Here is a 57,671-nt window from a genome sequence, read left to right on the forward strand (position 1 = left end):
TATCCCAAGCTCGCTTGAAGAACGCCATAAGACTTTCTTTCCTGTTGAATATTATATCAGAAAGGCAAAAAATTTACAATTCTTTTTCTTACTTTCTAAAAATCCATCTCATCCACACGTGGTGCACCAGAAGTCACCGAGATAGTCTTTAAGATTTCTCGCTCTTCTGTGCTGAGTTCAATCCCAAAACAGTCAAGATTGCTCTGGATGCGAGAGGCTGTCACGGACTTAGGTAGAGGTAAGAAACCTTCTACCAAACTCCAAGCCAAGGCGATTTGAGCCACTGATTTCCCATGCTTTACAGCAATTTCTTGGACTTCTTTCTGTTCAAACAACTCACCTTGACCAAAAGGTCCCCAGGCCTCTAAGAGAATTCCTTTTTCTCGACAGTAGTCAACCACTTCCTCTTGATAAACTCCTGGTGCCAAGCGCACCTGATTGATCGCTGGAATGATTCTTGCTGTTTCAAGCAAGGAATCCAAATGCTTGGGGAGGAAATTACTAACTCCGATAGCACGGATTTTACCTTCTTGGTAAAGGTCCTCCATCGCTCTCCAGACTTCAGCATTGCGGGTTTTCCATGCATCATTTTCTCTTAGTGGTTTTGGATTTGGCCAATGGATAAGGTACAAATCTAGATAGTCCAATCCCAATTTTTCCATTGATTGCTCAAAAGCTTGATGAGCTTCTTCATAGCTGTGATTGGTGTTCCAGAGTTTGGTCGTTACAAAGATTTCTTGGCGTGGAATACCGCTATCTCGAATAGCGCGACCAACACTCTCCTCATTTTTGTAGATAGCTGCAGTATCGATATGACGGTAACCAGCCTTTAAGGCTTCTAAAACGGCTTGGTAGGCCACTTCTCCATTTTCAGCTTTCCACGTCCCAAATCCTAAAACTGGGATTGAAACGCCGTTATTAAGGATATAAGATTTCATCGTTTTTCCTTTCTATGTGAAGAAAATCTAAAGAAACAAAGCCGGATTAACAGAGGCATGTCTCTTTAGATTTTGTCGATTATTGATCACGGTCATAATACATTTCGTGAGCTTTCAATCGAGAATTAAGCAATTCTGGAATAGTCACAAATGTATAACCTTGCTCTTTCAGATATTCTATAATCTTTGGAAGAGCATTAACTGTAGCGCCATGAATATCATGCATAAGAACAATCGATCCATTACGAACCTGATGCTGAATCTCTGTCAAAATGGCTGTCTCATTCTTACTCTTCCAGTCCAAACTATCCACATTCCACATGATAAAGCTCAAGTCCAGACTGTTACGGATATCATCAGTAATGGCACCATAAGGCGGACGCATGAGTTTAGAACTCGATCCTAAAACCTTGGTCAAGGCATCTTCTGTATCCGTGATTTGCTTTTTAGCATCTTCGAGAGATAATTTAGAAAGGACAGGATGATCCCAGCTATGATTTCCCACAACATGCCCTTCTGATTTCATTCGTTTCAGAAGATCTTCATTGCCAGCAATGTTTTTACCAAGTACAAAGAAGGTTGCCTTTACATTGTACTTAGCCAATGTATCCAAAGCTTGTGTAGTTGTAGATGGATTTGGACCATCATCAAAAGTCAAGGCTACAACTTTTTTATTTTTTTGTACAAAGTAAGCTTGGTAGAGCTCAGCATCCTTTTCTAATAGATAAGAGGACTCCAATACATCAAAGAAACTGGATATTGGTAGAGCAATTTCCTCCAGAGTATCCCCTGGATTCGCAGGATAAAGGATGATTTGGCTATCTTTATAATCAAAGCTCCATGATGCCAGATCTTGGTCTGTAAAGTATTTTAGGACCTGATCAATTTTTGTCTGGTCAAGTTTCTTATCTTCTAGAGTTGATTTGATTTGACTCAGCAGGAGTTCCTTAGCCTTGCTATCATCTTTGAAAAGTTGACTAAGTGTAAAAAGTTTACCATCTTCTGTCAAGTGAACTTTCCCTAAAGACGTCTTTTCTTTTTCTTCAACCTTTGCTGCAGACAAATCGTAGACTTGCTTACTAATATTACGAGCAACAACTCCCTTTAAAACAGGATCTAATTGCTCGGTATAATAAAAGACCAAATCTTCTTTATCTTCCAGCTTTTCTTTAATATTCTGGTTGATTTTTTCCCTAACAGGCGCAATGACTTCCTCCCCTTGAAGAGGATAATAGACAATCACTTCAGCTTGACCTTTTCGGAAATGGTCTTTCTGACTGCCTGCGTTGAATTGTTGGTCTTTTTCATTTTTTAAGGTTTCAATTTTTTGTTCATAGGATTGTTTCTGCAAAATCTTGTGACCAATCACGCCACCTAGGCAGATCATAGCAAGACTTAAAATACCTACTAAAACAAGTAATACATTTCTCTTTTTATCGTGGGAAACACGCTTCTCTCTATTTTTCTTCATACCTCCATCATATCAAATCAGAACTATAATTTCAATGATAAATCGATATTCTTCTATTTTTGAAAGAAATAATAAAAAGCCTAGATGATCTAAGCTTTTCAAGTATTAGAAGCGAATCGCTTCACGTGTTTTTTCATAAGAAGAAACAAAGCGATTTGTGACTCCTGGTTCTGCAACTTCCAAGGCCTGAGAAATCTTCTCAAATGATGCCTTGTAGTCAAATTCTTTTTCAAAAATTTCAAGCGCTTCATTGAAAGCTTGCTGTATACGCTCATCAAATGAACGGTAACGGTTTGAATACTGCAAGAGTTGCTCCGTCAAGGTCGCATATTGAACAATATTGTAGGTTTCTGTTTCAAGAGCCTCCATGTCATGGGTCGCAATTTCAAGAATTCGTTTAACGGATTCAATATTCACTTGTGGTTGCTCTAACTCTGCCATCAGATCTTCTGTGTTATGGCTTGCAGTGAAGAAAAGTTTCAAGAAACTTTGAGGAATACCCGGCAAGTTTCTCTTTTCCATATACCGTTTAATGGTATGCAAACGATTCACATAAACATTGGCTTTCTGACGAGCATTGATGTCGTCTTTTTCGATTTGAGATAGGCGTTCACTAACAGAAACTTGCTCGTCTTCAATGTCTTTTAGATTACTTTGAAGTGAATTAAACTGCTCCTCTAAAACAGAGTAAGCCTGAGTAGGTTCTGTCTGATCTTCAGTTGCCTCTGTGATTGCGGTATCAAGACCTGACAATTCAGCTTGAAGACGGCGGACATGGTTCCCATCACTTTCTGGGAGAAGATAGGTTTTATTTAAGCGTTCAAGATCCTGAACCAAAACCTGATTATTTTCTTTCAAGTGATTGAGATAGGTTGGAAGCGTTGAAAGGAGACTTTCAACAACTTTTTGAGCAGCAATTTCACGCGTGAAAATATCATAGAGCGCATTAATCTCTTCTTGGATTTGTGTATTTTCATACTCCGCATTGTCCAATTCCAACTGGCGGATGTTTTCTTGATTATTTTTCAAGGATTCATGTAAAAGTTGGAAGCGTGACTCGATATCCGTTTCAGTGAAGTGATAATTAGCATCTAAGAGTTTACGGTAGCCTTCCTCCAAATCTTCCAATTGTTCTGGCAGTTCCTTTGTCAAGGTTTCAACAAGAGCTGGAACTCGATCAACGATATGTGTCAAAGCGAGAATATGATTTTCAGTTGAATCAAGAATTGCTGCAGCCTCAACTGGGTCACCTGAAGAGTTCAAGGTTACAAATTGAGAAAACTCTGACTGGATATTTTCCAATTGTTTCTCAATTTCAGGAAGGGCTTTACCATACTGTTCCGAATTTTCTGCTACAGTATGTTGCAGACTTTCAAATAAGTCCAAAGCATGCAGAACACGTCCGCTATTCTTAGACTCTTGTTTTTCAAGTTCTGAAAGCGCATTGCGAATCGCCGCAATGTCTTCTTCAATTAAATCAATTTGACTTTCGATTTGATCGATTTGATGAGCCGCTTTGAAAAAGCGAAAAGAATTATTATAGCCTTCAGCCTCAAAGAGGTTATTTTCTATATCAGCAAATGAGTTAAGGGATAAATCAACCCATTTTTGATTCCATTCACGGAAGGTTACCTGACTTTGACCAATCAAATGCATGTTTTTAACCGCTTCAACCTCATCATTTACAGGAAGGTTGTAGAGTTCTTCTTTTCTTTCCTCGAGGGCCGTCAATCTACTTACATTACGCTTACGTAGGAAGATTGCCGCTACATAAGCTAGAATCAAAATGACTGCAATCGCAACCATTAGATAAATTAATTGTCCATTAGACATATCAAACTCCTTTTATACTAGAAACAATCGTATTGATTATATCATATTTTTTAGGTCATGGGAACTATTTCCCACATTTTTTAGACGTCAAGGGTACTGTAAACGGCATTTTCTTCGATAAATTCACGGCGAGGTTCAACTCGGTCCCCCATCAACATATCAAAGATTCTATCTGCTTCAGCAGCATCATCTACCGAAACACGCGCCATCAAGCGATGTTCTGGATCCATGGTGGTTTCCCACAATTGGTGGTCATCCATTTCTCCCAGACCTTTATAACGTTGGATGGTTGGTTTTGAACGCCCTTCACTGTGACGTGCTAAGGCTTCTTGGAGTTTAATTTCTTGATCTGCACCAGGCTGGATGTATTCTTTGATCTCACTTCCAACTTTTACTCCGTAGATTGGCGGTTGGGCAATGTAGACATAGCCAGCTTCTAGAATTGGTTTCATATAGCGGTAAATCAGGGTCAAAAGGAGGGTTCGAATATGAGCACCATCAACATCGGCATCGGTCATCAAAACAAGTTTTTGGTAACGAGCCTTAGTGACATCAAATTCTGCACCGAATCCTGTTCCCATAGCCGTGAAAAGGCTCCGAATTTCTTCGTTGGCAAGAATTTTATCCATGCTAGCTTTTTCAACGTTCAAGATTTTACCACGAATTGGTAAAATAGCTTGGAACTCACGGTTACGACCTGATTTAGCTGATCCACCAGCCGAATCTCCTTCGACGATGAAGAGTTCTGTTTCCGCAGGGTTATTTGAAGAACAATCCGCTAGTTTTCCTGGCAGATTGGAAATTTCCAAGCCAGATTTCTTACGAGTGACTTCACGCGCACGCTTGGCAGCCACACGAGCCTTGGCAGCCAAAATCCCTTTTTCCACGATGCGCTTGGCAATCTGCGGATTCTCCATGAGGAAATCAGAAAAGGCATCGCTAAAGAGACGATTGGTAATCTTAACTACTTCGCTATTTCCCAATTTAGTCTTGGTTTGTCCTTCAAACTGTGGATTTGGATGTTTCACAGAGATAACGGCGGTCAAGCCTTCACGAACATCTTCCCCTGTCAGGTTGTCTTCATTGTCTTTTAGCAATTTATTTTTGCGGGCATAATCGTTGATAACACGCGTCAGAGCAGTACGGAAACCTTGCTCATGTGTTCCACCTTCATGGGTATGAATATTATTGGCGAAACTCATGACGTTTTCGTGGTAACCAGTTGTGTACTGCATGGCTACTTCAACTGTGATATCATCCATCTCACCGTCTGTGTAGATTGGCGTATCAAAGATAACATCCTTGTTCTCATTGATATATTCAACGTAGCTAGCAATCCCACCTTCATAGTGATAATGTTTGGTTTGTTCGAGACCTTCACGCTTATCTGTGATTGAAATTCGAAGTCCTCGGTTCAAAAAGGCTAATTCTTGAATACGTTTGTTTAATTTGTCAAAATCAAAGGTCGTTGTTTCTGTAAAAATCTCTGGGTCTGGTGTGAAGTGAACTGTTGTTCCCGTTTTATCTGTATCTCCAACAACCTCAAGATCAGCAACAACATGACCACGACGGTATTCTTGGTAGTGAATTTTGCCATTTTTGTGAACATGAACGTCTAGTTGCGTTGAGAGGGCATTTACTACTGATGAACCCACACCGTGAAGACCACCTGATACCTTATATCCACCACCGCCGAATTTTCCTCCAGCGTGAAGAACCGTAAAGACTGTCTCAACAGCGGGACGTCCTGTCTTTTCCTGAATGTCAACAGGAATTCCACGGCCGTCATCCACAACGGTAATGGAATCATCTGGCTCTATAAAAACTTGGATATGACTTGCAAATCCAGCTAGTGCCTCGTCAATTGAGTTATCAACAATTTCCCAAACTAGATGGTGAAGACCTTCTTTTGAAGTCGACCCAATATACATACCTGGACGCATACGAACGGCTTCCAGACCTTCTAAAACTTGAATTTGACTGGCATCATAATCCTGTGCCTGTTGATTTTTGATTTCTTCTGTCATTTTTTCCCTTTTCTTACATGTCTATTGCTTGTCTCAATGTTGCAACATTGTCAAAAAGATAGGCATCTAAGCCTGCAGCTTTACCTGCTTCTACATCAATATTTCTATCTCCGATGACCAAACCGGATGTAATATGATATTTATCACGTAAATAAATCATAGACTCAGGATCTGGTTTTCGTTTAAAGCCAGAACTGGCGGTCACCACCTCGGTGAAGTAGTTGGCTATCTGGGTCTTAGCAAGAAGTTCTAGCACTTGGTCATTTCTATGAGAAACCAAAAAATGGCGACCACCCTTGTCAGAGATGTCTTTGAGTAACTCCGGAATTCCCTCAAACAGAACTGGATGCTCTAGCTCACGTGCTTCATTTTCTTTGTAGTTCTCTAAAAAATCCTCGATATCTGGGGCAAACTTCTCAATGGCAAAAGCTGTAGAAACCTTCAAGGCTTCGTATACACAGTCGTGTTCTTGCTCTATTCCGTATTGGGCTAAGGTTTCTACAAAGGCTGCTGTAGAAGTCTCGTAATTATCCAATAGGGTGCCACCTAAATCCCATATGTAGTCGTGATATTTCATACCCTTCATTATACCATTTTTTTATGAAAAAAGCGATGATTTCCAAGTTTTTTCCAAGTAAAAAACGAGAGTCTGCCTCTCGTTTTATTGTTGATTTTCAAAGACATCCCGATAGAGCATGCCGATTCGTAAACTTTCGGCATCTCGGCCCAACTGCTCCACCAATTCATAGGCAAAGGCTAGGGCGGTTGACGGCCCTCGGCTAGTTGTTAGATTGCCATCCACAACCACTGTTTGCTTTTGGTAAATCCCGTCAGTAATTTGCTCTTGAACACCGTCATAACAGGTGAAGTGCTTGTCTTTCAGGACACCTGCTTGATGGAGGGCGATTGGGGCTGCGCAGATAGCCGAAATCTTCTTTCCTTCTTGATTAAAGGCTTGGATCTCAGAAATGAGGGCTTGATTATCCCGTAGATTTGCTGATCCAGGCATGCCACCTGGAAGAACGAGCAAGTCATAGTCGGATAAATCACCATCAAAGACACGATCGGCTTTCACCTGAATGCCATGTGATCCTGTCACTTGCTCCTCAAACCCAACCATATCACAGTAAATGTTTGCTCGACGCAAGACATCAACTACTGTCAAGGCTTCGATTTCTTCAAAGCCATTTGCTAAGATAACTGCTACTTTTGCCATAGTGGCCTCCTTATTTGATTTGTTTTAAGACGACTTTCTTTCGTTTGAAAGGAACTTTTCCACTTTTCTCCTCTGCTAGATTAGTCTGGTAACTCATAGACAAGAGGAGACCGACTCCGATGAGGTTACTAATAATTGCTGACCCCCCTTGAGAAATGAATGGCAGAGGAATCCCTGTCAAAGGAAGTAGGCCTGTTACGGCACCGATATTTTCAAAGATATGGAAGAGTAGCATCATGATAAAACCAGTCGAAATATAGGTATAGAACTGATTATTTGATCTGAGCGTAATCTTCAACATACGATAGATAAGAAGTAAGTACAAAGCAATGACAAAGACTGAACCAATGAAGCCAAAATCTTCAGCAATCACTGTGAAAATCATATCACTCTCACGTACTGGAATGAGGAGATTGGACACATTGAAACCTTGTCCAAATAAGCCACCACTTCCAATAGCAATTTGCCCCTGCGCCTGTTGGTAAGTTGTTGTTTGTGCGAAGTCAAAGGGATTGAGCCAAGCCAAAATACGGTTAATCTGGTAGGTCGGCATTCCAATCTGGTGCAAGAAAGCACGTCCATCCTTGCTTATAAAGATGGCCATGAAGCCTGCAACTGCAGTCACTCCTGTCGCAAAAACTGGAACGATAATCTTCCATGAAACACCTGAAAGGAGCACCATTCCTGCAAAAATAGCTACGAAGACCAAGGCAGTCCCTAAGTCACTTTGTAAGGCTAAGAGGAGCAAGACTGGGATGGTAAAGGCAATCATCCAACCAATCAATAGGAAATCCAACGGAATAGTCCGTCGCCATTCCTTGTGTTTTTGAGTGAATTGTACAATGACTCGAGCCAACATCAAGATATAGGAAATCTTCATGAACTCAGATGGTTGAAAGAGTGTCGTTCCCCCAATTGACACCCAGTTTTTAGCACCCGTAGAAGCTACTAAACTCGGATTGTAAAAAACAAGGGGGAGAACCATCAAAGCCAAACCTAAGCCATAAAGATAGGGAGTCACCTTCCATAAAAACTCGGTATTGAAGAACATGACGACAAACCCAATGACAAGCCCCAAAGCAATCCAGGCGATTTGCTGACCTAGAATTGGAAGTACATTATTGGGATAGTCATGGCTAACTGCTATATAAATGGCCATTACTCCTATCACCAGTAAACAAAACACTGGTAGAAGGAGACTATAATCGACTCGAGAGTCGAAGGAACGTTTCATATTTTTTACCTTTTCTCTTTCTTGGATTTTTCTTTCATTCTATTGCGATGGGATTGTAGAAAATCTGCTACTGCAGATTCTAGCTGACTTCTAGCAAGGACCCGAACCGTTCTTTCTTTTGACAAGGTTTGGGCGATTTGTTTGCCATAGCGCTTGCTAACGACACGACTGTCTAAGATTACAGCAACCGAACCTTGGTCAGGCCGTCTAACAGTACGACCAAGGGCTTGTTTCAACCGAATAATAGCCATCGGCAACTGATAATCATAAAAAGGATTTTTTCCTTCTCGACGTAGTTCTTGGTTTAATTTTTTGGTTAAAGGTTCTTGGGGATTTTGGAAAGGCAATCTCGGAATCACTTGGAGTACAAATGGATGGGTTGAAAAATCAACTCCTTCCCAGAAACTACCTGTTCCAAGCAAGATCTGGCGTTCACCTTTTTCAAAACGTTTTTTCAGTTGGCTTGGTTCCCCATTTTTATACTGAGCTAGATGAGGTTGGTCGAGCAGGTCCGAAACTGCCAGCAACATCTCTTTTGAGGTAAACAAAACCAATAAGGGTTCTTGAAAGGCTTGTAAACGTCGAATGACAGAAGCCACTTCACTAGCATAGTCAAAAGGCGAAACTTCTGTAACGAGAGGAAAGTCATCGATTAGAAAGACTTCTTGTTGCTCCTGCTTTGCTACATCAAGCCTAACAAGTGGAGCATCTGGAAATCCCAGTAAATCAGCTAATGAAACCCGATTGCTGATTTCAAGAGTGGCAGATACTCCTAGGAGTCGACAATCTTCTGGCAATAAATCTGCTAGTATAAAGCGACCTTCTTTGCTTGAACAAATCAGGACATCCTTACTAGATTTCTCTGCTGGAGCAAGCCAAAATTCACGATCCGACGTAAAAAAGTTTGCAATTTCTCTGTACTCCGGGAGAGCTAACTCTGAAAAATGTTGGCGCAACTGTTCGAGAGAATCCAACCACTTTCCATTCTTAAGACCTGACTGATACTGCTCCATCAAGTAACGACATTCAAAACCTATACTCTCAAGCAAGCGTTTCTGAATCAGATCTTCCTCTGTCTCCAAGGACTTTTCAATTTGAGTTACAAGATCCTCAAGACGATAAGCCTGCTGGGCTAGATTTTCAAGAGCTAGCAGCATTTTTTGAGCTTCATCCAAGATCACTAAACGGTTGTTGACAAACTCTGGATTGTCTTCCAAACGAGTGACCAGATAGGCATGATTAGTCAAGAGAACGCGACTGGTCTTGGCCTTGTCCTGCCCTCGTTTCCAAAAATCCTCTGTAGCAAATAAACTTTTCTTTGAAAGCTTGCCATCGTGGACTAGTTCTGGCAGAAAGTGCTGGTAGCGATAAAGCTGCCCGATTTCGTCCAAGTCACCAGTCTCTGTCTCCGTCAGCCAGATGAGCAGTTGCATTTTAAAGCGTGTGAAAAGGCGATTGGACTCCGGTCGATGGAGAACTCGGTGAAAGGCATCCAGTTTTAAATAATTTTGAGGCCCCTTGAGACTATGAATTTCCAGATGGAAGACCTCTTTTAAGCGCTGACCTTCTTCTTGCATGATTTGATTTTGAAGAATTTTGGTCGGAACACTCACTAGGACACCTGCTTGACTCTCCAAGTTCAAAGCTGGGAGGAGATAACCATAAGTCTTGCCCAGTCCTGTTTGAGCTTGGATGAAGGAAGTCTGGTGTTCTTCCAATAAGTGCTCAACCTTCTCCGCAAATTCCAACTGTTGCGGACGCTCCTCCAGCCCCAATAAAGAAATATTTTTAGCAAAATCTTTGGATAACTTTCGTGGGACTAAGCCTTTGCTTTCCTTTCTGAGGAAAAGTCCATGAAGCTCCATCAAGTCCGGTAAAGACAAGAGAGATTGTTGCTGATAGACCTCCTCAATCACCAGATAACTTTCATAGAGAAGGTTCTCCGCAAGGTCTAACAAGCTTTCTAAGAGCCCTTTAGGTAGCTCAAAAAGTTTTTGACGCATGTAAAGCAAGAGTTCTGCTGTTGCCTGAGCATCTGACAGGGCAGTATGGGCATGTTCCAGCTCAATGCCCAACTCTTGACAAAGGATACCTAAGTTATACTTTTCAAACTGAGGATACAGAACTTGGGCAAGCTCAACTGTATCCACCCGCGGTGTGCGCAATTCATATCCTTCAAAAAAGAGAAATTCCGCAAGAAGGTTGGCATCAAACTGTACATTGTGCGCAACAAAAATACCGTCCTTAACCAATTCAAAAATTTTTCCAGCCACCTGAGAAAATTCTGGTGCCGCAGCCAAACGCTGATCGGTCAGACCCGTTAATTCTTTGATATGAGAATCCAAGGATTCGTGGGGATTGACATCGGTCGCATACTGATCGATGATTTCACCATTCTCAATCACCACAATGCCTACTTGAATAATTTTTGCCTTGCTTCCGGTGCTGGTCGCCTCTAAATCAACGACCACATACCGATCATTTCTCGCATTCATCATTAAAAATTATATCAAAAAAAGCATGATTTGACACCCCTCAACTTTGATAACAATCTCCCTTTAATTGCGAGTTTGAGTAAAAACCCAGACCTTAAAAGTGAGAATTTCACGCAAATTCAGCAGTTGATTCCTGGTTCTGAGGTATTTGAAAACCTTATTAACAAAGCTACATCAACAAAAAAAGACAACTAAGGTATTAGCTGCCTTTTTGAGATATTTTTTTCATTGTTTTCGGAAGAGCTTTACTAATTTCGGTAGGCAAGACAAGGTAGTGTTCTTGAGCTAGTTCTTGCGCGATAGCTGAATGAAGGTGAGCCGCTACCACCACTCTCTCATAGAGACTGACTTGGTCAAACTGACCTGCAAAACCTGCAATCATCCCAGCCAGAGTATCTCCCATCCCACCAGTTGCTTGATAGGGTCCTCCAACCTGTAACTGATAATATTCAGACTGACCAGCTTGCCAGATACGAGTCGCTGGACCTTTCTCGACAAGAATCGTTCCTTGAGGAAAAGCAGAAAGAGCTCTGGCAGTCGCCTCTGTATTTTGATGGTCAAGAACTATACCAGACAGTCTTTCCCATTCCTTTTGGTGGGGAGTTAGGATGAGCTGACTGGAAGGAAATGGTAACTGGCCATTTGCTAAGATACCCAAAGCACCGCCATCTGCAATCAAAATCTGGTCTTTTCTAAGGCTGTCAAAGACCCGTTTTACGAGTTCTTCTCCAAATGCATCCTCTCGCAAACCCGGACCTAACAAGACAACTTCTGCCTTTTCCAACTGCTCTTTTAACAATTGCTGGTCTTGAAGAGAAAATGCCATGGCCTCAGGTAAATGACTGTGCAGAGCCGAAAGGTTCTCCTTATCCGTACCAACAGTCACCAACCCTGCCCCACTTTTAACAGCAGCAATGGCTGACATGATGATAGCTCCCCTATAAGGATAGGTCCCTCCCAGCAAGAGCAGACGACCGTAATCTCCCTTATGGCTGTGACGAGAACGTTCAATAATGACTTTTTCTAATAAAGTTTGATCAATCACTTTCATCGTTATTTTCCTCTCACTCCATTATACTATAAAAGGAGGGGCGAACCTCCTTTTATCTATTTTCCCTTAAATTCCGCAAAGGTCTGTAATATTTTAGCTGCCACTGCTGGAGAAGGTTCTCCTTTTATCTCTAACGTGCCATCTGCATATGGAGTAAGGCCTGTGAAATCGCCTATCTGGACTGAATAGAGAGACGTTTTAAACAGTTCAATATCGTTTTGGTCATTTCCAAAGGCGATGAAGTTCTCCCCACATAACTTTTCAACAGTTGTCGCCTTATGAGTATCCAAGGGGTTGACATAAAGGCACCTTTCATGCGCATTATAGGACAGATGAGCCTGCCCCAGTCTTTCTAACTGACCAAGCAGGTCATCAAGCAAATCCTCATAATCTCCCATATAAACGACAACCTTAATCGGAGTACCCAAGTCCTCGAGTTTCTGATGACGAGCCACTTTTAGTGGATCCACACTGGAGATAAATGGTATCTTCTCCACAATCTGACCACTATAGTCAAAGCAATCATCTGCAAAGAAAGGGAGATTATAGGTCTGGCAATAATCCACTAGCGCCTGATAAACTCTAGCATCGAGATTCCTTTCAAAGATAGTCTTTCCCAAATGATAGGCTACACCACCATTCAAACCTATAACCAAGCGCTGACTGAGTTCAGGGCCTAATAAACCCAAGCAATCCCGATAAGAGCGAGCTGATGCAAATACAAGCTCATGTCCATAATCTTCAGCCTTTAAAAGAACCTGCTGAATCTCCTCATCTATGGTCATGTAGTCAAAAGATAGCGTTCCATCCAGGTCAAATACGAATTTCATTTTCCTAGTCCTTGTTCAGTGTACGAAGAGCTGCCTGATAGGTTTGCTCCATCAGCATAGTAATGGTCATAGGACCAACTCCACCAGGTACAGGTGTGATGTGACTGGCAAGTGGTGCAACGGCATCATAGTCAACATCTCCACAAAGCTTACCATTTTCATCTCGGTTCATCCCAACGTCAATGACAACCGCTCCTGGTTTGACAAAGTCAGCAGTCACAAACTTAGCACGACCAATAGCAACAACAAGAATATCTGCTTTAGCAGCCACCTTGGCAAGATGATGGGTGCGTGAGTGAGTCAAAGTCACAGTCGCATTCTTAGCCAAAAGAAGCTGAGCCATTGGTTTCCCAACGATATTTGAGCGACCGATAACAACCGCATTTTTACCTTCTAGATCAATCCCATATTCATGAAACATTTCCATAATTCCTGCAGGTGTCGAAGGAATCATAACTGGATGACCAGACCAGAGGCGACCCATGTTTAGGGGATGGAAACCATCCACATCTTTTTCGGGGTCAATGGCTAATAAAACTGCCTCTTCGTCAATATGTTTTGGCAAAGGTAATTGAACCAAAATCCCATGCCAAGCTGGATCTTGATTGTATTTGGCAATCAAGTCTAACAATTCCGCTTGGGTAATGGTCTCTGGAACTCGCACTACTTCACTACGGAAGCCAGCAGCGAGAGCTGACCGTTCCTTGTTGCGAACGTAGACTTGGCTGGCTGGATTGTTTCCCACCAAAATCACTACCAATCCTGGAACTAGAGCTGTTTCTTCTTTTAGTTTGGCCGTCTTTTCAGCCAACTGTCCTTGTAACTTAGCCGCAAGAGCCTTCCCATCAATAATCTGTGTCATATCACTTCTCTTTTCTGTCAAATATCCTCTATTATATCAAAAAATACCTTGCCATTCTAACACTTCTTGACTAATAGACCTTATAGTCAAAAACTATAAGAAAAAGCCCTTATCGAGCTTTTATGCTTATTTATACTAGGTAAACTTGTCATGCTTTCTTTTTGACTTTTGGAGCCGGTAAGACTTCATACATCTCCTTGATTAATCTCGTTAGAAATGACTTATCTTCAATGCCTTCTATCAAAATCATCTCCTTAGCTCCTTCATAAGGACGTTCAAGCCTAGTCTGTCCCAGTTGATCCATGACCACCTTCACAGGCTTCAGTAACAGACGATTATCATAGATTCCCCCAATAATCTTCCCACGATAATAAAGGATATACTCTCCCATCATTGGACGATAACTCATCTCCTCTAGCTCTGATAGCTGTTCGAGAATAAAATCTAAATATTCTTTACTGGAAGCCATGATGCCTACTCCATTTCTTCTAAAAATGAGATCTTACAAAACCTTACTCAAAAATTCCTTGGTCCGTTGTTCTTTTGTTTGATCGAAAATCTCCTCAGGCGTTCCATCTTCGACAACAACCCCATCCGCCATAAAGATAACACGGTCTGCTACCTCACGCGCAAAACCCATTTCATGAGTCACAATCACCATAGTCATCCCTGACTTGGCAAGGTCTTGCATAACAGCTAGAACTTCTCCAACCATCTCAGGGTCTAGGGCTGAAGTAGGCTCATCAAAGAGCAAAACATCTGGTTCCATAGCAAGTCCACGTGCTATGGCAATCCGTTGTTGCTGACCACCTGACAAACTCTGAGGATAGGCCGTCGCCTTATCTGGCAAGCCAACTTTTTCTAGTAGTTCTTGGGCTCTTTTCTCCGCTACTTCCTTGCTTTCCCCTTTGGTTTTGATTGGAGACAGGGTGATGTTTTCCATGACCGTCATATTTGGAAAAAGGTTGAATTGTTGGAATACCATGCCCATCTTTTCACGCATAGCAAAAAGGTCATTTTTCTTATCCGTAATATCGACACCTTCAAAGATAACCTTTCCCTTACTTGCTTCTTCAAGGAGATTCATCGAACGAAGGAGAGTTGATTTCCCGCTCCCTGACGGACCGATAATGACCACAACTTCTCCACGTTTAATCTCAAGATTGATGCCTTTTAAAACTTCATTTTTCCCAAAAGACTTATGTAGTTCTTCAATTTTAATCAAGGTTTCTGTCATTATTTTTTGTCTCCTTGTCCAATATGTTTTTCAAATGCTTTCAACGCCACTGTCAAAACAGAGGTCATAATTAAGTAGTAAAAGGCTGCAAATAGAAGAGGAGTCAACGGTAAATAAGTTGTTGTTGCTACTGTCGTTGCACCATTCCACAACTCCATCACCCCAATCGCAGACAAGAGAGAACTATCCTTGATAATGGTGATAAATTCATTTCCCAGAGCTGGAAGAATATTTTTGATTGCCTGTGGCAAAATAACATAACGCATAGCATTTTTGGGACGAATACCCAAGGAATAAGCCGCCTCCAATTGTCCTTTAGGAACTGCATTGATCCCTGCACGAACGGTTTCAGACACATAGGCACCACTATTCATCGAGATAATCAGAATACCTGGAATTAAACGGGAAAGGTCCACACCTAAAATCCCTACTTGAATAGTGGGCGCATCGATATGCATGAGGGCAAATGCAATCATAATTTGCACCATCATCGGTGTTCCTCGGAAAATCCATACATAGATATTCGCAAACCAGACAAGAGGCTTAAAACGTGAGCGTTGAGCAAAGGCCAATAAGACACCTAGAATGGTACCGAAAAAGACTACCAGAATTGAAATCACTACAGTAATAAGAGCACCATAATTAAAATAAGGTAAATACTTTGGTAAAAAGGAAAAATTCATATAAACTCAGCTTTCTAAATATTAGATTGTATTATTATAACATGATTTGAATTAAAATTCAATATTTTTTCACTGATTTTCACCAATAATTTTATGCAAAAGAGAAATAGCGAGAAATCTTAGTTTTTTCTAGTCAAGTCCCCGTGGTTTATGGTAAAATAGTAACGATAAGAAATGGAGGAGAATCATAATGGAATCACATTTGGTTAGAATCATCAACCGCCTAGAAGCTATGACAAAAGATGGCGGAAATCTAAAACGTAATTTTGAACGTGAAGGAGTTGTTGTTGCAGAAGTTACTTACAGCTATGACGAAGAAAATGGATCACTCTTCACCCTTCGCGATGTTGAAGCACGTGAAACCTATACCTTTGATAGTATTGACTTGATTGCAATGGAGATCTACGAACTCCTTTACTAATAAAAAAGCAGTAGGGAAAACCTGACTGATGAACGAGAATCCTTTTTGTCCCCGCAAATGGGATTTTTTCTTGCCTTCAATGTCGCTTGATTCTCCATAAATTCTTCTTTTAAAAACCGATCACTTCTCAATCTTTTTACTTGCTTTACACCTTAATCATGCTATAATGAGAGTATAAAACTTTGACTATTTTTGACCTTTCATCAGGCCAAGGATAAGAATGAAATGAGGTAGATGTATGCTCTGTCAAAACTGTAAAATTAACGACTCAACAATTCATCTGTATACCAATATCAATGGACAGCAAAAGCAAATTGATCTCTGTCAAAATTGCTATAAAATTATCAAAACAGATCCAAATAATACCCTCTTTAAAGGAATGACTGACTTAAATAATCATGACTTTGATCCATTCGGCGACTTTTTCAATGACTTGAACAATTTCAAACCTTCTTCTAATAACATCCCTCCAACTCAATCTGGTGGGGGATATGGAGGAAACGGTGGTTATGGACCTCAAAACCGCGGCCCACTTCAAACACCTCCTAGCCAAGAAAGAGGACTCCTAGAGGAATATGGTATCAACGTAACTGAGATTGCTCGTCGGGGAGATATTGACCCTGTTATCGGTCGAGATGAGGAGATTATCCGCGTTATCGAAATCCTCAACCGAAGAACCAAGAACAACCCTGTCCTTATCGGAGAACCAGGTGTTGGTAAAACAGCCGTTGTCGAAGGTTTAGCTCAGAAGATTGTCGATGGCGATGTTCCCCATAAACTCCAAGGCAAGCAAGTTATCCGTTTGGATGTGGTCAGTCTAGTCCAAGGAACTGGTATCCGTGGCCAATTTGAAGAGCGTATGCAAAAGCTCATGGAAGAAATCCGCAAACGCGAGGACATCATTCTCTTTATCGATGAAATCCATGAAATTGTCGGTGCAGGATCTGCTGGCGATGGCAATATGGATGCAGGAAATATCCTCAAACCTGCCCTTGCCCGTGGTGAATTGCAACTGGTCGGTGCCACTACTCTCAATGAATACCGTATCATTGAAAAAGATGCTGCTCTAGAGCGCCGTATGCAGCCTGTCAAGGTAGATGAACCAACTGTCGAAGAAACCATTACCATCCTCAAAGGGATTCAAAAGAAATACGAAGACTACCATCACGTCAAGTACACAGACGCTGCTATTGAAGCTGCTGCAAATCTTTCCAACCGCTACATCCAAGACCGTTTCTTACCTGACAAGGCTATTGACCTTTTAGACGAAGCCGGTTCAAAGATGAATTTGACGCTGAACTTTGTTGATCCTAAAGTAATTGACCAACGTTTAATTGAAGCTGAGAATCTCAAGGCTCAAGCTACACGAGAGGAAGACTTTGAAAAAGCTGCCTACTTCCGTGATCAGATTGCCAAGTACAAGGAAATGCAAAAGAACAAGGTGACCGATCAGGATACTCCAATCATCAGCGAGAAAACGATTGAACATATCATCGAGCAGAAAACCAATATCCCTGTTGGGGAGCTAAAAGAAAAAGAACAGTCTCAATTGATCCATCTAGCAGAAGACCTCAAGGCCCATGTTATCGGACAAGATGAGGCTGTCGATAAGATTGCAAAAGCCATCCGTCGAAATCGTGTTGGACTTGGAACTCCTAACCGCCCAATCGGAAGCTTCCTCTTTGTCGGACCAACTGGTGTCGGTAAGACAGAACTGTCCAAACAACTAGCTATCGAACTCTTTGGTTCTGCTGACAGCATGATTCGCTTTGACATGAGCGAATACATGGAAAAACACAGCGTTGCTAAATTAGTCGGTGCCCCTCCAGGTTATGTAGGCTACGATGAAGCGGGTCAATTAACAGAAAAAGTTCGTCGCAATCCCTACTCTCTCATCCTTCTCGATGAAGTCGAAAAAGCCCATCCAGATGTGATGCACATGTTCCTTCAGGTCTTGGACGATGGTCGTTTGACTGATGGGCAAGGACGTACAGTTAGCTTTAAGGATGCCATCATCATCATGACCTCAAATGCGGGTACTGGTAGGGCCGAAGCCAGTGTTGGTTTTGGAGCTGCTCGTGAAGGTCGAACCAACTCTGTTCTCGGTGAACTCGGTAACTTCTTTAGCCCAGAGTTTATGAACCGTTTTGACGGCATCATCGAATTTAAACCTCTCAGCAAGGACAACCTCCTCCAAATCGTCGAACTCATGCTAGCGGATGTCAACAAACGCCTCTCTAGCAACAATATCCACCTCGATGTGACAGACAAGGTCAAGGAAAAGTTGGTTGACTTGGGATATAATCCAAAAATGGGGGCACGGCCACTCCGTCGTACCATTCAAGACCATATCGAGGATGCTATCACAGACTACTACCTTGAAAACCCAAGTGAAAAAGACCTCAAGGCAGTTATGACAAGCAATGGCAAGATTCAAATTAAATCTGCCAAAAAAACTGAAAAAACAGAAGAGATTGCTTCTGAAAAAGAAGAATAAAACGATCTAATAGGTGCAGGAAGTCTATCATTTTCTGCACCTTTTTTACTAAAATAACTGTAAATTCTTGACAGCTCGCCCCTCGTCCATTATGATAATAATAAAGATACTAGAGAATGAGGAAAATGCAATGGTAAACCCAACTTTTGGTGAAAAAAAAGAGAATGTGACCTACCAGCCCCGCTACAGTGTGTACGCAGTTATTCCTGATGAAGAAAAAAAACAAATTGTCTTAGTTCAAGCTCCCAATGGTGCTTGGTTCTTGCCAGGTGGAGAGATTGAAGCGGGCGAAGATCATCAAGGAGCACTGAAGAGAGAACTAATCGAAGAACTTGGCTTTACAGCTGAAATCGGGACCTATTACGGACAAGCTGATGAGTATTTCTACTCTCGCCACCGTGATACCTACTACTACAACCCAGCTTATCTCTATGAAGCTACTTCTTTCCAAGAAGTACAAAAACCATTGGAAGATTTTAATCATATTGCTTGGTTTCCTATTGATGAAGCAATTGAAAAACTCAAACGTGGTAGCCATAAATGGGGAATTGAAGCTTGGAAAATCCAGTATGAAATTGACTAAAATACACGATTTTATCCAAAAAGTGCTATAATAGAGTTAGAAAATCGGAGGAACTATTATGAAGCTTATCAACACGACTAATTCACACTCGCAACTTGTTAAAAGCCAATTAGAAAGTACTGACGCAACCCTTGTTGAGGTCTATTCTGCTGGAAACACAGATGTGATTTTCACACAAGCTCCGCTTCACTATGAAATCCTCATTTCCAACAAACACCGCGCTATTCGTGAACCAGAAATCGAAACCATTCAAGATTTCTTCATGAAACGCAAGATTGATAAACAAAAAATCGATGAAGCTAATATCAAGACGCTTTATTCAGATAAATTGATTGAAATTTCTATTCCTACAAAATAAGAAAGCCAGCCTAGAGCTGGTTTTCTTTTGCAAAAAAGATTGGTAGTTCCTACCAATCTTTTAATTTTATTTCACAGCTTCTTTCAAAGCATCTACCTTATCCAAACGTTCCCACGGAAGGTCAATATCTGTACGTCCCATGTGTCCATAAGCCGCTGTTTGACGGTAAATTGGACGTTTGAGGTCTAGCATTTGGATAATTCCTGCTGGGCGAAGGTCAAAGATTTGACGCGCTGCTTTTTCAAGCTTGCTTTCAGCTGCTGTTCCTGTACCAAAAGTATCGATACGAACAGAAACAGGCTGGGCAACACCGATAGCGTAGGCCAATTGCACTTCTGCCTTCTTAGCAAGACCTGCTGCCACGATATTCTTGGCAATGTAGCGAGCCGCATAAGAGGCTGAACGGTCCACCTTAGTCGCATCCTTACCAGAGAAGGCACCACCACCATGACGAGAATAGCCACCATAAGTATCCACGATAATCTTACGACCAGTCAAACCTGAGTCTCCTTGAGGTCCACCGATTACAAAGCGACCAGTTGGATTGATGAAGAATTTTGTTTGCTCATCCAAGTAAGAGGCTGGAATAACCTCTTTTATAACCTTGTTAATCACATCATTGTGAATTTGTTCATTGCTGACTTCTGGATCGTGCTGAGTTGAAATAACGACTGTGTCCACACGTACTGGACGATCATTTTCATCATACTCAACTGTAACTTGTGATTTGGCATCTGGGCGAAGATAGCTGATTTCACCCGACTTGCGAAGCTCTGCCAAGCGACGAACCAACTTGTGGCTGAGTGAGATTGGCAATGGCATGAGTTCCTCTGTCTCATCCACCGCAAATCCAAACATAAGACCTTGGTCTCCAGCTCCAATCAAATCAAGCGGATCTTGATCTGCATTTCCACGGACTTCCAAGGCTTCGTTAACACCTTGGGCGATATCTGGTGACTGCTCAACAAGCGACGGATGAACTCCCACCGTCTCCGCAGAAAAACCATACTCTGTATTGGTATAACCAATCTCTGCAATGGTATCACGAACCACACGGTTAATATCTACATAAGCATGTGTAGAAATTTCACCAAAAACATGGACGGAACCTGTGTAGACAGCTGTCTCAGCTGCAACGTGCGCATCTGGATCCTTTGCTAAAATAGCATCCAAAATCGCATCTGAAATTTGGTCTGCAATCTTATCCGGATGCCCCTCAGATACAGATTCAGACGTGAATAATTTACGTTCTGACATAAAAATGTCCCCCCTTAAAAATAGTGTTATAGAGTTACAAAGTACTGATAGGAAATTTCTATAGTCTAAGAGTTACGACGCGAAAGAAATAAAAACGATGTTTTTTTATTTCTGAAGCTAGTAAGGCGCATAGGGTGACCGCATTATAGCGGCAACCGTAGAAGGACGAGCGACTTTGGAGCCGTCATTCTTTGCGAGTTACGACGCGAAAGAAATAAAAACAATACTTTTTTATTTCTGAAGCTAGTAAGGCGCATAAGGTGACCGCATTATAGCGGCAACCGTAGAAGGACGAGTGACTTTGGAGCCGTCATTCTTTGCGAGTTACGACGTGAAAGAAATAAAACGATACTTTTTTATTTCTGAAGCTAGTAAGGCGCATAGGGTGACCGCATTATAGCGGCAACCGTAGAATGACGAGTGACTTTGGAGCCATCATTCTTTGCGAGTTACGACGCGAAAGAAATAAAACGATACTTTTTTATTTCTGAAGCTAGTAAGGCGCATAGGGTGACCGCATTATAGCGGCAACCGTAGAATGACGAGTGACTTTGAAGCCGTCATTCTTTGCGAGTTACAAAGTACTGATAGAAATTTCTACCATCTTATCGGGACTATATAACCTTATCATTATACCACTTTTTACTCATTTTTGCATTCTATTCGATAATTTATAAAACGAAGTTAGAAAAAGGAGCCATTCTGAAAGTTCTATAATGAAGTTAGCCACCCAACTTTCCTAAAAATGTAATGGTTTAACTAGCTTATAGCTAGCTCCTGATTTCATTTGATAATAGGCTTGAAGATATTAGGCTCGCTAGCCAAGGCTAAGTCTAGCCTTGGTTTAGCTGACCAAACATCTTCAAGGGAACCTGTTGTCAAATGAAATCTAGTTATAGGAATAAGAAAACATCTCTGTGTTATACTTGTTGTTCACCACAAACACAAGAAAGGCCCAGAGATGCAAAACCATTATACTACAAAAGGCAAACACTTGACAATCCATAGCCGTCGCTTAATCGAACGATGGAAATTAGAAGGGAAATCAAATAGAGAAATCGCCTCTCTACTTGGAAAAGCTCCTCTATCCTAGAAAAGGAAAAAATGTCAAGAAACAAGCTAGCCCTAACTTTAAACCTGCTGGGAAGTCTATCGAACAGCGCCCTAAGGCTATCAATCTTCGATTGGAGAATGATCACTATGAGATTGATACGGTTTTACTTACAAGAGCGAAAAACCACTGCTTGCTTGTCTTGACGGATCGAAGGAGCAGACACCAAATTATTCGATTCATTCCAAATAAAAGCGCTGAGTCCGTCAATCAGGCTCTAAAACTCATCTTAAAACAGCATCAAATTCTTTCCATCACGGCAGATAATGGAACGGAATTCAACCGCTTATCTGATGTATTTTCTAAGGAGCATATCTACTATGCACACCCCTATGCCTCTTGGGAAAGGGGAGTCAATAAGAATCACAATAGGCTCATTCGTAGATGGTTACCTACAGGAACTAAGAAAACGACTCCTAAAGAAGTCGCCTTCATCGAAAATTGGATCAACAACTATTCTAAAAAATGCTTGGACTACAAGTCTCCTAGAGAAGACTTCTTGCTGGCTAACTTGAATTTAAAATTTGGCATTTTTATACAAGCGCTAAAAGAAAAAAGAGAAGCTCAAGAAAACTTCTCTTTTAAAATTGTATTATTTCTGATTTGGTCTGCAAGTTGCATTTATATCCAACTAGATCTTCAAGAATCGACGCATAGAAATGCCTGATCCGATTGCCCCAATGAAAATACCAATCACAAACAATAGGACTGTCATCAAAGGGATAAACACATCTGGTGTAATCATTGACAAGTTTTGCCCCACCAAAGATTTATTGACAGATTGATAAACCATATTATAAACAAAGAATACAAGGACTGAAGGAATCGCTGCACCAAATAAACCGATAAAGGCACCTTCAAGTAAGAATGGTCCTCTAATGTAGCCATTTTTAGCTCCTACTAGACGCATAATTTGAATTTCACGGCTCCGAGAAATAATGGTAATACGGATAGTATTAGAAATCAAGAAAACCGCAATGAAAATCAAAAGCCCTGCAATAACCAATCCCCAAACACGGATAAAGGAAGCCAGTTCGAAAAGTCGTTGAGTGTTGGCACCACCGTCTTGAACCTCAGATACCCCTTCAATTTTCTTGGCCTCTTCTGCTACTTTAGGAACATCACTTGGTGTATTTGTATCAACGATGTAGGCATCATAGAGAGGGTTAGCGTCTCCTTCAAAGACCTTCCAATCGTCTCCCATCGTTTCAGTCAATTTTTGATACTGCTCTTCCTTGCTTGAAAAAGTGACATTTTTAACACCTTGCATGGCTTTTAAGGCATCATAAACCTTGTGATAGTCATTATTGGTAACTATCTGACCTTCTTTTTCAATCGTTTCACTATTATCTGCTACATCCTTACGAATGTAAACCATGACACGAACGTTGTTTTCAATATCGGTAGCCAGTTTCGCTGTATTAAAAATTACAGATGCAAACAGGGCAACCAGAGTCAAGGTAATCATAACCGAACTCACTGCTGCTACTGTCATCCAGCCATTTCGTTTTAAACTTTTTAATGATTCAAATAAATGGCGAAAAAATCTACTAATCATCGTATCCATATTCTCCTTTAGCTTCGTCACGAACGACACGGCCGTTTTCAATGGCAATGACACGGTGGCGCAAGGTATTTACGATTTGGCTGTTGTGGGTCGCCATCAAAACAGTTGTACCTTGGAGATTGATGCGTTCCAACAGATTCATAATTTCCCAAGAATTATCTGGGTCCAAGTTTCCTGTTGGTTCATCAGCAATCAATACCTTAGGATTGTTGACAATCGCACGGGCAATCGCAATCCGTTGCTGTTCTCCACCTGAGAGTTCATTCGGGAAAGAACGAACCTTGTGTTTTAAACCTACTAGGTCCAACACTTCCATAACACGTTTTTTGATGTTACGGCGATTCTCTCCGATAACTTCCATTGCGTAAGCAATATTTTCATAAACAGTTTTCTTAGGCAAGAGTTTGTAATCTTGGAAGACTACCCCAACACTGCGACGGAGCAGAGGGATATCTTTCTTCTTGATTTTAACCAAATTAAAGCCTGCAACTGTTAGGCTCCCTTTTTCAATCTTTACTTCTCGATATAAAGCTCGAATAAAGGTTGACTTCCCTGCTCCAGAAGGCCCAACGATATAGGCAAATTCTCCTGGTTCAATACTAAGAGAGACTCCACGAAGAGCAGTCGTTCCGTTATCGTATTTTTTGACAACATCTCGCATTTCAATGATTGACATGTGAGTTCCTTTCTATTCTTAGCTGATTCTCCATTTGAGATAGGCATCGATGAAACCATCTAAATCTCCATCCATAACCTTATCTACTTGGGCAACTTCAAAGCTCGTACGGTGATCTTTCACCATGGTATAAGGTGTGAAGACATAAGAACGGATCTGACTTCCCCAAGTGATTTCTTTTTTCTCACCTTTGAGGGAATCGACTTCTGCTGCTTTCTTTTCTTGCTCCATTTGATAGAGCTTAGCCTGCAACATCTTCATAGCACGATCTCTATTTCCATACTGGGTACGATCGACTGTCGATTGAACGACTGTCCCCGTAGGAATGTGTGTCAAACGCACACCTGTTGAAACCTTATTGACGTTTTGTCCACCAGCACCACCTGAACGGAAGGTATCCATTTTGATATCATCTTCACGAATCTCCACTTCGATGGTATCATCCAACTCAGGCATAACCTCCACGGATGTAAATGAAGTATGGCGGCGTTTGGCAGAGTCAAATGGTGAAATACGTACCAAACGGTGAACACCCATTTCTGACTTGAGAAGGCCATAGGCATTTGGGCCTTCAAAAGACAAGGTCACAGACTTGATGCCCGCTTCATCACCAGCTTGGTAATCCAAGACCTCTACTTTAAAGCCTTTGGCATTTCCATAGCGAGTATACATACGGAGCAACATATCACCCCAGTCCTGAGCTTCTGTACCTCCAGAACCTGGATGGATTTCCAAAATCGCATTATTGTGGTCATAAGGTTCTGACAAGAGAAGCGTCATCTCGTAGCTGGTCATCATCTTATCCAGTTCCGTCAACTGTTCGACCAGTTCATCATGGACTGACTCGTCTTCTGCTAAAAAGTCCAATAAAATTTCAACTTCATCCTGCAACTCTTCCATTTTACGGAAGGTGTTGTAGGTATTTTTTAATTCATTTAATTCTTGCGACGTTCTTTGGGCCGCGATATTATCGTTCCAAAAATCAGGTTCTGTCATCTTGTTCTCCAAGATGGCAATCTCTTCCTCTAACCCTTCGAGGTCAAAGAGACCCCCTGAAAGAAGCTAATTTTTCACGATTTGCGTCAATTTTTTGACGAATTTCTGAAATGTCCATAAATACTCCTTTATTCACATCATTTCATTATACCACATTCTCTCATTTCTTTCCATATTTTGCTTGTTATTTCAAATTGTATACAAAAAAGAGGGCTTTCACCCCCTATATTTATAACTTTTTAGCAGAGGTTCGAGCAATCTCCTCTACTTGGATACCTTGCGCTTCAAATTTCTCCTTCAGGAAGGTTAAATCAATCGTCCCATCAATTTGAACTTCAATCACGACCTTACCATCCTTGCGAGGAATATTGACTGTGTGTGAAATATTCAGATTTTCTTCTACAATCAAGGTCACAATCTTGCCCAAAACCCCGACTTCATTTTCCGTAATAAACCGAACACGAATTCCTTCCTCGCCGTAGCCAGCGATTTCTAGAAAAGCTTGAAAAACATCACGATCTGTAATCACACCATAAACCTGTTGATTGTCCACAACTGGAAGAATACCGATCTTATTCTTTAACATGAGATAGGTCGCATCTTCTAGACTAGCATAACCTGAGACTGTTATGACATCCCGAATCATGACGTCTTTGACTTTGGTTTTATTCAGAAGATAATTCATCTCATAGATAGAAAGACTGGTTGCTTTAGACGGACTGGCCTCAGCAATGGTTCCTTCTGTTACAAGACCAACCAATTGATCATTTTCGATAACAGGCAAACGGTGCAAGCCTTGCTCGCGCATCAAATCTGCTGCATGTGCTACAGTCGTATCTGGACTGATATAAACTACCTTGCGGGTCATAAAATCTTTAACTGCCATGAGACTTCTCCTTCTTTATTGCTACTATAATTATACACTTTCTTACAAAAACTATCAAACGCTTTCATCTCTTTTTCAAGATTTTGTAACATTCAATCACAAAAAAGAGAGAAACAGCCTTCTCTCTTAAACTTAAATCGTAACGGAATCTCTATCCTTAATCATATAGCGTTTTAAAGAAGTTAAGCTAGCTAGCCAGTACAATAGACCACCAAAGATCGCAGTAAAGCCACTACCAGTTGTGAGCAGGAACATAGGACTCTGGATATGCTTTGTTATAGGGTTGTAAACAAATAGTACTGCAACTAACAAAGAAATGATTACACAAGATAATCCTACCAGATTAAAGCCATTTGTAAACTCATAGGCGTCATGTCCTTCAAGGAAATAGGCTGAACGCAAATCGAGTTTTCGTTTTCTTAAGATAAAATAGTCAACAACAATCATTCCGATAATGGGGCCTTGAATATAGGCAGCCAGCGAGATGAAGGAACCGAAGTATTCATCCACTCCTCCCCAGATGGTAAGTAGGCTCACATAAACCATAGCAATCCAAACCATTAGTTTATAACTTACTTTGGGCATCCCGCTTTTTACAATCATACAGTTCACGTATGATCCTGTACCTTGGGTTCCAATATTGGCAAAGGCTACTAATAGTAAACTTAAAAGCGCAAAGGCTGGGGTGCTTAGAGTTGAAAGCATCGTCGTAGGGTCACTTTCATAGACACCTGTTTTGACAAACATAGCCAAAGCCATCACTCCACCTGTCGCAGCAAAGAATGGCGCAACAACCCCGTATGACAAGGCTGTAGCCCAATAGCCACTACGTTCTGATTTTGCCAAACGTGGTAAGACAAATGCTTGTGTAGACCAAGAAAAGGCTACGGCCACATTTCCTTCCCCTGACATCATAAAACGTTCAATCGGTGTCAAATTTTCTTGGATGGCAGGTTGGACATTCATAATATCCCTAATCGGAACCGCAACAAAACAGATTCCAACGATGATTAGTCCAACAAATAACAAGGCAACCACCAGAAAGCGATTAGTACCTTTAATCACCTCTGGGCCCCCAAGAGCAATCAGCGTTCCAAGGAGAACGCAGAGGGTGCCTAGAATCGGTGCCCATACTCCCTTGTCTAAACCAAGTCCAAAATTATTTGCCAAATGAATCATGGAGCTGGCAAAAAGATTGGCAGTAACGGCGTACCAACCAAAATTTGCCAGACTAATCACGGTTGATAGAACGGCCACCCCTTTTCTACCTAGAACGGCTCTCAACCAAATCCATAAATCAATTCCATATTTAACTGCAAACAAGATTGGGAGACATTCGATAAAAACCCAGATAATGTTAAAGCTAAAAATATTTATCAACATTTGATTAAAGGTCAAATATTGAGCCACATAGGCTCCTTGGGTATAACACCAAGTTGCGATGGCAAAACCACTTGTCGATAGGAAGAGATCCCAAAAAGAGTATTGGCGATCCTTGTTGGTCATGGGAACGATTCCCGTTATGGTCTCCTGTTGAATGAAGTCATTCATCTTGGACATTTTATTGAATACCTCCTGTCATGGCTAGGATAATCAGAATATGATTGACTAGAATCATATCAATTACTTATGTAAAATAAACTTTTAAGAAAGGGGAGATAAATACACATAGATTAAGGTTTTCATTTATCCTTAAATCGTAACGGAATCTCGATCCTTGATCATATAGCGTTTTAAAGGAGTTAAGCTAGCTAGCCAGTACAATAACCCACCAAAAATCGCAGTAAAGCCACTACCCGTTGTGACTAAAAAGATTGAACTTTGAATTTGTGCAGTTACAGGGTTATAAACAAATAGTACCGCAACTAACAAGGAAATGATTACACAAGATAATCCTACCAGATTAAAGCCATTTGTAAACTCATAAGCTTTATGTCCCTCAAGGAAATAGGCTGAACGCAAATCGAGTTTTCGTTTTCTCAAGATAAAGTAGTCGACAACGATCATACCAATAATTGGTCCCTGAATATAAGCGGCTAGTGAGATGAAGGAACCGAAGTACTCTTCCACTCCTCCCCAGATTGTAAGTAGGCTCACGTATACCATGGCAATCCAAACCATTAGTTTATAGCTCACTTTGGGCATCCCACTTTTTACAATCATACAGTTCACATAAGATCCTGTACCTTGGGTTCCAATATTGGCAAAGGCTACTAGTAGTAAACTTAAAAGCGCAAAGGCTGGAGTGCTTAGAGTTGATAGCATGGTTGTTGGATCACTTTCATACACACCTGTTTTAACAAACATGGCCAAAGCCATCACTCCACCTGTCGCAACGAAGAAGGGCGCAACAACTCCGTATGATAAGGCTGTAGCCCAATAGCCACTACGTTCTGATTTTGCCAAACGTGGCAAGACCAATGCTTGTGTAGACCAAGAGAAGGCAAAGGCTACATTTCCTTCTCCAGAAAGCATGAAGCGTTCTAATGGCGTCAAATCTCCTTGGGTAGCTGGTTGAATGTTCATAATGTCAGTGATAGGCACAGCTACAAAACAGATTCCAACAATAATCAGACCGACAATCAACAGGGCGATTACCAAGAATCGATTGGTCCATTTGATCACCTCTGGACCTCCAAGGGCAATCAGCGTTCCAAGGAGAACACAGAGAGTACCTAAAATCGGTGCCCATACTCCCTTGTCTAAACCAAGTCCAAAATTGTTTGCCAAATGGATCATAGAATTGGCAAAAAGATTGGCCGCAACGGCGTACCAGCCAAAGTTAGCCAAGCTAATAATGGTTGATAGCAAGGCCACCCCTTTTTTTCCTAGGACAGCCCTCAACCAAATCCACAAATCAATCCCATATTTAACCGCAAACAGAATTGGGAGACACTCAATAAAGACCCAAATAATATTAAAACTAAAAATATTAATCAACATTTGATTAAAGGTCAAATATTGAGCCACATAAGCTCCTTGGGTATAACACCAAGTTGCAATGGCAAAACCACTTGTCGACAGGAAGAGATCCCAGAAAGAATACTGACGATCCTTGTTGGTCATGGGAACAATTCCCGTTATTGTCTCCTGTTGAATAAAGTCATTCATCTTAGACATTTTATTGAATACCTCCTGTCATGGCTAGGATAATCAGAATAAGGTTAATTAGAACTAAGCCAATGACTATAATAAAATCACTTTTTAGAAATGGCTGAGCAAACACATAGTTTGGAGATTCCATTTCTTCTAGCCTTCTTTTCGTTTCATTTGCTACTAATTCTTCAATTTCTGATGTCGGTTTCATCTCAATTCTCCTCTAAATATAAATCTAATGCAAGTTTTCCATACTGCTTGGTATAACGATACCAGATATAAAGAAATTCACCTACTGGTTTTCCAACACTTTCTTGGAACAAGGCCCACAAAAACCAATAATATGAAGTCACTGATACATAGGCAAAATAGTGACGTTTGGTTTTCTTGTCTGGAACTTCTTGTAGATAGATTTCAAGTACCTTTTCAGCTTCTTCTACTGTATAATTTGAACATCCAATAAAGGTCCCTAAATCTCCCGCTGGATCTCCCATACCAGAATATTCCCAATCAATCAAGCTCATTTCGCCAGCTTCATTCAACAAGAAATTTGGGCTATAAGAATCTCCGTGACAGAGAACCTTTTTCGCTTGATCTTCTTGTAAAAGCTTCTCGAGAACTGAGACATTCTGATCCAACTCTTCAAGTCCATCAAATTCAAAACGATTGCTGGCTTTTAATTTTTGTCTAAAATCATCAATTCCCTCAAATTGATCAAAAGAATGATCCGTTTTTTCTCCAGATTGGTGCAAGCGTCTCAAGAGCTCCATTGCTTTTGCTACATCATCCCAATTATCATAATCTAGTTGCTTGGCGTTAGGGATAAATTCTGAAATTTTCCAGCCCTCATCCTTGTTCATGGCAACAAAAGTACGGTCAATCTTCAATTTTGCAGCAATTTCCATGGAAGCCGCTTCACTAGCACGATCGATATAATTCTCCGTTCCTCTACCTGGATGACGGTAAACATATTTCTTTCCTAGGCAGTCAAATGAAAACGAAGTATTTGTTAAACCGTCTTTTAGAGGTTTGATATTGACAATATCTGAAGCTATACATCCTAATGTCTTACAGATATTATCAATGATTTCCGAATTAGTATTCACCAAATAGTGTTCATCAAACTGACGCAACTCATCTAGTGAATCAAACTCCTTAACAATATCTGCTGAATAATGCCGAGCTTCCAAAGGAAGCTCCTTGACGTGACGACTATAATAATCTTCCCATAGCTGTTCGCGATACGGTTCATGCTTAAATTCAGTTTCTAAAATATCTACGAACTTTTCACTAAATGCACGATCAAAATAAACGTGCCCCACCATAGCCCAAGTATTCGTCCCACCGATTTGAATATCGATAATCGTGTGATTGGAATCTTCCTTAGAGCAGTATTCGTCTGTGTCCCCTTCTGCAAATATAGTCGAATAATAACCCCTGTAAATGTATCGTTCAAACGGATTTTCTACAAAATAATTATCCGAAGAGCAGATATAAGTGTTAGAAAGTTGATCTCTGACTAGCATGAGAGAAGAACAGTTGTTGTACTTGTAGTAATCATTATTCACAATGATTTTTACACCAAACTTCTCAGCAAGATAGAACATTTTTTCTTGCAGATATCCTACAATAACTGTAATGTCCTCTATCCCAGCTTCTTGCAATTGCTTGATTTCTCTCTCAATCAAACGCTCACCTTTAACTTGAAGCAATCCTTTAGGTAGCTCATAAGACAGAGGAGCAAAGCGGCTACTCATACCTGCTGCCATAATGATGGCATTCTTCACCTGATACGGAGCTAAAGCCTCCTCACCTAAGTCAGTTAAGTGATTTCCTTCACTGATCCACTTCTTTTCTTTACATTCCTTGAGAAGATTATTCACCGTCCCCAAAGCGATGTCTAGCTGTTCAGCCAATTGTCTCTGCGTAAAGTTTTCGTCTTTGTAAGTCAATAAAAAACGTAAAAGTTTAAATTGTTTTTCTGATAGCATATCTTCAGCCTCTTTTGTTCAATATTTTTATTTATTTAATTATATGATGAACACATGCTTTTGTCAAGTTAAATTCTATATCAAGAAAACGGGTGCTCAAATCAGGTCCATCAAAATAGTGACAAAACGAAGAAAGAGCCCCAAATTTGGAGCTCTTCAAATTCATCTATAAAACAATCCACTGGATTGGATGATTGCTTGCGCAATCTCCATCTGCAACCTAAACTAGTCTCCCAGACTAGTTTAGCCACCTAGATATGCTTTTCTGACTTCTTCTGATGAGGCGAGTTCTTTTCCTGTTCCTGATAGGACAATCTTTCCTGTTTCAAGGACATAACCACGGTCAGAGATAGCGAGGGCCTTGTTAGCGTTCTGTTCAATTAGAAGAACTGTTGTTCCTTGCTTCTGAATATCTTGAATGATATCAAAAATTTCTTGTATAAAGATAGGGGCAAGTCCCATTGACGGCTCATCCAAGAGGAGGAGCTTAGGTGTAGACATGAGAGCGCGTCCCATAGCCAGCATCTGCTGTTCACCGCCTGAAAGAGTTGCCGCATCTTGGTTTTTGCGTTCTTCCAGACGAGGGAAACGTGAAAAGACTTTTTTCAAGTTGGCTTGATTTTCTTCACGATTTTTCTTTAAAAAAGCTCCCATTTCTAAGTTTTCCATAACAGTCAATCCTGGGAAAACATGACGTCCCTCAGGAACTTGTGAAAGCCCACCTGCCACGATTTTTTGCGCAGGTAACTTTTGAATTTCTTTTCCTAAAAACTGAATTTTACCAGCGCTTGGACGAACCAAACCTGAAAGGGTACGAAGAATGGTTGTTTTACCAGCACCATTGGCACCAATCAAGGAAACAACTTCACCTTCATTAACCTCGAAACTTACATCACGAACTGCTTGGATCATACCGTAATGCACAGAGAGGTTTTCAACTTTTAACATAGACATTAGGCTTCACCTCCTAGATAAGCTTCGATAACACGTTTATTCGTCTTAATTTCGTCAGGGGTTCCCTGAGCAATCAAACGACCATATTCAAGAACATAGATACGCTCAGTGACTTCCATAACCAAATTCATGTCGTGTTCTATGAGCATGATGGTAATTTTAAATTCATCTTTGATACGGCGGATCAATTCTGTCAATTCAGCTGTTTCTTGTGGATTCATCCCAGCTGCAGGTTCATCCAAAAAGAGGATCTTAGGTTCTGTTGCTAGAGCACGAACGATTTCTAATCGACGTTGTTGACCATAGGCCAGATTTTTAGCAAGTGTATCTGCATCGCCATCCAAATCAAAGATTTTCAGCAAGTCCAACGCTTTACTTTTTAATTCTTCCTCATTCTTATAGAAAGCAGGCAAGCGTAGAAAGCTCGCGAGGACATGTTGTTTATGATGATTTCCAAAAGCGATGAGAACATTGTCTAAAACTGTCAGATCCTTGAACAAACGAATATTTTGGAAAGTACGACTGAGTCCAAGTGAAGCAATCTTATAGGGAGTTTTCCCATTTAGGAGGTGACCATCTAGTGTCACAGTACCTTCGCTTGGTTCATAAACACCGGTCAAGAGATTGAAAAGGGTTGTTTTACCAGCCCCGTTTGGTCCAATCAAACCAACCAATTCTCCCTCGTTCAATTCAAGAGTGACATCTCCAACAGCTGTTAGACCGCCAAAATGTTTGTTTAACTGTTTAACTTCAAGTAATGCCATTAGTTTTGTCCCTCCTTCTTCGATTTTTTAAAGAAACGTGATAGACTCAATTCCCATGTCCCAAGAAGTCCACCTGGTCTGAAAATCATGACCAATACAAGAGCCAAAGCGTAGATGATCATACGTACGCTTGCTACATCCTGAAGGAGCATATTTAAAATTCCTAAAACAATCGCTGAAACGATGGTACCAGTAATCGATCCAAGTCCACCAAATACAACGATAATCAACACATTGATGGAATTAATAAAGGTGTAATCTTTTGGAACAACAGATCCGATAAAACCAGCCTGAAGTGAACCAGCAATACTTGCTGTAATAGCTCCAAAGACAAAAGCGATAATCTTGATCTTTGTAGTGTTTACCCCAACGGACTCTGCAGCAATCTCATCCTCACGCACAGATAGAGTAGAGCGTCCGATTGGACTACGTAGGAAGTTGAGGGTTGCAATAGTTGTGATAATTACAAAAAGATAAACCATTTGCCAGTTGGTAAAGTTTGGAATACCTAAGATACCAGCAGCACCGTTGGTCAAACTTCCACCATTAATGATAAAGATACGAATGATTTCTGAAACACCTAGTGTCGCAACAGCCAGGTAGTCACCCTTTAAACGTAGTGTTGGAATTCCAACGAGCAAAGCGACTGCACCAGAAATCAAGGCACCCAAGACCATTGCTCCAAAGAAGGCACCATAGGTTGGTGATTTTGAGCCAATAATCGCTGCTGCATAAGCTCCAATCGCCATAAAACCTGCATGTCCGAGTGAGAATTGTCCTGAAAAACCGACAATTAAGTTCAAACCTACTGCAAGGATGATATTAATCCCAATTTGTTCTAAAATTTGAACATGGAATAGATTGAGAACACCGGCAGAAACCAGTACACTGATCAGCCCATAACCTGCTAACAGAAGGAATAACCAGAGAATATTTACTTTAAGATTTGTCTTCATTGTTTACACCTTCTCTTTCACATTCTTGCCAAGGATACCTGCAGGTCGAACAATCAGAATCAAAAGCAAGATTCCATATACGATAGCATCACGGAAATCAGACATACCGAAGGCAGTAGCAAATGTTTCCAACAAACCAATAACAAATCCCCCTAGAGCTGCACCAGGAATAATCCCGATACCACCAAGAACGGCCGCAACGAATGATTTCAGACCTGGAGTCACGCCCATCAAAGGTTCAAGAGAGTTGTAGTAAAGGGCAATGAGGACACCTGCCGCTCCAGCAAGGGCTGAACCCAAAGCAAAAGTGAAACTGATTGTACGGTTTACGTTGATTCCCATCAATTGCGCCGCGTCACTATCAACTGATACAGCACGCATCGCTTTACCCATTTTTGTTTTTTGAACAATCACTTGCAATAAGATCATCAGGAGTAAGGAAACTGCTAAAATCATTAACTGAACATTTGTTAAGCTGATTGGTCCTAAATCATAGCGAACTGTTTGAATGACCTGAGGAAAGGCGCGAGTATTGGCACCTACTAGATAAACCATCCCATACTCCAGTAGGAAAGACACTCCGATGGCAGTAATCAATACAGCAATACGTGTAGAGTGTCGCAAAGGACGGTAGGCAAGAAATTCAATCACAACACCAAGCAGTGCGGTTCCTACCATTGAAATAATCAAAGCTAAAAAGAAATTCATTTGGAAAGAATTAATCAAAAAGTAACCAATAAAGGCTCCCATCATATAAATATCACCGTGGGCGAAGTTGATGAGTTTGATAATTCCATAAACCATGGTGTAACCCAGGGCCAAAAGTGCATAAACACTACCCAGAATTAAACCATTCACAAGTTGTTGGAGCATAGCATTCACTCTTTTCTATTGTTATTTTTAGAAAATTTCTCAATTTTCACAAGTTCATAAACACCGAAACAGGGAGTGAGTCAAAGGCTCATTCCCTATTTCAACTACTATTCTAATGTTATGGTTTTACAACTTCTGCTGCTTCCACTTTACCATTATTCATGGTCATCATGTAAGCAGTTTTCACTGTGTTGTGATCTGCATCAAAGCTCGTTTGACCAGTCACACCATCAAAGTCTTTGGTTTTAGCAAGGTTGTCCTTGATTTCACCTGAGTTTTTAGCACCTTTTGCAGCATTAGCTACTAGGTAAACTGAGTCATAGGCCAAAGCTGAGAATGTTGAAGGTTCTTCATTGTATTTTGCTCGGTAAGCTTCAAGGAAAGCTTTAGCTTTAGCAGAAACATCAACTGTAGTTGAGAATCCTGAGATGAAGTAAATGTTTGATGCTCTTTCAGCAGTTGCTTGTTGAACAAATTCTTCACCGTTAAAGCCGTCACCACCAACGATAGGTTTATCAATTCCCATACCACGCGCTTGGTTTACGATTTTACCTGCTTCTGTGTAGTAACCTGGAACAACGATAGCGTCAAACTCTTTCCCTTTCATTTTAGTAAGGGCTGCTTGGAAGTCAGTATCACCTGCTACAAACGTTTCATCTGCTACAATCTCACCCTTGTAGGCTTCGCGGAATGATTTGGCAATACCTTTAGCATAGTCACTTGCATTGTCCGTATAAAGAACAACCTTCTTAGCATTCAATTTATTTGTCACATAATTTGAAATAATCTTCCCTTGGAAGCTATCTTGGAAAGTTCCGATAAATAGATATTCTTGACCTTTGGTCAATCCATCTTGAGTCGCACTTGGTGAAATCAATGGAACTCCTGCTTGAGTAGCGTTGGCTACAGCTGCAGCAGTTGCACCAGATGTCGCAGGTCCTACGATAGCTGCAACTTTTGATTGGGTCACTAGGTTAGTTGTAACAGAGGCTGCTTCAGCTGTTTCAGATTTGTTATCTTTATCCACAACTTCGATTTGTTTTCCATCGATACCACCTGCAGCATTGATTTCATCAACAGCAAGTTGAGCACCTTTTTGTTCAGAAGTACCATAGGCAGCTACAGCACCTGTTTCTTCAAAGTTAAAACCGATTTTGATAGTCTTTTCGTCTACTGGGTTACCAGTTGTATTTGACGCTCCTGACTTGACCTCTCCACAGGCAGCGAGAAGAGCTACGCTAGCAAGAGCCACAAAAGATAGGGCAAATTTTTTCTTCATTTTTAATCTCCTTATAGTTGTTTCAAAAATAGTATGTTAAGAATATACCGAATTATCAGAAAATTGTCAACCTTTTTATTCACTTTTTTAAATGATAACGTTTTCTTCATTTCGATAGAGATTGCCAACAAAAGGAGTTTCTAACTCTTGAATGTGACACCGTCTAATTTTCTTGATATATCTTTCCTTACCTAATCTCTCAACTAAGTCATCTAGCTCCTCAGTTGGAACATAGAGCTGCAAGTAACGATGTTTTTTGGAATGGTAACAGATATCACCGTATTCCTGAAGTTTTTTTGCATCTCGATTATAGTAAAGATAGATGATTAATCCTGAACGATTGACCTTTTCAAACATGGTGAATCCTCTTTCTAAGAAATCTTCTCCTAATTATATCAAAAAAAGCAAACTCCGTCGAGTTTGCTTTCTAGGTTGCTTAGCTCAAAGAATTGTTAGCCATGATTTCATCAATGAAGCCATATTCGAGCGTTTCTTGGGCACTCATCCAGTAATCACGTTCTGCATCTGCATGAATTTGCTCAACTGATTTACCTGAGTTAGTCGCAAGGATTTGCTCCAAAGTCTTACGAGTTTTAAGCAAGTGCTCTGCAGCGATTGCCATATCTGTCTGTTGGGTACCACCACCTGTTCCACCCATTGGTTGGTGAATCATGTACTCTGCATTTGGAAGCATGAAACGTTTGCCTTTTGCGCCACTTGATGCAATGACAGTCCCCATGGATGCAGCCATCCCCATAACGATTGTTTGGACATCTGCCTTGATAAAGTTCATGGTATCAACGATTGCCAAACCAGCTGAAACAGAGCCTCCAGGTGTGTTGACATAAAGGTAAATATCTTTTGTACTGTCTTGGGCATCCAAGAAGAGCAACTGGGCGATAACGGAGTTAGCCATGTTATCTTCAACCGGACCTGTTAGCATGATGATGCGATCTTTCAGAAGACGAGAGTATATGTCATAGGAACGTTCTCCACGGCTTGTTTGTTCAATAACTACAGGAATCATTCATTTCTCCTTTTATGTTGAATTTTCTTAGTCTTACGACTCAATACAGAACTATTATATCTTTTTGGTCAAAAAAGGTCAAATTTTTGCTCTATACTATCGACAGAACCAAAAATTCAACCTCCTCGCGAAATTAGAAATAGTCTCCAATTTCAACTTTAAGACTCTATCTGAGTCTTATTTCGTACCGAACAAGCGGTCTCCAGCATCTCCGAGACCTGGAACAATATAGCCATGTTCATTCAAGTGTTCGTCCAGAGCTGCTGTAAAGATTTCGACATCTGGGTGAGCTGCTTGAAGAGCTTTCACTCCTTCTGGAGCAGCTACTAGGCAGACAAACTTGATATTTGATGCGCCACGTTTTTTAAGCGAGTCTACGGCCAAGATTGCTGATCCACCTGTTGCAAGCATTGGATCGACGACAAAGATTTGACGTTGGTCAATGTCCTCAGGCAATTTCACCAAGTATTCAACTGGTTGAAGGGTTTCTTCATCACGGTACATACCGATATGACCAACTTTTGCTGCTGGAACCAAGCTCAAGAGCCCATCTACCATCCCGATACCTGCACGCAAGATTGGGACAATCGCCAATTTTTTACCAGCCAATTGTTTTTGAACGGTCTTTGTGATAGGTGTTTCGATTTCCACGTCTTCAAGTGGAAGATCACGAAGTACTTCATATCCCATCAACATTGCAATCTCATCTACTAGCTCACGAAAAGCTTTTGTAGAAGTGTCTGTACGACGCAAGATTGACAATTTGTGTTGAATGAGTGGATGATTAATGACTTCAAGTTTTCCCATTTTCTGAATTCCTTCTTTCAATTTATTCTTCTTATTATATCAAAAAACGGTTTAAAAAGCTTTCTAAACCATTTATTTTTATTAATTTCTAAATCAAATCTGCCTCTTGAAGAGCTGTCTGAACAGTCTCTAATGGTAAATGGGTCAACTCAGTGCCTTTTTCGTGATAAAGGTACTGGGCGTAGTCATCCATGCGGTATTGATTGATGTAAACCACACGCTTGCAGCCTACTTGCAGAAGCTGTTTGGTACAGTTGAGGCAGGGAAAGTGGGTCACATAGGCTGTAAAACCTTTAGGAACCCCTCGCTCAGCTCCCTGTAAGATGGCATTGACCTCGGCATGCAGTGTCCGTACACAGTGACCGTCAATCACCAAGCAATCATGGTCAATACAGTGCTCCGTTCCTGATACGGAACCATTGTAACCTGTTGAAATGACCTTATTGTCCTTAACTAGGACAGCCCCCACCTTAGCACGTTTACAGGTCGAACGATTGGCAATTAGTAAGGCCTGGGCTGCAAAATACTCATCCCAAGCCAGTCTTTTTTCTGTCATAAGTCTTCTCCTTTTCCTCTATTTTTTGAAAAATGGCAAGCGTAAATCTGCAATCTTTTCAGCTGGAACCTTCATGCCATCCTTGATCCATTTGAGCAGAACCGATACGATGGCAGAGCTCCAAAACGAATGAAGGTAGCTGCTAACACCTTTTGATTTTCCGTGGTATTTTTCCAGAAATTCCTGCATGGCTTGGACAAAAATCTTTTCTAAGTGGTAGTCCAGAGCAAGTTGGATAACCTTGGCTTCTTTCTTTGCTGCGCGGAAAAGATGCACCCAGACCAGATAAAGGTCGGTTTTGATATCGTAGTGGCTCAACTGTTCCATGATGTTATGGACACTGCGTTTAAAGACGCTTTCCAAAATCTCTTCTTTGGAGTCATAGTTACGATAGAAGGCAGCGCGTGAGACACCCGCCCGCTTAACCAACTCTGAGATACTAATCTTAGCCAAGTCTTTTTTCTCCAGAAGTTGCAAAAGAGCCGTCTCAATCGCTTCTCTGGTCAAGAAATTGGATTCTTGATTAGATTTTCTGAGATTTTCAAGAGATTTTTCAGATATTTTACGTTCAGACATAACAATTTCTTTCTACTTGTAACAACAGAGAGGTGGTACTTTTGTTTCAAGGGCTTTCATGATATAATTGTAAAAAAAGACAGAACCTTTGTCAATGTATAAGTGACAAAGATGGAGAATTTCTATGACTTGGAAGATTGTAGCTGACTCTGGTTGTGATTATCGTCAATTGGTAACTCCCGCTATCGATACTGAATTTATCAGTGTTCCTTTAACCATTCAAGTAGCTGATCAGGTCTTTATTGATGATGCCAATCTCGACATTGACCACATGATGGAAACTATGTATGCGACTTCTGAGGCTTCAAAATCAGCTTGTCCTAGCCCTGATGATTACCTGCGTGCATTCGAAGGTGCCAAGCATATCTTTGTTGTTACCATCACTGGTGCTCTTTCTGGCAGCCATAATAGCGCTCAGCTCGCTAAAAATATCTACCTTGAAGAACACCCTGACACTCAGATTCATGTTATCGATAGTTTATCTGCAGGTGGGGAAGTTGATTTGATTGTCGAGAAAATCAATGATTTGATTGATCAAGGACTTTCTTATGAAGAAGTTGTTGAAGGTATCACTGCTTATCAAGAAAAAACCAAGTTGCTCTTTGTCCTCGCTAAAGTTGATAACTTGGTAAAAAATGGCCGTTTGAGTAAACTTATCGGTACGGTCGTTGGCCTTCTCAACATCCGTATGGTTGGGGAAGCAAGTGAAACTGGAACCCTAGAGCTTCTTCAAAAGGCTCGTGGTGCTAAAAAGTCCCTTCAAGCAGCCTATGAAGAACTCATCAAGGCTGGCTATGCTGGTGGTCGTATCGTCATGGCTCATCGCAGCAATGAAAAATTCTGTCAGCAATTGTCAGAACGCTTGCTGGAAACATTCCCACAAGCCAATATCAAAATCCTCCCAACGTCTGGTCTCTGCAGTTTCTATGCAGAAGATGGCGGTTTGTTGATGGGATATGAAATTAACTAAGATTATGAGCAACAAGAGATGCCAAGCATCTCTTGTTTTTTGTGGTACAATAGAGCTATGAAACATTTTGATACTATTGTCATCGGTGGTGGACCTGCTGGCATGATGGCTACAATTTCCAGTAGTTTTTATGGTCAGAAAACTCTTCTTATCGAAAAAAATCGAAAACTTGGCAAAAAATTAGCTGGAACAGGCGGGGGACGTTGCAATGTGACCAACAATGGAACTTTAGATGACCTAATGGCTGGCATCCCGGGAAATGGACGCTTTCTGTACAGTGTCTTTTCCCAGTTTGATAACCATGATATCATCAACTTTTTCACGGAAAACGGTGTTAAACTCAAGGTCGAAGACCACGGCCGTGTCTTTCCTGCTACTGACAAGTCTCGGACCATTATCGAAGCCTTGGAGAAGAAAATTACTGAGCTCGGTGGTCAAGTTGCTACTCAAACAGAAATTGTTTCGGTTAAAAAGATAGACAACCAGTTTGTCCTTAAGTCCGCGGACCAGACCTTCACTTGTGATAAACTCATTGTCACAACTGGTGGAAAATCCTATCCTTCTACTGGTTCGACTGGTTTTGGTCATGAGATTGCCCGTCATTTTAAACATACGATTACCGAGCTTGAAGCCGCTGAAAGTCCATTGTTGACAGATTTTCCACATAAGGCGCTTCAGGGGATTTCACTAGACGATGTGACCTTAAGTTATGGCAAGCATGTCATAACTCACGATCTGCTCTTTACCCACTTTGGTTTGTCAGGTCCTGCTGCCCTGCGTATGTCTAGCTTTGTCAAGGGTGGGGAGGTTCTTTCACTGGATGTTTTGCCTCAACTTTCTGAGAAGGACTTAGCTGCATTTCTAGAAGAAAATCGGGAAAAATCCTTAAAAAATACTTTAAAAACTTTGCTTCCAGAACGCCTGGCAGAATTTCTTGTGCAAGGCTATCCTGAAAAAGTCAAACAGCTGACTGAGAAAGAACGGGAACAACTTCTCCAGTCTATCAAAGTACTCAAAATCCCTGTTACTGGCAAAATGTCCCTTGCCAAGTCCTTTGTCACCAAAGGTGGCGTCAGCCTCAAGGAAATCAATCCTAAAACTCTGGAAAGTAAGCTAGTACCTGGGCTCCACTTTGCTGGAGAAGTCCTAGACATCAATGCCCACACGGGTGGGTTTAACATCACTTCTGCCCTCTGTACCGGCTGGGTGGCAGGAAGTCTCCATTATGATTAAAAATCAAAGGTTGTAAAAAATGAATAGAAGAGAATCAGTTGAATTTGTCAACATGTGCATGATTCAAAACGGGGACAAGGTTCTGGTCCAAGACCGAGTTAGTTCTAACTGGCCTGGCATTACTTTTCCTGGTGGTCATGTTGAACGTGGCGAATCCTTTGTCGATGCTGTCATTCGTGAAGTGAAAGAAGAAACTGGTCTGACCATTTCCAAACCCCAACTCTGTGGTATCAAAAACTGGTACGATGACAAGGATTATCGTTATGTCGTCCTTTTTTACAAGACAGAACACTTTACTGGTGAACTCCAATCTTCATACGAAGGGAAGGTTTGGTGGGAGGATTTTGACAATCTGTCTCATCTAAAACTTGCTACTGATGATATGTCTGATATGCTTCGTGTTTTTTTAGAAGAGAATCTCAGTGAATTCTTTTACTACAAAGACGGTGACGACTGGCTTTATGACTTGAAGTAAAAAATAGGCTAGAAAATTCCTAGCCTATTTATTCTGCATTTGTCTGAACGTAAGCCGATATGACATCTGATGTGTACTGGGCTGTTCCAGGTCCAAACTTGTCAATGTTTTCCTTAAACTCTGGGTTGTAGACGTAGCCTTTACCGATATGACCGAATACCTCAATAGAGCAGTCAAATCCATAAGTTCGAATGGCTTGCAAGAGCTTGGCTGCTTGCTCTTGGTTTTCGGCTGCTGTTGCAGCTAGCCCATTTTTAAGGTTATGAGCCAAAGCTTGAAAAACTTGGTTAAAGGCAGTCGTAGCCTCATCTTCGCGGCCTTTTTGGCGCTCGAGAGCTTCTCCCATGACTTCTTGTCCATATTTCTCTACCGCCTCTTGGTGGTATTTTTGATTGTCTTGATAGCTAAATCCAGTGAATTTTTCCTCAATCGTCATTTTTCTTTCTCCTTTTTGTTCTTGAATGGTTTTTTGCAAGGTGGAAATCAAGGTATCCAGATGTTGCCTTTCTTGGGTCAAATAGTCCAACTGCCTAGTCAAATGAGGCAATAAATCTGTCCTTTCTTCCTTTAACAGCTCTGCTATTTTTTCTAAAGAAAAGCCTAGATATTTATAATACAGAATGACCTGAAGGCGTTCCAAATCCTCTTGACTATAGGTTCGATAGCCGTTTTCCGACTTTAAGGGAACCAGAAGTCCTATCTTATCGTAATGGTGCAGGGTCTTGACAGAGACACCTGAAAGCTGCGCAGCTTCTTTTATATGGTACATTATTTCCTCCTTACAAGGATAGTATAACCCCTCCCCTTAGGGGAGAGTCAAGAGTTTTTTTATAAAAGTTTAACTATTTTTAAATTTGGGGAGGATAATCGGTCTAAGCCATTGTCAGACTTTGACCTATTGTCCTCAGATTCGGAGAATTCCAAGTTAAAAAAAGACTTGAGAATCAACCTCAAGTCCTTTCTTTTTTATGGATGGCTCACAATCAGTTCCAAACCTTGCCCTTCCAAGGTCCAAGCTTCAACATCACTTGGTAGGATAAAGTGGCTACCTTTTTGGATTGGATAATTTCCCCCGTCAACAGTTAGTTGACCTTGACCAGCTAAGACGCTGAACAGGCTGTAGTCAGCTGTCTTTTCAAAGTCAACTTTTCCAGTAATTTCCCACTTGTAAACGGCGAAGAAATCATTCGACACTAGAAGTGTAGAACGCAGGTCATCAGCTTTGACAGTCACAGGACGGCTATTGGCAGGCTCACCAATGTTCAAAACATCGATGGATTTTTCAAGGTGAAGTTCACGCAAGCTGCCCTTGTCGTCCTTGCGGTCAAAGTCATAGACACGGTAGGTGGTATCGCTAGACTGCTGGGTTTCAAGAATCAAGATACCCGCACCAATGGCATGCATAGTGCCACTTGGTACATAGAAGAAATCTCCTGCTTTAACTGGAACTTTTGTCAGCAAGGTATCCCAGTTCTTGTCCTCGATTTGCTGGCGGAGTTCTTCTTTTGATTTGGCATTGTGGCCATAGATAATCTCTGAACCTTCGTCTGCTGCGATGATGTACCAGCACTCTGTTTTTCCGAGCTCGCCTTCATGTTCTAGTCCATATGCATCGTCTGGGTGAACTTGGACACTGAGCCAATCGTTGGCATCCAGAATCTTGGTCAACAGTGGAAATACAGGCTCTGGACGGTTACCAAATAATTCACGGTGCTCTGCATACAAGGTAGCTAGGTCTGTTCCCTCGTAGCGACCATTAGCTACCTTAGAAACTCCATTTGGGTGGGCTGAAATAGCCCAGTATTCTCCGATTTTTTCACTTGGGATATCGTAGCCAAACTCATCACGTAGCTTGGTTCCACCCCAGATTTTTTCTTGCATAACTGATTGTAAAAATAATGGTTCTGACATCTTATTCTCCTGTCTGTTTTTCTCACCTCATTATAGCAAAAAGCCAGGTCTAATTGAACTCTTTTTCACACATTATAAAGTAGGGAGAAGATTTTATAAAAATAGTAACGATATGGTTTTCATACTTTTGATAAATCTAAAAGAAACTATTCTTTCATAAGATTTGGAAGAACGAACATGATGAAAAAAGCTAACATAATCATCACGAAAACAAGCAAGTAGACAAAACACATAGACAGCCATACATAACGATCAGGTTTTAATGGTCTTTCGACGAAAGATTGTTTCGGTTTTTTAGTTTCATATATCAATAGTTTTAAGATATCATTAATCAAAACTCAAACTTTCTTATTTCTATTCTTGAATTACCTTTTGAGAATTTAGATTATCTATTTTAATACCGTATTTATCTTCTCGTCTCTTAAATGCTTCAATCCCCCCTTCTAAAATTTCACAAACATGTTCTTTTATACATTTTTTGTTTAAAATAAAATTACTGTCAGGTTCTTTTATCTGATTCTCTAAAGCTCCATTTTTATAAGCAAAAACTTTGTTATGGGGATTAGGATTATTTTCTGAATGTTGATTTGCTACAATAACATTTTCACAATCACCTGATACGACGATATTAGGATTATGTGTGACAATAATAATTTGCCTTTTTAATTTTCTCTGCTTAATATATGCTGTCAACTCATGGTAAATAGCTCTATTATCTAAACTATCCTCTGGCTGGTCAATCAATACAGGAACCCGACTATTAGAAAAATCTAAAATCAGTTTTAATACAACGAAAGCCTTTTTACCTGGTGACATCTGTTCAAACTTATCATTCTGATATTCAATATCAAATTTATAAGAGTAAAAATCAGTAGTGAAAAACTTTTCGATATGGTCTAATGTGGTTTTGTTTCCATTAAATTTTAAAGAATTATCCTCAAATATAGTATCAATCATTGAATCAAACTCAAAATTTAATTTCTCAATAAATTCTGCTTTTGAACGTCCTTGAGCATTAATGTAGTCAAACTCTAGCTCCAAATCCTTGAGGTAAAAATCTACAGTAATTTTTAAATCACTTTCAGATATATCGAACGAAGTAAGTAATTCTTTTCGAATTTTTGAATACTCTCTATACTGATTAATAATATTTTGTTTTAATTGATCGTTTTCAGTTTTAAGGTTGGATATCTCTTGTTCGTAACTTTCAATTTTTTTCAATATGGTAGTTTCTTGCTTTATGTTCTCTTCTATAAATGACAACTCATTATTATCTTGTAAGTAAGATAAAAACTTTTTAAAATCTGGAGTATCTCTAATTAAACCAATTTTATTCTTAGTTTCATAAATTTGATCATTTAATCTCTGCTTAAGAATATTAATTTTGTCTTCAAATGTTTGTTGTACTTTTTGATTAATATCCTCAACAGCACTATTAATTATATCTCTTATTTCGTCGCTATGTTCAAGTGCAGAATTAGATTTGGAATATGCTGCAATATTAGGAATAAATAAATTATCAATAAATACAAAATCTTTTTCAAGCCGATTTATTTCACCTTGTAACTTCTTAATAGTAGAGTTATCTATCTCAAATTTTTTCTTCTCTTCATCATCAATATCTACTGCGGATAACAATTCATCTCGTTTTTTATGAAGTTCAATAATCCTTTTGTTAGTAGCTTTTTTATCAAATTCTGGTTTTAAGAGATTTTGTTGACGTTGAAGATTTTCTTTAAATTCATTTAAAAGTCCCTTAATTGCGATATCTATTTTATTATGACTTTGTTGATAACTTTTAATATTTTCATCCAATCCTTTAGATTGAATAATTTCATTAACAAGAAAATTTAACTTTTCAGTATTATTCGCTAGTTGAATCATATGTTCTTGAGGTAGGTATTGTATTTTTCTAGTATCATCCTCTTCCCTATCTTTCCAGAACACATGAAAGTTTTCCATATCTTTATACGTATATTTATTTTTAGATTCACTATCATTAAGTTTATAGGCAATTGAATTTAATAAGGTGGATTTTCCAGTTGATCTACCACCAATGATCGTATTTAAATTATCAGATAAAAGTATGATATCTCCATCATATTCAATTCTATCAATAATTAGCTCATCATCAGTTCGAACTGGTTTTCCTATTCCTACACATATCCGATGTTCTGGCTCAAAGATTATTTGCTTCAAACCTTCAAAAGTCAAATCTGCTTTAATCCAACTATACTTAGTTCCAATCCCTTCTAAAGAGTGCGAATCAGAAGATTGTAAAAGAGGTCTAACATAATCAGATTTATGCAACCAATATTCTCGGTCAGATATTATATTCATATGTTTGCATTTGGGGTCTTGGCAAGTCGAAGAATCATTACAACTAGAATGAATAATAAAATCTGAATTCACACAAATCTGTTCATAAACAGCCTTATTTTTGGAATCAGAATCACTAGTAGCACTACCATGCCCTCTCGAGAGAAATCCTTTTAAATAGTTTCCATTTAATTCTGTATTCCGTTCTAATATTTGATTTAAACTTTTGAAATCAACATGAGCAGAAGACTCAATCTCTTTATTACTTAATCTATTGAATGCTTTCTCAGTTGCACCAATATTTGCCTTTAATTCCCCTAATAAATTCTTAATAATACCATCATCTAATGTATTATCAAAAATGATGTGATAATCAAATAACTGGTCAGATTTATTTATATTAGATAATCTCACTTCTAAATTAAGAAAAGTTACAATACCGTTCTCTTCAAGTCTTGTTTTTAAATTAAAATCGTCATCGGTAAAATTAAAGTAATTAGTTAAACCAATTGCTGAAATATCCTCGTCCTTAATTTTTTGAATAAAACTTTCAATATCTGGACTTCCATCTTCAAATTTACTAAATTGATTATTTAACACTGTATATGGTGAATGTATATGCAAATCCCATTTTCTAAATTCAGAACCTCTATTCATTTAAACTATCCTTTCATATGCTAAAGCTATTGACTGTATTATAAAGTAACTAAGACTGTTTTGAAAAAAACATTATCTTTATTATATTATAACATAATAAAAACAAAACTTACTCTTAATTCGTCATAGTTTTTTTGAAATTTTAACAGAATTTTAAACTTTTATGGAATACTTAAATTTAGAACGAAGAATGAAAAATGTTTTACAAAAGTAAAAGAAGCGAAATGGATTTTTTATATCGCAATAACCATAATATGCTTCAATGCAAGAGAATGTTGTTATACAAAATACTTAATGCCATTGAAACAAAAGAAATTCTTACTAAGAAATATAATGATATTGTAGAAAAATTTATGACCTAAAATTTTATGTATTTATCTAATCCACTAAAAATTTAAAAAGGATGCAATATTGCAACCTTTTTAATTTATTTTATAAACTCCGAAAGCAAAAATTAGTCCCTTTTTAGCACCTAATTTCTTATATAACGTAAGACAGGAAGTAAACCCTCATTATAAATTAAAGTTTCAACCATGAATTCGTTGGAAGCAAACCTTAAAATAAAGTCTTCAACTTCAAATTTAATTCTCGACGAGAGGAATTATTTGATTGCGCGTGATTGCAATCCTTCTTCTTCCAAGAAGAGGCGGAATGGTACGAGTTCTTCTGCTTCGTATTTTTCCTTGAAGTCTTTGATTGCTTCTTCTGAGTGAAGTTTTGGATCCAATTCAAGTACTTCTACTGGAAGTGGACGGTGTGGAGTGATGCGAGCATCGATCACAACAGTTTTACCTTCTTTGTTGAGTTTAACAGCTTCTGCAACAACTGCATCGATGTCTTCGATACGGTCAACTGTAAATCCTACAGCACCTTGAGCTTCAGCGATTTTCGCATAGTCAGCATTAGGGAAGTCACAACCAAACAAGTGTTTGTTTGTGTCTTCGTATTTGTCCTTGATGAAGGCATATTTACCATTTGAGAAGACAACGTTGATAACTGGAAGGTCGTATTGAACGTTTGTGATAACGTCTGGGTAGCACATGTTGAATGCACCGTCACCCATGATGTTCCATACTTGGCGATCTGGATTGTCTTTCTTAGCAGCGATACCACCAGGAAGGGCAATACCCATTGTCGCAAAGAGTGGAGATGTACGCCACATGTTCTTAGGTGTCATGTGAAGGTGACGAGTAGATGTTTGAGTAGTGTCACCTACGTCGATTGAGTAGATAGCGTCTTGATCAGCATGTTTGTTGATTGCATTGTAAACTTGATACAATTGCAATTCACCCTCAGTTTTACCTTCGATTTTGTTCATGTAATCACGCCAGTTTTGGTTGTTCTTAACGTTTGCACGCCACCATGGAGTAGATTCAACTGGGTTCACTTTGTCAAGGATAGCTTTAGCTGCTTGACCTGCATCACCAAGGATTGAAGCGTCTAGGGCATGACGTTTACCAAGTTTGTAAGGGTCGATATCCACTTGGATGAATTTTTCAGTATTCTTGAATGCTTGGTAAACTTCAGCAAATGGGAAGTTTGAACCAAGGAAAAGAACTGTGTCTGCTTCAAAGACCACTTCGTTGGCTGGTTTCCAACCAACACGGTAAGCAGAGCCTGTCAAACCTTCATAGTTCCATTCAAAAGCTTCAAAGTTTTTACCAGTTGTGATGATTGGTGCTTTGATTTTACGTGACAATTCAGTAATCACTTCACCAGCTTTAACACCACCGTAACCAGCATAGATAACTGGACGTTCAGCATTGTTCAAGATTTCAACAGCTTTGTCGATTTCAACTTCGTTCAAGGCAGGAGCGATGAATGAACGTTCGTACGAACCTGAACCGTAGTATGAGTTTTCATCGATTTCTTGGAAACCGAAGTTTACTGGGATTTCAACAACAGCTGGACCTTTTTTAGAAACTGCAGCACGGCAAGCTTCGTCAATTACTTTTGGTAATTGCTCAGCGTATGCTACACGTTTGTTGTAGACAGCGATACCGTTGTACATTGGGTTTTGGTTCAATTCTTGGAAGGCATCCATGTTGAGTTCGTTAACAGGACGTGATCCAAGGATAGCAAGGAATGGAGTGTTATCCATAGCTGCATCGTAAACACCGTTAATCAAGTGAGTCGCACCTGGACCACCTGAACCAACTGCAACCCCGATTGAGCCGCCGAATTTAGCTTGCATAACCGCTGCAAGAGCACCTGTTTCTTCGTGGCGAACTTGCAAGAAGCGGATATCTTTGTCTTCAGCCAAAGCATCCATCAATGAGCTGAGTGTTCCTGATGGGATACCGTAGATTGTGTCTACGCCCCATGTTTTCAATACGTTGAGCATTGCTGCTGATGCAGTAATTTTCCCTTGAGTCATTATAACTCTCCTTCAAATATTTTTAAAATTTGATTCATCCGTTTTCATATACTAATTGGAAACGTTTCAGCAAATTTTTACTCTACTACTTTACCATAATTGTTTTTTGTCTCCTAAAAATGTGCTCAGAAGTTTTTATTCTCTATTACAGTACAGTTTGAAAGCGTTTTTTAGAACTGTTTTATAATACTCAATGAGAATTAAAGAGCACACTAGGAAGCTAACCGCAAGTTGCTCAAAGCAGAGATTTGAGGTTGCAGATAAAATTGATGTGGTTTGAAGAGATTTTCAAAGAGTATAAAAAGCGGGCAAGCCCGCTTTTAGTCTATTTTAGTAACGTTTAGCATGAGTGAACTAATCAAAACAGATACAGAGCTAAAGGCCATGGCTAGACCAGCCAGTTCTGGATTGAGAACGAGACCAAATCCTGAAAAGACTCCTGCTGCAATCGGAATTCCGGCGACATTGTAGATAAAAGCCCAGAAAAGATTGAGCAGAATTCGATTGAAGGTTTTCTTGCTCATGTCAAAGGCACGCACCACACCTAGGAGGTTATTAGTTGTCAACACCAAATCTGCTGACTCGATGGCAATATCTGTTCCAGCTCCCATAGCAATTCCCACATCCGCTACACTGAGGGCAGGAGCGTCATTGATACCATCACCAACAAAGGATACTTTTCCAGCTGATTGTAGTTTATGGATTTCATGGGCTTTTTCTTCTGGCAATACACCTGCAATGACTTCTTCAATGCCAATCTGATCTGCAATGGCACGCGCCACGCCAGCATTATCCCCTGTCAGCATGACCGTTTTAAGACCTCGTTTTTTCAACTGACTGATGGCAAGTTTAGCATTTTCCTTAGGAATATCTTGTAGTGCAAGCAAGCCTTTGATTTCATTGTCAACAGCCAAGAACACAACTGTCTTAGCTTCTTTTTCCAGTTCTTCTAGTTTTTCCTGATAAGTGCTTGAAATGTTCATCCCATCCAGCATTTTAGCATTTCCAAGCAAGACTTGTTTCCCGTTGATTTGCCCTGAGACACCTTTTCCGTGCAAGGCTTGGAAATTTTCCACAGTTTGAAACTCAAGTCTTGCCTCACTCGCTCGCTTGACAATGGCCTCAGCCAGTGGGTGTTGGGAAGCTTCTTCCAAGGAGGCTGCCAATCCAAGCACTTCTACTTCGTCGCCGATGATATCTGTTACCACTGGTTTTCCTTCTGTCAAAGTCCCGGTCTTATCAAAGACAAGAGTTTGAACTTTCTGGATTTCCTGTAGGACGGTTCCATTTTTTAGGAGAACGCCCATTTTGGCACTCCGTCCTGTCCCCACCATGAGGGCTGTTGGTGTTGCAAGTCCTAGGGCACAAGGACAGGCGATAATCAACACTGCCACCCCAAAAAGAAGAGAGGTCACAAAGCTAGCCTCAAACAAGACAAACCAAACCCAAAAAGTCAGAATCGCTAAAATGACGACTGCTGGGACAAAAATCCCTGAAATCTTATCCGTCAAGTCCTGAATCGGTGCACGGCTGGTCTGGGCTTTCTTCACAAATTCTACAATTTGAGCCAAGATCGTCTCTGAACCAACTTTTTCTGCCTTAAGAACAAGCATTCCACTATTATTGATGGTTGAGCCAATGACAGCATCCCCAACTGTCTTGTCCACTGGCAGGCTCTCACCTGTCACCATAGATTCATCAATACTGGAGATACCTTCCACTACGACGCCATCAACCGCAATCTTTTCACCGGGACGCACTCGAATCAGGTCACCTACCTTGACTTGCTCCAAGGGAACTTGAACATAGTGATCATCACGCAAAACTTCTGCTGTTTTAGCTTGCAAATCAAGTAATTTCTCCACAGCTTGGGAAGTGTTTTTTCGCATTTTCTCCTCAAAAACCGCCCCCAAAAGAACGAAGAAGAGGATAAATCCAGCACTTTCAAAGTAGACAGGGAGCCCAGCGAAGAGGGCAACTAGGCTATAGAGATAGGCTACTAGAGTTCCCAGAGCAACCAAGCTATCCATGTTGGCATTGTGCTTTTTAAAGCTGGCCCAAGCACTCTGAATATAAGGACCACCGGCCACTAGCATGATAGGTGTTGTAGCTAAAAAGGTACCCCAATGCATGACTTGGTGACTAATGCTACCTGTCAACATCCCAATCATGAGAATCACAAGAGGCACAGTAAAGATACTAGTAATCCAAAAACGTTGCAAAAGTGACAAAGATTTTCGAGTCTTCTCAACTACGGTATAACTTCCCTTCTGCATCTTCATGCCACATGAAAATTCATGTTGGCCTAACTCTTGAGGTGTAAAACGAATTGTCTTCTCTTCATCTAGTCCGATTGGTTCCAAGATGCCTTCTTCTTCAAACAGAATTTCCTTGTAACAATTTGATGGCGTCACACGATGAAAAGTTATCTCAGCTGGAATTCCTTTTTGAAGCTGGATATGGGCTGGATGATAGCCTTTTTCAGCTGTGATATGGATTTTTTGAATGCCATTTTCCAGGCTGGCTTTCACAATTTCTGTCATCATTTCCTCCTATTCTACAATCATCTTGCCGTGCATCATGTTCATACCACAAGAAAAGTCAAACTCTCCAGCCTGTTCAGGCATGATTTCCACTACATACTCTTCACCCATAGGCAAGTTCGCATGCACTCCAAAATCTGGAAAGACGATCTGATCCAAACAAGGTGAAGGATCCTTACGGTCAAAGACAATACGGGCTGGCACTGATTTCTTAAGAATAATCAACTCAGGCGTATAGCCCCCTTTGACTTCCACTCGAATCTCTTGGTAACCCTTTTTTTGCTGGGCCTTTTGTCCAGATTTTTCAGGCTTTTTGAAAAACCAAAACAAGATAAACGCGATAAGGGCAATACAAATAATGGTTACAATACTATTTAACATGACGTCTCCTTTACATACAATTACATTCGACTTCAGCAACTGCGCTAGCTTTTTTCTCTGAAATCACAGCTTCCAAGTCTGCCAAGTCAGCCTGAGTAAAATCACATTCAGCAATCAAATCAGCCAACAAGTTCTTAATCCTACGAGAACAAACCTTGTCCTTGATATCTTGGACAAGTAAATCCCGACTTTGGTCCAAAGTTAAAAGGGCTGAATAGACAAAGAACTTGCCTTCTTTTTTCCTTGTCAGACACTCTTTCTCAACCAAACGAGCCAAAAGAGTTTGAATGGTTGACTTGGACCAGTCGAACCGCTCCGCCAGAACCCTGATCAAATCCGTACTGGTCTGCTCCCCCTGCATCCAAATAATCTTCATGACCTGCCATTCTGCATCTGAAATCTGCATAATCACACCTCCTAAATCTACATTTGTCGATTACAGTTATTAGTATAGTCTAAAAATCTACATTTGTCAATTAAAAAAGAACCGATACTATGCATCAGTTCCATCAAAATCTAAGAAATGAGTTTCTCTAGCCTTGCCAATTTTCTTGGTCTTCTTTGAATCGTTTTAAGAGATCCAATCCCTCTGGTGTGATGTAGCCTTCTTCCTGAGCTAGGTGGATGAGCTCGCTGTAGTTTGAGAGAGTCACCAGTTTCACGCCTGCATTTGCAAAGTTCTTATCTGCTTTTGCTAGTTGATAGCTAAAAATGGCTACTACACCGAGAACATCTGCTCCTTCACGCTTGGCAGCTGCTACCGCTTCGAGAACTGAACCACCAGTTGAAATCAGGTCTTCTACAATTACCATTTTTTGCCCCTGGGCTACACGGCCTTCGATTTGGTTTCCGGCTCCATGGTCTTTTGGTTTGCTACGGATATAAGCAAATGGTAGGTTCATCTTGTCTGCGATGATAGCTCCGTGTGGAATCCCTGCTGTCGCTGTACCAGCAATGACTTCTACCTCTGGAAAGGCTGCTTTGATAGCATCCACAAAACCATTTTCAATCAAAGTTCTAGTTTCCGGGTAAGCTAGGGTCACACGATTATCCGTATAGATAGGTGACTTGATACCAGATGCCCAAGTGAAAGGCTCTTCTGGTTTGAGATAAACCGCTTGAATTTTCAATAGATGGCTAGCAATGTCTCTAGCAAGTGTCATGGTATACTCCTTCTTATCCTTAAATCTATAATCAAATACGCTTTAGACCCAGTCGCGTGTCCATTCTTCCTTGATAGCATGGTAGGCTGCTACAGGGTCTGCTGCCTGTGTGATAGGACGGCCTATTACAATGTAGTCACTACCGATTTGATAGGCTTGACCAGGGGTCACTACGCGTTTTTGATCCCCTGCTTCAGCACCTGCTGGTCGAATACCTGGTGTCAAGCAGATAAAGTCTTCGTTTGTAGCTTCTTTGATAAGTTGGGCTTCTTGGGCTGAGCAAACAACACCATCCAATCCAGCTTCAGCTGTTTTCTTAGCATAGTGAATCACTGATTCTTGCAGACTAGTTTGGATATTTTGACAGTCTTGCATCTGTTCTTCGGATGTTGAGGTCAATTGGGTCACCGCAATAAGAATCCCTTGATCACCAAGACCTTCACGCGCGGCCTGCATCATCTCAAGTCCACCTGCAGCCTGAACATTGGTCATATCGACACCCAGACTTGACAAGATTTTCATGGTTGACTTGACCGTATTTGGAATATCATGCAACTTGAGATCCAAAAAAACACTATGTCCCAATGATTTTAAATAACGCACAACTTCGGGACCTACTGCATAGTAGATTTCCATTCCTACCTTGACATAGAGTTTTTCCTCTGCTGGAAAAAGGGCTAAAAATTCTTTGGCTTCCTCGAAACTTGGAAAATCCAGAGCAATGACCGGGCGACTCTCACGCATTCTTTTCTCCTATTCTTTGCTAACAGTCCATTGCTTAAAAAAGGAACCTGCTAGCAGCTAGGTTCCACGAAAAACGGGTAGTCTCCACCCTTTCACTGTCTAACCTTAGCTGCCTCTCTGGACTGCTTTAAAAGTTTTCTACTATTCTATTATTTATAACGACACTTGTCAAGTAAAAACTGAAGATTCTTATTCTTGTTTCTTTTCTTCAGCTTTTTTTTCTTCCTGTTTTTTCTTCTCTGCTTCTTTAGCTTCTTGTTTAGCCTTTTCCTCAGCTTCTTCCAAACGTTTATCAGCCAGGCTAGTGCTATAGATTCCTGCCTCCATATCGATGAAGCTCGGTTCTGCTAACTGTGGCTTGATTTTGCTGTAATAAGGCAATTTCTTACCCAATTCTGACAAGGGAACCAATATTTCATCTGTATCCTGCATAGTAATTTTTAGAAGATCGGCAGTTGCCTTACTTGGCGCTAGTTCGATCTTCTGAATTTGACTCTTTATGTCCTCACTAATGCTAGAAAGACCCGTCATCAAATCCTTCACCTGCTGCTCATCGTTAAAGGTGACTGTTAGGTAGGTCTCAGGCAGGTTCAAAAGGTTGACAGGGCTTGAGTCAATGGTTCCACTAGACAGAATTGGATAGTGATCTTCGCCTGTCACATAGTAGCCAACAATCTCAAACTCTTTGACTTCAATCGTAAAGTTTGTCGGAAATTTGTAGTCAATCTTCGCCGATTCTATCCAATGGTTGGACTTGATTCGCTCAGCGTACTTCTCCTTGTTCCATAACAAAGACAAGGTATAGTCGCTGTCCTGAATACCAGAAACCTGTTTGATGTCATCCACCTGCGTGTTACTGTTTCCCTTAACCTCGATATTTTTGATGGTCGAAAGTGGAGTCAACAAATAGACTGAAAGAAGGAGAACCAGAACACTGGGTACCAAGATACTCACAGCTCGCCAAATATGAACAGGTGCAATTTTAGGCTTGGCTGGTTTCTCTGGTTTTTCTTTTTTCTTCTCTTTTTCTTCTTTGACTTTAGGATCACCCTTTTTAGATTTTTCTTCTTTTTCGGATGATTCTTCGTCTGGAACAGTTTCGTTCTGGTCGGAATCACTTGATGACTTCTTACTTTCCTCTAACGACTTAGAGTTTTTCCCCATTCGAGCTTGTTTTTCCTTTTCCTTCTCTTCAGCTAGGGCAGCTTCTTCTTCCGCCTTCTTCTTCAGGTATTCCTGGTTTCGTTTCTGCCATTCAGACAATTCTTGCTTCTGGTTTGATTCTTTTTTCTTATCCTTTGACATTGATATTCCTTATGCTAGGTCTTTTCTTAGTAGATCGTAAAAATCTGCAAGAGATTTCAATTCAGTCGAAGCTTTCATGCTAGCTTGGTACTGATCCTTATGACTAAGCAAGTGACTGAGTTTCTCCTCCAAGCTTTCCAAGGTCAAGTCACTTTCTTGAAGTTCTTCTGCGTAGCCTTTCTTAACAAAGTAGGCTGCATTTTCAATCTGGTCTCCTCGACTTGCTTCACGACCCAATGGTACGATGAGATGAAGTTTTGCCATGGCCAAGAGTTCGAAAATCGTATTGGCACCGCCACGCGTTACCACTACATCTGCCATCTCCATCAAAGGTTGATAGAGATCCGTCACATAATCAACACGAAAGAGATTTTGACTCAACTCATTGAGGCTAGAATCTCCAGTGAGATTGATAATATTGTAGCGCTCTGTCAGTTCTTGCTTATGATCTGTCACCAATTGGTTAAAGACACGAGCCCCTGCAGAACCACCGATAAATAATACAGTTGGCAATTTAGGATTAAAGTGGGTTTGGATATCCACCAACTCGTCTGGTTCTGGCGTCTCCTGGCCTGTTACCTTGGTCACTGCCCCCACATGCTCGACTTTTGCAAGACTAGCAGGCTGCTCAAAGGTTGAGTACATCTTAGTTGCGAATTTATAGGCAATTTTATTGGCCAAGCCCATGGACAGGTCCGATTCGTGGATAAAGACAGGTACCCCTGACACACGCGCTGCGATAACAGGCGGCACCGAGACAAAGCCCCCCTTTGAAAAAAGAGCCTGTGGACGCAGTCGTAACATGATAAAGAGGGATTGGACGATACCCCAGGCAACTTTAAAGACATCTAGCATGTTTTGCCAGGAGAAGTAACGACGCAATTTCCCTGTCGCTATGGAATGAAAGGTCACATCCAGACCTGACTTGAGGATTTCTTGGTGTTCGATTCCATGCTTGTCACCAATATAGTGAACTTCCCAGCCATCTTCGATAAACTTGGGCATTAACAAAAGGTTGAGGGTGACGTGTCCGACTGTGCCCCCACCTGTAAAAACAATTTTTTTCATATTATCCCTTTAACTCCGCTACTGTGTCGATAAATAGGTCACCACGTACTTCAAAGTTAGCATACATATCCCAGCTAGCATTGGCAGGACTGAGCAGAACCACATCTCCTTGAGTCGCTAGCTCATAAGCCTTGCGGGTCGCATCAGCAACATCGGTCGCATCTACATAAGCCACACCAGCCTTATCCGCTGCCCGTTTGACCCGTTCTGCAGACTGACCAAGGATGACCATTTTCTTGAGTCCAGTGATATCTGGCACCAGCTCGTCAAATTCATTTCCACGGTCCAAACCACCTGCAATTAAGATAACCTTACTGTTGTCAAATCCTGACAAGGCTTTTTGGGTAGCCAAGATATTGGTTGACTTACTATCGTTATAGAATTTGACCCCCTTGATTTCATCCACAAACTGGAGACGGTGCTTGACACCACCAAAGGCTGAAAGAGTTTCCTTGATGGTTTGGTTGTCTACACCACGAAGCTTGGCTACCGCAATGGTCGCAAGGGCATTTTCTACATTGTGGCTACCTGGAACACCGATTTCACTAGCTGCCATGACCACTTCCCCACGGAAGTAGAGTTGACCATCTTCCAGATAAGCTCCATCAACCTTTTCCAGTGTTGAAAATGGTACAACAGTAGCCTGTGTTTTGCTAGCCAATTCTTTTGCCAAGTCTTGGTTAAAGTTCAAAATAAGGAAATCAGCTGCTGTCATCTTGTTCTGGATATTCCACTTAGCTGCCACATACTCCTCAAAAGAACCATGGTAGTCGATATGAGTGGGCATGAGGTTGGTAATAACCGCAATCTCAGGATGAAATTCTTGAACACCCATCAGTTGGAAAGAAGAAAGTTCCATGACAAGTGTGTCCTTGGCTGTTGCAGTTTGAGCCACTTGACTGGCAGGATAGCCGATGTTCCCTGACAAGAGACCATGTTGACCGGCAGCAGTCAAAACTTCTCCAATCATAGTCGTTGTGGTTGTTTTCCCATTTGAACCTGTGATACCGATAATTGGCGCTTCCGAGATCAAGTAAGCCAACTCCACCTCAGTCAAGACTGGAATTCCCTTTGCCAATGCCTTTTCAATCATGGGATTGCTATACGGGATACCTGGATTTTTCACCATCAGAGCGAAATCTTCATCCAACAATTCCAAAGGATGCCCACCAGTGACAACCTTGATTCCCTCTTCTAGCAAACTTTGCGCAGCAGGATTTTCCTCAAAAGGCTTGCCGTCATTTACTGTCACAATAGCTCCCAGCTTATCCAACAAACGAGCCGCAGACTCACCAGACTTAGCCAAACCTAAAACAAGTACTTTCTTATTTTTAAATTGATCGATTACTTTCATGTCTCAAACTCCATTTCTACTCCTACTATTTTACCATTTTTATGGAAATAATACTAAACGAAA

At 40.6% G+C, this 57,671-nt stretch carries 52 protein-coding genes and 1 pseudogene; 8 read left to right on the top strand and 45 right to left on the bottom strand.

Translation table 11 applies throughout. From position 1 onward, the window contains the following. Positions 1-95: 95 nt before the first annotated feature. From GOM47_RS06790 to GOM47_RS06855, 14 genes are all read right to left on the bottom strand, one after another. A complete protein-coding gene (locus GOM47_RS06790; protein ID WP_235080288.1) occupies positions 96-938 on the bottom strand; it encodes an aldo/keto reductase in 843 nt (280 codons plus the stop codon). Between the two features lie 79 nt (positions 939-1,017). Continuing rightward, the gene (gene pgdA / locus GOM47_RS06795; protein WP_235080289.1) at positions 1,018-2,409 is read right to left on the bottom strand and encodes a peptidoglycan-N-acetylglucosamine deacetylase PgdA; all 1,392 of its coding nucleotides are present in this window, start codon (positions 2,407-2,409) and stop codon (positions 1,018-1,020) included. Between the two features lie 105 nt (positions 2,410-2,514). Beyond that, entirely contained in the window at positions 2,515-4,242 is a 1,728-nt protein-coding gene (ezrA, locus tag GOM47_RS06800; protein ID WP_235080290.1) for a septation ring formation regulator EzrA, read from the bottom strand. A gap of 80 nt (positions 4,243-4,322) precedes the next feature. Next, positions 4,323-6,269, bottom strand: coding sequence for a DNA topoisomerase (ATP-hydrolyzing) subunit B (gene gyrB, locus GOM47_RS06805; protein ID WP_235080291.1), 1,947 nt, complete (start codon positions 6,267-6,269; stop codon positions 4,323-4,325). 13 nt (positions 6,270-6,282) lie between these two features. After that, complete coding sequence (locus GOM47_RS06810) at positions 6,283-6,846, bottom strand: HAD-IA family hydrolase (protein ID WP_321159580.1); 564 nt, start codon at positions 6,844-6,846, stop codon at positions 6,283-6,285. 84 nt (positions 6,847-6,930) lie between these two features. Continuing rightward, on the bottom strand, positions 6,931-7,485 hold the full coding sequence (locus GOM47_RS06815) for a DJ-1 family glyoxalase III (protein ID WP_235080293.1): 555 nt from the start codon (positions 7,483-7,485) through the stop codon (positions 6,931-6,933). 10 nt (positions 7,486-7,495) lie between these two features. Then, complete coding sequence (locus GOM47_RS06820) at positions 7,496-8,719, bottom strand: FtsW/RodA/SpoVE family cell cycle protein (protein WP_235080294.1); 1,224 nt, start codon at positions 8,717-8,719, stop codon at positions 7,496-7,498. Positions 8,720-8,724: 5 nt separating this feature from the next. Then, on the bottom strand, positions 8,725-11,214 hold the full coding sequence (locus GOM47_RS06825; protein WP_414930296.1) for a bifunctional DnaQ family exonuclease/ATP-dependent helicase: 2,490 nt from the start codon (positions 11,212-11,214) through the stop codon (positions 8,725-8,727). Positions 11,215-11,413: 199 nt separating this feature from the next. Further along, positions 11,414-12,265 (bottom strand): NAD(P)H-hydrate dehydratase, encoded by an 852-nt coding sequence (locus tag GOM47_RS06830; RefSeq protein WP_235080296.1) that lies wholly within the window; start codon positions 12,263-12,265, stop codon positions 11,414-11,416. A gap of 56 nt (positions 12,266-12,321) precedes the next feature. Continuing rightward, positions 12,322-13,095, bottom strand: coding sequence for an HAD hydrolase family protein (locus tag GOM47_RS06835; RefSeq protein ID WP_235080297.1), 774 nt, complete (start codon positions 13,093-13,095; stop codon positions 12,322-12,324). Between the two features lie 4 nt (positions 13,096-13,099). Then, positions 13,100-13,957: a bifunctional methylenetetrahydrofolate dehydrogenase/methenyltetrahydrofolate cyclohydrolase gene (locus GOM47_RS06840; RefSeq protein WP_235080298.1), complete on the bottom strand. Its 858-nt coding sequence runs from the start codon at positions 13,955-13,957 to the stop codon at positions 13,100-13,102. A gap of 148 nt (positions 13,958-14,105) precedes the next feature. After that, positions 14,106-14,426 carry a TfoX/Sxy family protein gene (locus GOM47_RS06845; RefSeq protein ID WP_235080299.1) on the bottom strand — a complete coding sequence of 107 codons (321 nt, stop codon included), beginning with the start codon at positions 14,424-14,426 and terminating at the stop codon, positions 14,106-14,108. A 33-nt stretch (positions 14,427-14,459) separates the two neighbouring features. Continuing rightward, on the bottom strand, positions 14,460-15,194 hold the full coding sequence (locus GOM47_RS06850; protein WP_000140925.1) for an amino acid ABC transporter ATP-binding protein: 735 nt from the start codon (positions 15,192-15,194) through the stop codon (positions 14,460-14,462). Next, positions 15,194-15,877, bottom strand: a complete 684-nt coding sequence (locus GOM47_RS06855; RefSeq protein WP_235080300.1) for an amino acid ABC transporter permease — start codon at positions 15,875-15,877, stop codon at positions 15,194-15,196. The genes GOM47_RS06850 and GOM47_RS06855 overlap by 1 nt, the downstream gene beginning before the upstream one ends. A gap of 190 nt (positions 15,878-16,067) precedes the next feature. Here GOM47_RS06855 and GOM47_RS06860 point away from each other — a divergent pair, with 190 nt between their 5' ends. The 4 genes from GOM47_RS06860 to GOM47_RS06875 all read left to right on the top strand — a co-directional run bounded on the left by GOM47_RS06860 (position 16,068) and on the right by GOM47_RS06875 (position 19,736). Next, positions 16,068-16,298 (top strand): DUF1797 family protein, encoded by a 231-nt coding sequence (locus tag GOM47_RS06860; protein WP_235080301.1) that lies wholly within the window; start codon positions 16,068-16,070, stop codon positions 16,296-16,298. Between the two features lie 238 nt (positions 16,299-16,536). Continuing rightward, positions 16,537-18,795 carry an ATP-dependent Clp protease ATP-binding subunit gene (locus GOM47_RS06865; RefSeq protein ID WP_235080302.1) on the top strand — a complete coding sequence of 753 codons (2,259 nt, stop codon included), beginning with the start codon at positions 16,537-16,539 and terminating at the stop codon, positions 18,793-18,795. 130 nt (positions 18,796-18,925) lie between these two features. Next, positions 18,926-19,378, top strand: a complete 453-nt coding sequence (locus tag GOM47_RS06870) for an NUDIX hydrolase (RefSeq protein WP_235080303.1) — start codon at positions 18,926-18,928, stop codon at positions 19,376-19,378. A 58-nt stretch (positions 19,379-19,436) separates the two neighbouring features. Beyond that, the gene (locus GOM47_RS06875) at positions 19,437-19,736 is read left to right on the top strand and encodes a DUF1827 family protein (RefSeq protein WP_173258722.1); all 300 of its coding nucleotides are present in this window, start codon (positions 19,437-19,439) and stop codon (positions 19,734-19,736) included. Positions 19,737-19,802: 66 nt separating this feature from the next. Here GOM47_RS06875 and metK read toward each other — a convergent pair whose 3' ends face one another. Continuing rightward, positions 19,803-20,993: a methionine adenosyltransferase gene (gene metK / locus GOM47_RS06880; RefSeq protein WP_235080304.1), complete on the bottom strand. Its 1,191-nt coding sequence runs from the start codon at positions 20,991-20,993 to the stop codon at positions 19,803-19,805. 961 nt (positions 20,994-21,954) lie between these two features. Here metK and GOM47_RS06885 point away from each other — a divergent pair. Further along, positions 21,955-22,615 (top strand): annotated as a pseudogene (locus GOM47_RS06885) (IS30 family transposase); the annotation flags it as partial. A gap of 120 nt (positions 22,616-22,735) precedes the next feature. Here the strand turns inward: GOM47_RS06885 and ftsX are convergent. From ftsX to GOM47_RS06975, 18 genes are all read right to left on the bottom strand, one after another. Continuing rightward, positions 22,736-23,662 (bottom strand): permease-like cell division protein FtsX, encoded by a 927-nt coding sequence (gene ftsX / locus GOM47_RS06890; RefSeq protein WP_235080305.1) that lies wholly within the window; start codon positions 23,660-23,662, stop codon positions 22,736-22,738. Further along, a complete protein-coding gene (gene ftsE / locus GOM47_RS06895) occupies positions 23,655-24,347 on the bottom strand; it encodes a cell division ATP-binding protein FtsE (RefSeq protein ID WP_000022257.1) in 693 nt (230 codons plus the stop codon). Before ftsE ends, ftsX begins: the two co-directional genes overlap by 8 nt. 18 nt (positions 24,348-24,365) lie before the next feature. Then, positions 24,366-25,461 (bottom strand): peptide chain release factor 2 gene (prfB, locus tag GOM47_RS06900; protein ID WP_235080306.1). Its coding sequence is split into 2 segments (ribosomal slippage): positions 24,366-25,388 and positions 25,390-25,461, totalling 1,095 coding nucleotides; the frame shifts between segments, so codons are not numbered across the junction. A 111-nt stretch (positions 25,462-25,572) separates the two neighbouring features. Next, positions 25,573-26,229 carry a CBS domain-containing protein gene (locus GOM47_RS06905; protein ID WP_000268641.1) on the bottom strand — a complete coding sequence of 219 codons (657 nt, stop codon included), beginning with the start codon at positions 26,227-26,229 and terminating at the stop codon, positions 25,573-25,575. Between the two features lie 132 nt (positions 26,230-26,361). Continuing rightward, positions 26,362-27,789 carry a cytosine permease gene (locus GOM47_RS06910; RefSeq protein ID WP_235080307.1) on the bottom strand — a complete coding sequence of 476 codons (1,428 nt, stop codon included), beginning with the start codon at positions 27,787-27,789 and terminating at the stop codon, positions 26,362-26,364. Positions 27,790-27,921: 132 nt separating this feature from the next. Then, the gene (locus GOM47_RS06915) at positions 27,922-29,349 is read right to left on the bottom strand and encodes a cytosine permease (RefSeq protein ID WP_235080308.1); all 1,428 of its coding nucleotides are present in this window, start codon (positions 29,347-29,349) and stop codon (positions 27,922-27,924) included. Position 29,350: 1 nt separating this feature from the next. After that, positions 29,351-29,536: a hypothetical protein gene (locus GOM47_RS06920; protein ID WP_000805405.1), complete on the bottom strand. Its 186-nt coding sequence runs from the start codon at positions 29,534-29,536 to the stop codon at positions 29,351-29,353. A gap of 1 nt (position 29,537) precedes the next feature. Continuing rightward, on the bottom strand, positions 29,538-31,316 hold the full coding sequence (locus tag GOM47_RS06925; protein WP_235080309.1) for a phosphotransferase: 1,779 nt from the start codon (positions 31,314-31,316) through the stop codon (positions 29,538-29,540). A gap of 243 nt (positions 31,317-31,559) precedes the next feature. After that, positions 31,560-32,270 carry an ABC transporter ATP-binding protein gene (locus GOM47_RS06930; RefSeq protein WP_000062209.1) on the bottom strand — a complete coding sequence of 237 codons (711 nt, stop codon included), beginning with the start codon at positions 32,268-32,270 and terminating at the stop codon, positions 31,560-31,562. Further along, positions 32,270-33,034, bottom strand: a complete 765-nt coding sequence (locus GOM47_RS06935) for an ABC transporter ATP-binding protein (protein ID WP_235080310.1) — start codon at positions 33,032-33,034, stop codon at positions 32,270-32,272. The genes GOM47_RS06930 and GOM47_RS06935 overlap by 1 nt, the downstream gene beginning before the upstream one ends. After that, entirely contained in the window at positions 33,034-33,990 is a 957-nt protein-coding gene (locus GOM47_RS06940) for a branched-chain amino acid ABC transporter permease (protein ID WP_000856261.1), read from the bottom strand. Before GOM47_RS06940 ends, GOM47_RS06935 begins: the two co-directional genes overlap by 1 nt. 3 nt (positions 33,991-33,993) lie before the next feature. Further along, complete coding sequence (locus tag GOM47_RS06945; RefSeq protein ID WP_235080311.1) at positions 33,994-34,863, bottom strand: branched-chain amino acid ABC transporter permease; 870 nt, start codon at positions 34,861-34,863, stop codon at positions 33,994-33,996. Positions 34,864-34,981: 118 nt separating this feature from the next. Next, positions 34,982-36,142, bottom strand: a complete 1,161-nt coding sequence (locus GOM47_RS06950; RefSeq protein ID WP_235080312.1) for an ABC transporter substrate-binding protein — start codon at positions 36,140-36,142, stop codon at positions 34,982-34,984. An 87-nt stretch (positions 36,143-36,229) separates the two neighbouring features. After that, the gene (locus GOM47_RS06955; protein ID WP_061597844.1) at positions 36,230-36,499 is read right to left on the bottom strand and encodes a YlbG family protein; all 270 of its coding nucleotides are present in this window, start codon (positions 36,497-36,499) and stop codon (positions 36,230-36,232) included. A gap of 79 nt (positions 36,500-36,578) precedes the next feature. Beyond that, entirely contained in the window at positions 36,579-37,169 is a 591-nt protein-coding gene (clpP, locus tag GOM47_RS06960; RefSeq protein WP_000613470.1) for an ATP-dependent Clp protease proteolytic subunit ClpP, read from the bottom strand. Positions 37,170-37,346: 177 nt separating this feature from the next. Then, positions 37,347-37,976: a uracil phosphoribosyltransferase gene (gene upp, locus GOM47_RS06965; RefSeq protein ID WP_084926127.1), complete on the bottom strand. Its 630-nt coding sequence runs from the start codon at positions 37,974-37,976 to the stop codon at positions 37,347-37,349. Between the two features lie 88 nt (positions 37,977-38,064). Continuing rightward, positions 38,065-38,532 (bottom strand): deoxycytidylate deaminase, encoded by a 468-nt coding sequence (locus tag GOM47_RS06970; protein WP_235080313.1) that lies wholly within the window; start codon positions 38,530-38,532, stop codon positions 38,065-38,067. 18 nt (positions 38,533-38,550) lie between these two features. Next, positions 38,551-39,108, bottom strand: a complete 558-nt coding sequence (locus GOM47_RS06975; protein WP_235080314.1) for a TetR/AcrR family transcriptional regulator — start codon at positions 39,106-39,108, stop codon at positions 38,551-38,553. A 124-nt stretch (positions 39,109-39,232) separates the two neighbouring features. On the opposite strand from GOM47_RS06975, the gene GOM47_RS06980 reads away from it, so the two are divergent. The 3 genes from GOM47_RS06980 to GOM47_RS06990 are packed head-to-tail and all read left to right on the top strand — an operon-like array spanning position 39,233 to position 41,786. Beyond that, positions 39,233-40,078 (top strand): DegV family protein, encoded by an 846-nt coding sequence (locus GOM47_RS06980; RefSeq protein ID WP_235080315.1) that lies wholly within the window; start codon positions 39,233-39,235, stop codon positions 40,076-40,078. Between the two features lie 57 nt (positions 40,079-40,135). Next, positions 40,136-41,311: an NAD(P)/FAD-dependent oxidoreductase gene (locus GOM47_RS06985; protein ID WP_235080316.1), complete on the top strand. Its 1,176-nt coding sequence runs from the start codon at positions 40,136-40,138 to the stop codon at positions 41,309-41,311. Positions 41,312-41,330: 19 nt separating this feature from the next. Beyond that, complete coding sequence (locus tag GOM47_RS06990; RefSeq protein WP_235080317.1) at positions 41,331-41,786, top strand: 8-oxo-dGTP diphosphatase; 456 nt, start codon at positions 41,331-41,333, stop codon at positions 41,784-41,786. Positions 41,787-41,814: 28 nt separating this feature from the next. On the opposite strand, the gene GOM47_RS06995 is transcribed toward GOM47_RS06990, so the two are convergent. The 12 genes from GOM47_RS06995 to murD all read right to left on the bottom strand — a co-directional run bounded on the left by GOM47_RS06995 (position 41,815) and on the right by murD (position 57,608). Beyond that, a complete protein-coding gene (locus GOM47_RS06995) occupies positions 41,815-42,555 on the bottom strand; it encodes a MerR family transcriptional regulator (protein ID WP_235080318.1) in 741 nt (246 codons plus the stop codon). A gap of 197 nt (positions 42,556-42,752) precedes the next feature. Next, a complete protein-coding gene (gene manA, locus GOM47_RS07000; RefSeq protein WP_235080319.1) occupies positions 42,753-43,697 on the bottom strand; it encodes a mannose-6-phosphate isomerase, class I in 945 nt (314 codons plus the stop codon). A 354-nt stretch (positions 43,698-44,051) separates the two neighbouring features. Beyond that, the gene (locus GOM47_RS07005) at positions 44,052-46,673 is read right to left on the bottom strand and encodes a TrlF family AAA-like ATPase (RefSeq protein ID WP_235080320.1); all 2,622 of its coding nucleotides are present in this window, start codon (positions 46,671-46,673) and stop codon (positions 44,052-44,054) included. A gap of 601 nt (positions 46,674-47,274) precedes the next feature. Next, the gene (spxB, locus tag GOM47_RS07010; protein ID WP_000191819.1) at positions 47,275-49,050 is read right to left on the bottom strand and encodes a pyruvate oxidase; all 1,776 of its coding nucleotides are present in this window, start codon (positions 49,048-49,050) and stop codon (positions 47,275-47,277) included. A gap of 320 nt (positions 49,051-49,370) precedes the next feature. Beyond that, positions 49,371-51,593: a heavy metal translocating P-type ATPase gene (locus GOM47_RS07015; RefSeq protein ID WP_125389050.1), complete on the bottom strand. Its 2,223-nt coding sequence runs from the start codon at positions 51,591-51,593 to the stop codon at positions 49,371-49,373. Positions 51,594-51,602: 9 nt separating this feature from the next. Continuing rightward, the gene (locus GOM47_RS07020) at positions 51,603-51,974 is read right to left on the bottom strand and encodes a cupredoxin domain-containing protein (RefSeq protein WP_235080321.1); all 372 of its coding nucleotides are present in this window, start codon (positions 51,972-51,974) and stop codon (positions 51,603-51,605) included. Between the two features lie 10 nt (positions 51,975-51,984). Beyond that, entirely contained in the window at positions 51,985-52,380 is a 396-nt protein-coding gene (locus tag GOM47_RS07025) for a CopY/TcrY family copper transport repressor (protein WP_235080322.1), read from the bottom strand. Positions 52,381-52,507: 127 nt separating this feature from the next. Further along, positions 52,508-53,137: an orotate phosphoribosyltransferase gene (gene pyrE / locus GOM47_RS07030; RefSeq protein ID WP_235080323.1), complete on the bottom strand. Its 630-nt coding sequence runs from the start codon at positions 53,135-53,137 to the stop codon at positions 52,508-52,510. Between the two features lie 42 nt (positions 53,138-53,179). Further along, positions 53,180-53,881 carry an orotidine-5'-phosphate decarboxylase gene (gene pyrF / locus GOM47_RS07035; RefSeq protein ID WP_038804435.1) on the bottom strand — a complete coding sequence of 234 codons (702 nt, stop codon included), beginning with the start codon at positions 53,879-53,881 and terminating at the stop codon, positions 53,180-53,182. A 189-nt stretch (positions 53,882-54,070) separates the two neighbouring features. Next, positions 54,071-55,186, bottom strand: a complete 1,116-nt coding sequence (locus GOM47_RS07040; RefSeq protein WP_235080324.1) for a cell division protein FtsQ/DivIB — start codon at positions 55,184-55,186, stop codon at positions 54,071-54,073. Between the two features lie 9 nt (positions 55,187-55,195). Beyond that, positions 55,196-56,254, bottom strand: a complete 1,059-nt coding sequence (locus GOM47_RS07045; protein WP_235080325.1) for a UDP-N-acetylglucosamine--N-acetylmuramyl-(pentapeptide) pyrophosphoryl-undecaprenol N-acetylglucosamine transferase — start codon at positions 56,252-56,254, stop codon at positions 55,196-55,198. Position 56,255: 1 nt separating this feature from the next. Beyond that, a complete protein-coding gene (murD, locus tag GOM47_RS07050; protein ID WP_235080326.1) occupies positions 56,256-57,608 on the bottom strand; it encodes a UDP-N-acetylmuramoyl-L-alanine--D-glutamate ligase in 1,353 nt (450 codons plus the stop codon). Positions 57,609-57,671 lie beyond the last annotated feature (63 nt).

Source organism: Streptococcus oralis (genome assembly GCF_021497945.1).
GTDB classification, from domain to species: Bacteria; Bacillota; Bacilli; order Lactobacillales; family Streptococcaceae; genus Streptococcus; species Streptococcus oralis_BR.

What these genes read in the sequence shown, in the direction of transcription:
- GOM47_RS06790 (WP_235080288.1), bottom strand. Translation starts at nt 938, where the DNA reads ATGAAATCTTATATCCTTAATAACGGCGTTTCAATCCCAGTTTTAGGA.
- pgdA (WP_235080289.1), bottom strand. Translation starts at nt 2,409, where the DNA reads ATGAAGAAAAATAGAGAGAAGCGTGTTTCCCACGATAAAAAGAGAAAT.
- ezrA (WP_235080290.1), bottom strand. Translation starts at nt 4,242, where the DNA reads ATGTCTAATGGACAATTAATTTATCTAATGGTTGCGATTGCAGTCATT.
- gyrB (WP_235080291.1), bottom strand. Translation starts at nt 6,269, where the DNA reads ATGACAGAAGAAATCAAAAATCAACAGGCACAGGATTATGATGCCAGT.
- GOM47_RS06810 (WP_321159580.1), bottom strand. Translation starts at nt 6,846, where the DNA reads ATGAAATATCACGACTACATATGGGATTTAGGTGGCACCCTATTGGAT.
- GOM47_RS06815 (WP_235080293.1), bottom strand. Translation starts at nt 7,485, where the DNA reads ATGGCAAAAGTAGCAGTTATCTTAGCAAATGGCTTTGAAGAAATCGAA.
- GOM47_RS06820 (WP_235080294.1), bottom strand. Translation starts at nt 8,719, where the DNA reads ATGAAACGTTCCTTCGACTCTCGAGTCGATTATAGTCTCCTTCTACCA.
- GOM47_RS06825 (WP_414930296.1), bottom strand. Translation starts at nt 11,214, where the DNA reads ATGAATGCGAGAAATGATCGGTATGTGGTCGTTGATTTAGAGGCGACC.
- GOM47_RS06830 (WP_235080296.1), bottom strand. Translation starts at nt 12,265, where the DNA reads ATGAAAGTGATTGATCAAACTTTATTAGAAAAAGTCATTATTGAACGT.
- GOM47_RS06835 (WP_235080297.1), bottom strand. Translation starts at nt 13,095, where the DNA reads ATGAAATTCGTATTTGACCTGGATGGAACGCTATCTTTTGACTACATG.
- GOM47_RS06840 (WP_235080298.1), bottom strand. Translation starts at nt 13,957, where the DNA reads ATGACACAGATTATTGATGGGAAGGCTCTTGCGGCTAAGTTACAAGGA.
- GOM47_RS06845 (WP_235080299.1), bottom strand. Translation starts at nt 14,426, where the DNA reads ATGGCTTCCAGTAAAGAATATTTAGATTTTATTCTCGAACAGCTATCA.
- GOM47_RS06850 (WP_000140925.1), bottom strand. Translation starts at nt 15,194, where the DNA reads ATGACAGAAACCTTGATTAAAATTGAAGAACTACATAAGTCTTTTGGG.
- GOM47_RS06855 (WP_235080300.1), bottom strand. Translation starts at nt 15,877, where the DNA reads ATGAATTTTTCCTTTTTACCAAAGTATTTACCTTATTTTAATTATGGT.
- GOM47_RS06860 (WP_235080301.1), top strand. Translation starts at nt 16,068, where the DNA reads ATGGAATCACATTTGGTTAGAATCATCAACCGCCTAGAAGCTATGACA.
- GOM47_RS06865 (WP_235080302.1), top strand. Translation starts at nt 16,537, where the DNA reads ATGCTCTGTCAAAACTGTAAAATTAACGACTCAACAATTCATCTGTAT.
- GOM47_RS06870 (WP_235080303.1), top strand. Translation starts at nt 18,926, where the DNA reads ATGGTAAACCCAACTTTTGGTGAAAAAAAAGAGAATGTGACCTACCAG.
- GOM47_RS06875 (WP_173258722.1), top strand. Translation starts at nt 19,437, where the DNA reads ATGAAGCTTATCAACACGACTAATTCACACTCGCAACTTGTTAAAAGC.
- metK (WP_235080304.1), bottom strand. Translation starts at nt 20,993, where the DNA reads ATGTCAGAACGTAAATTATTCACGTCTGAATCTGTATCTGAGGGGCAT.
- ftsX (WP_235080305.1), bottom strand. Translation starts at nt 23,662, where the DNA reads ATGATTAGTAGATTTTTTCGCCATTTATTTGAATCATTAAAAAGTTTA.
- ftsE (WP_000022257.1), bottom strand. Translation starts at nt 24,347, where the DNA reads ATGTCAATCATTGAAATGCGAGATGTTGTCAAAAAATACGATAACGGA.
- GOM47_RS06905 (WP_000268641.1), bottom strand. Translation starts at nt 26,229, where the DNA reads ATGGCAGTTAAAGATTTTATGACCCGCAAGGTAGTTTATATCAGTCCA.
- GOM47_RS06910 (WP_235080307.1), bottom strand. Translation starts at nt 27,789, where the DNA reads ATGTCCAAGATGAATGACTTCATTCAACAGGAGACCATAACGGGAATC.
- GOM47_RS06915 (WP_235080308.1), bottom strand. Translation starts at nt 29,349, where the DNA reads ATGTCTAAGATGAATGACTTTATTCAACAGGAGACAATAACGGGAATT.
- GOM47_RS06920 (WP_000805405.1), bottom strand. Translation starts at nt 29,536, where the DNA reads ATGAAACCGACATCAGAAATTGAAGAATTAGTAGCAAATGAAACGAAA.
- GOM47_RS06925 (WP_235080309.1), bottom strand. Translation starts at nt 31,316, where the DNA reads ATGCTATCAGAAAAACAATTTAAACTTTTACGTTTTTTATTGACTTAC.
- GOM47_RS06930 (WP_000062209.1), bottom strand. Translation starts at nt 32,270, where the DNA reads ATGTCTATGTTAAAAGTTGAAAACCTCTCTGTGCATTACGGTATGATC.
- GOM47_RS06935 (WP_235080310.1), bottom strand. Translation starts at nt 33,034, where the DNA reads ATGGCATTACTTGAAGTTAAACAGTTAAACAAACATTTTGGCGGTCTA.
- GOM47_RS06940 (WP_000856261.1), bottom strand. Translation starts at nt 33,990, where the DNA reads ATGAAGACAAATCTTAAAGTAAATATTCTCTGGTTATTCCTTCTGTTA.
- GOM47_RS06945 (WP_235080311.1), bottom strand. Translation starts at nt 34,863, where the DNA reads ATGCTCCAACAACTTGTGAATGGTTTAATTCTGGGTAGTGTTTATGCA.
- GOM47_RS06950 (WP_235080312.1), bottom strand. Translation starts at nt 36,142, where the DNA reads ATGAAGAAAAAATTTGCCCTATCTTTTGTGGCTCTTGCTAGCGTAGCT.
- GOM47_RS06955 (WP_061597844.1), bottom strand. Translation starts at nt 36,499, where the DNA reads ATGTTTGAAAAGGTCAATCGTTCAGGATTAATCATCTATCTTTACTAT.
- clpP (WP_000613470.1), bottom strand. Translation starts at nt 37,169, where the DNA reads ATGATTCCTGTAGTTATTGAACAAACAAGCCGTGGAGAACGTTCCTAT.
- upp (WP_084926127.1), bottom strand. Translation starts at nt 37,976, where the DNA reads ATGGGAAAACTTGAAGTCATTAATCATCCACTCATTCAACACAAATTG.
- GOM47_RS06970 (WP_235080313.1), bottom strand. Translation starts at nt 38,532, where the DNA reads ATGACAGAAAAAAGACTGGCTTGGGATGAGTATTTTGCAGCCCAGGCC.
- GOM47_RS06975 (WP_235080314.1), bottom strand. Translation starts at nt 39,108, where the DNA reads ATGTCTGAACGTAAAATATCTGAAAAATCTCTTGAAAATCTCAGAAAA.
- GOM47_RS06980 (WP_235080315.1), top strand. Translation starts at nt 39,233, where the DNA reads ATGACTTGGAAGATTGTAGCTGACTCTGGTTGTGATTATCGTCAATTG.
- GOM47_RS06985 (WP_235080316.1), top strand. Translation starts at nt 40,136, where the DNA reads ATGAAACATTTTGATACTATTGTCATCGGTGGTGGACCTGCTGGCATG.
- GOM47_RS06990 (WP_235080317.1), top strand. Translation starts at nt 41,331, where the DNA reads ATGAATAGAAGAGAATCAGTTGAATTTGTCAACATGTGCATGATTCAA.
- GOM47_RS06995 (WP_235080318.1), bottom strand. Translation starts at nt 42,555, where the DNA reads ATGTACCATATAAAAGAAGCTGCGCAGCTTTCAGGTGTCTCTGTCAAG.
- manA (WP_235080319.1), bottom strand. Translation starts at nt 43,697, where the DNA reads ATGTCAGAACCATTATTTTTACAATCAGTTATGCAAGAAAAAATCTGG.
- GOM47_RS07005 (WP_235080320.1), bottom strand. Translation starts at nt 46,673, where the DNA reads ATGAATAGAGGTTCTGAATTTAGAAAATGGGATTTGCATATACATTCA.
- spxB (WP_000191819.1), bottom strand. Translation starts at nt 49,050, where the DNA reads ATGACTCAAGGGAAAATTACTGCATCAGCAGCAATGCTCAACGTATTG.
- GOM47_RS07015 (WP_125389050.1), bottom strand. Translation starts at nt 51,593, where the DNA reads ATGACAGAAATTGTGAAAGCCAGCCTGGAAAATGGCATTCAAAAAATC.
- GOM47_RS07020 (WP_235080321.1), bottom strand. Translation starts at nt 51,974, where the DNA reads ATGTTAAATAGTATTGTAACCATTATTTGTATTGCCCTTATCGCGTTT.
- GOM47_RS07025 (WP_235080322.1), bottom strand. Translation starts at nt 52,380, where the DNA reads ATGCAGATTTCAGATGCAGAATGGCAGGTCATGAAGATTATTTGGATG.
- pyrE (WP_235080323.1), bottom strand. Translation starts at nt 53,137, where the DNA reads ATGACACTTGCTAGAGACATTGCTAGCCATCTATTGAAAATTCAAGCG.
- pyrF (WP_038804435.1), bottom strand. Translation starts at nt 53,881, where the DNA reads ATGCGTGAGAGTCGCCCGGTCATTGCTCTGGATTTTCCAAGTTTCGAG.
- GOM47_RS07040 (WP_235080324.1), bottom strand. Translation starts at nt 55,186, where the DNA reads ATGTCAAAGGATAAGAAAAAAGAATCAAACCAGAAGCAAGAATTGTCT.
- GOM47_RS07045 (WP_235080325.1), bottom strand. Translation starts at nt 56,254, where the DNA reads ATGAAAAAAATTGTTTTTACAGGTGGGGGCACAGTCGGACACGTCACC.
- murD (WP_235080326.1), bottom strand. Translation starts at nt 57,608, where the DNA reads ATGAAAGTAATCGATCAATTTAAAAATAAGAAAGTACTTGTTTTAGGT.